The sequence below is a fragment of the Acetobacter sp. DsW_063 genome (assembly GCF_002153745.1).
Taxonomy (GTDB): domain Bacteria; phylum Pseudomonadota; class Alphaproteobacteria; order Acetobacterales; family Acetobacteraceae; genus Acetobacter.
Map to the genome: position 1 here is coordinate 173,015 of NZ_JOPL01000005.1, position 57,671 is coordinate 230,685.

At 60.5% G+C, this 57,671-nt stretch carries 50 protein-coding genes and 1 other RNA gene (2 of these 51 running past the window's edge); 20 read left to right on the forward strand and 31 right to left on the reverse strand.

The window, feature by feature from the left end; genetic code table 11:
- Together HK28_RS00900 and rnpB are read right to left on the reverse strand one after the other, a co-directional pair.
- A protein-coding gene (locus HK28_RS00900) for a hypothetical protein (RefSeq protein ID WP_086642723.1) crosses the window boundary here: on the reverse strand, positions 1–248 show its 5' portion. 121 nt of this gene lie to the left of the window's left edge; the window shows 248 of its 369 coding nt (coding positions 1–248); the start codon lies at positions 246–248; its stop codon lies beyond the left edge, outside the window.
- A 280-nt stretch (positions 249–528) separates the two neighbouring features.
- An RNA gene (rnpB, locus tag HK28_RS00905) (RNase P RNA component class A) lies at positions 529–928 on the reverse strand.
- Between the two features lie 97 nt (positions 929–1,025).
- Between rnpB and HK28_RS00910 the strand changes: the two genes are divergently transcribed.
- On the forward strand, positions 1,026–2,117 hold the full coding sequence (locus HK28_RS00910) for an alpha/beta hydrolase (protein WP_086642724.1): 1,092 nt from the start codon (positions 1,026–1,028) through the stop codon (positions 2,115–2,117).
- A 17-nt stretch (positions 2,118–2,134) separates the two neighbouring features.
- Here the strand turns inward: HK28_RS00910 and hmpA are convergent, their stop codons facing one another.
- Positions 2,135–3,334 carry an NO-inducible flavohemoprotein gene (hmpA, locus tag HK28_RS00915; protein WP_086642725.1) on the reverse strand — a complete coding sequence of 400 codons (1,200 nt, stop codon included), beginning with the start codon at positions 3,332–3,334 and terminating at the stop codon, positions 2,135–2,137.
- An 83-nt stretch (positions 3,335–3,417) separates the two neighbouring features.
- On the opposite strand from hmpA, the gene HK28_RS00920 reads away from it, so the two are divergent.
- The 11 genes from HK28_RS00920 (at position 3,418) to HK28_RS00970 (ending at position 13,576) form a co-directional block, all read left to right on the forward strand.
- Positions 3,418–3,864, forward strand: a complete 447-nt coding sequence (locus HK28_RS00920; RefSeq protein ID WP_086642812.1) for an Rrf2 family transcriptional regulator — start codon at positions 3,418–3,420, stop codon at positions 3,862–3,864.
- A 264-nt stretch (positions 3,865–4,128) separates the two neighbouring features.
- On the forward strand, positions 4,129–4,926 hold the full coding sequence (locus HK28_RS00925) for a class I SAM-dependent methyltransferase (protein WP_198945744.1): 798 nt from the start codon (positions 4,129–4,131) through the stop codon (positions 4,924–4,926).
- Between the two features lie 173 nt (positions 4,927–5,099).
- Positions 5,100–6,272, forward strand: a complete 1,173-nt coding sequence (locus tag HK28_RS00930) for a cysteine desulfurase family protein (protein WP_369823564.1) — start codon at positions 5,100–5,102, stop codon at positions 6,270–6,272.
- A 13-nt stretch (positions 6,273–6,285) separates the two neighbouring features.
- Positions 6,286–6,600, forward strand: coding sequence for a ferredoxin family 2Fe-2S iron-sulfur cluster binding protein (locus HK28_RS00935; protein ID WP_198945745.1), 315 nt, complete (start codon positions 6,286–6,288; stop codon positions 6,598–6,600).
- A 104-nt stretch (positions 6,601–6,704) separates the two neighbouring features.
- A complete protein-coding gene (gene mnmA / locus HK28_RS00940; RefSeq protein WP_086642814.1) occupies positions 6,705–7,799 on the forward strand; it encodes a tRNA 2-thiouridine(34) synthase MnmA in 1,095 nt (364 codons plus the stop codon).
- Positions 7,800–7,846: 47 nt separating this feature from the next.
- A complete protein-coding gene (locus HK28_RS00945; RefSeq protein ID WP_086642727.1) occupies positions 7,847–8,176 on the forward strand; it encodes a multidrug efflux SMR transporter in 330 nt (109 codons plus the stop codon).
- Positions 8,177–8,463: 287 nt separating this feature from the next.
- Complete coding sequence (locus tag HK28_RS00950) at positions 8,464–9,246, forward strand: response regulator (protein ID WP_086642728.1); 783 nt, start codon at positions 8,464–8,466, stop codon at positions 9,244–9,246.
- A 31-nt stretch (positions 9,247–9,277) separates the two neighbouring features.
- On the forward strand, positions 9,278–10,612 hold the full coding sequence (locus tag HK28_RS00955) for an ATP-binding protein (RefSeq protein WP_086642815.1): 1,335 nt from the start codon (positions 9,278–9,280) through the stop codon (positions 10,610–10,612).
- Positions 10,613–10,777: 165 nt separating this feature from the next.
- The gene (locus HK28_RS00960) at positions 10,778–11,815 is read left to right on the forward strand and encodes a CorA family divalent cation transporter (protein WP_086642729.1); all 1,038 of its coding nucleotides are present in this window, start codon (positions 10,778–10,780) and stop codon (positions 11,813–11,815) included.
- A 55-nt stretch (positions 11,816–11,870) separates the two neighbouring features.
- On the forward strand, positions 11,871–12,728 hold the full coding sequence (locus HK28_RS00965) for a class I SAM-dependent methyltransferase (RefSeq protein ID WP_233140277.1): 858 nt from the start codon (positions 11,871–11,873) through the stop codon (positions 12,726–12,728).
- 239 nt (positions 12,729–12,967) lie between these two features.
- A complete protein-coding gene (locus tag HK28_RS00970; protein ID WP_198945746.1) occupies positions 12,968–13,576 on the forward strand; it encodes a nucleotidyltransferase family protein in 609 nt (202 codons plus the stop codon).
- A gap of 207 nt (positions 13,577–13,783) precedes the next feature.
- On the opposite strand, the gene HK28_RS00975 is transcribed toward HK28_RS00970, so the two are convergent.
- The 13 genes from HK28_RS00975 to HK28_RS01035 form a co-directional block, all read right to left on the reverse strand.
- Positions 13,784–14,350 carry a GNAT family N-acetyltransferase gene (locus tag HK28_RS00975; RefSeq protein WP_143217270.1) on the reverse strand — a complete coding sequence of 189 codons (567 nt, stop codon included), beginning with the start codon at positions 14,348–14,350 and terminating at the stop codon, positions 13,784–13,786.
- Between the two features lie 250 nt (positions 14,351–14,600).
- Positions 14,601–15,212, reverse strand: coding sequence for a hypothetical protein (locus HK28_RS00980; protein WP_086642732.1), 612 nt, complete (start codon positions 15,210–15,212; stop codon positions 14,601–14,603).
- Positions 15,209–17,188 (reverse strand): cation-translocating P-type ATPase, encoded by a 1,980-nt coding sequence (locus HK28_RS00985; protein ID WP_086642733.1) that lies wholly within the window; start codon positions 17,186–17,188, stop codon positions 15,209–15,211. Before HK28_RS00985 ends, HK28_RS00980 begins: the two co-directional genes overlap by 4 nt.
- Entirely contained in the window at positions 17,185–18,336 is a 1,152-nt protein-coding gene (locus HK28_RS00990; RefSeq protein ID WP_086642734.1) for an SPFH domain-containing protein, read from the reverse strand. Before HK28_RS00990 ends, HK28_RS00985 begins: the two co-directional genes overlap by 4 nt.
- Positions 18,336–19,361, reverse strand: a complete 1,026-nt coding sequence (locus HK28_RS00995) for an SPFH domain-containing protein (RefSeq protein WP_086642735.1) — start codon at positions 19,359–19,361, stop codon at positions 18,336–18,338. Before HK28_RS00995 ends, HK28_RS00990 begins: the two co-directional genes overlap by 1 nt.
- Positions 19,358–21,226, reverse strand: a complete 1,869-nt coding sequence (locus tag HK28_RS01000) for an SPFH domain-containing protein (RefSeq protein WP_086642736.1) — start codon at positions 21,224–21,226, stop codon at positions 19,358–19,360. Before HK28_RS01000 ends, HK28_RS00995 begins: the two co-directional genes overlap by 4 nt.
- Positions 21,227–21,322: 96 nt before the next feature.
- Complete coding sequence (locus tag HK28_RS01005) at positions 21,323–22,009, reverse strand: Fe2+-dependent dioxygenase (RefSeq protein WP_086642737.1); 687 nt, start codon at positions 22,007–22,009, stop codon at positions 21,323–21,325.
- Positions 22,010–22,185: 176 nt separating this feature from the next.
- On the reverse strand, positions 22,186–24,279 hold the full coding sequence (locus tag HK28_RS01010) for an alkaline phosphatase family protein (RefSeq protein ID WP_086642738.1): 2,094 nt from the start codon (positions 24,277–24,279) through the stop codon (positions 22,186–22,188).
- 260 nt (positions 24,280–24,539) lie between these two features.
- A complete protein-coding gene (locus tag HK28_RS01015) occupies positions 24,540–25,157 on the reverse strand; it encodes a prepilin-type N-terminal cleavage/methylation domain-containing protein (RefSeq protein ID WP_086642739.1) in 618 nt (205 codons plus the stop codon).
- On the reverse strand, positions 25,154–25,573 hold the full coding sequence (locus tag HK28_RS01020) for a prepilin-type N-terminal cleavage/methylation domain-containing protein (RefSeq protein WP_086642740.1): 420 nt from the start codon (positions 25,571–25,573) through the stop codon (positions 25,154–25,156). The genes HK28_RS01015 and HK28_RS01020 overlap by 4 nt, the downstream gene beginning before the upstream one ends.
- Complete coding sequence (locus HK28_RS01025; RefSeq protein WP_086642741.1) at positions 25,563–26,042, reverse strand: prepilin-type N-terminal cleavage/methylation domain-containing protein; 480 nt, start codon at positions 26,040–26,042, stop codon at positions 25,563–25,565. The genes HK28_RS01020 and HK28_RS01025 overlap by 11 nt, the downstream gene beginning before the upstream one ends.
- On the reverse strand, positions 26,026–27,285 hold the full coding sequence (locus HK28_RS01030; RefSeq protein WP_158093343.1) for a type II secretion system F family protein: 1,260 nt from the start codon (positions 27,283–27,285) through the stop codon (positions 26,026–26,028). Before HK28_RS01030 ends, HK28_RS01025 begins: the two co-directional genes overlap by 17 nt.
- Positions 27,282–28,979: a GspE/PulE family protein gene (locus tag HK28_RS01035; RefSeq protein ID WP_086642742.1), complete on the reverse strand. Its 1,698-nt coding sequence runs from the start codon at positions 28,977–28,979 to the stop codon at positions 27,282–27,284. The genes HK28_RS01030 and HK28_RS01035 overlap by 4 nt, the downstream gene beginning before the upstream one ends.
- Before the next feature lie 53 nt (positions 28,980–29,032).
- On the opposite strand from HK28_RS01035, the gene HK28_RS01040 reads away from it, so the two are divergent.
- The 5 genes from HK28_RS01040 (at position 29,033) to HK28_RS01060 (ending at position 34,951) form a co-directional block, all read left to right on the forward strand.
- A complete protein-coding gene (locus HK28_RS01040) occupies positions 29,033–29,812 on the forward strand; it encodes an A24 family peptidase (protein WP_086642743.1) in 780 nt (259 codons plus the stop codon).
- A gap of 306 nt (positions 29,813–30,118) precedes the next feature.
- On the forward strand, positions 30,119–31,126 hold the full coding sequence (locus HK28_RS01045; protein WP_086642744.1) for a PilN domain-containing protein: 1,008 nt from the start codon (positions 30,119–30,121) through the stop codon (positions 31,124–31,126).
- A gap of 7 nt (positions 31,127–31,133) precedes the next feature.
- On the forward strand, positions 31,134–31,769 hold the full coding sequence (gene gspM, locus HK28_RS01050) for a type II secretion system protein GspM (protein WP_158093344.1): 636 nt from the start codon (positions 31,134–31,136) through the stop codon (positions 31,767–31,769).
- Positions 31,770–31,818: 49 nt separating this feature from the next.
- Positions 31,819–34,140 carry a type II secretion system secretin GspD gene (gene gspD, locus HK28_RS01055; protein WP_086642746.1) on the forward strand — a complete coding sequence of 774 codons (2,322 nt, stop codon included), beginning with the start codon at positions 31,819–31,821 and terminating at the stop codon, positions 34,138–34,140.
- On the forward strand, positions 34,133–34,951 hold the full coding sequence (locus HK28_RS01060; protein WP_086642747.1) for a type II secretion system protein GspK: 819 nt from the start codon (positions 34,133–34,135) through the stop codon (positions 34,949–34,951). Before gspD ends, HK28_RS01060 begins: the two co-directional genes overlap by 8 nt.
- A 7-nt stretch (positions 34,952–34,958) precedes the next feature.
- Here HK28_RS01060 and gspG read toward each other — a convergent pair whose 3' ends face one another.
- Positions 34,959–35,399, reverse strand: a complete 441-nt coding sequence (gene gspG, locus HK28_RS01065) for a type II secretion system major pseudopilin GspG (RefSeq protein WP_086642748.1) — start codon at positions 35,397–35,399, stop codon at positions 34,959–34,961.
- Positions 35,400–35,545: 146 nt separating this feature from the next.
- Here gspG and HK28_RS01070 point away from each other — a divergent pair, with 146 nt between their 5' ends.
- Positions 35,546–35,959 (forward strand): lytic transglycosylase domain-containing protein, encoded by a 414-nt coding sequence (locus tag HK28_RS01070; protein WP_086642749.1) that lies wholly within the window; start codon positions 35,546–35,548, stop codon positions 35,957–35,959.
- Between the two features lie 15 nt (positions 35,960–35,974).
- On the opposite strand, the gene HK28_RS14460 is transcribed toward HK28_RS01070, so the two are convergent.
- A complete protein-coding gene (locus HK28_RS14460; protein ID WP_086642750.1) occupies positions 35,975–36,619 on the reverse strand; it encodes a Rieske (2Fe-2S) protein in 645 nt (214 codons plus the stop codon).
- 297 nt (positions 36,620–36,916) lie between these two features.
- Between HK28_RS14460 and HK28_RS01080 the strand changes: the two genes are divergently transcribed.
- Both HK28_RS01080 and HK28_RS01085 read left to right on the forward strand, forming a co-directional pair.
- Positions 36,917–38,671, forward strand: coding sequence for a phospholipase C (locus tag HK28_RS01080; protein ID WP_086642751.1), 1,755 nt, complete (start codon positions 36,917–36,919; stop codon positions 38,669–38,671).
- Positions 38,672–38,685: 14 nt separating this feature from the next.
- The gene (locus HK28_RS01085; RefSeq protein ID WP_369823566.1) at positions 38,686–40,047 is read left to right on the forward strand and encodes a cytochrome-c peroxidase; all 1,362 of its coding nucleotides are present in this window, start codon (positions 38,686–38,688) and stop codon (positions 40,045–40,047) included.
- A gap of 105 nt (positions 40,048–40,152) precedes the next feature.
- Here HK28_RS01085 and HK28_RS01090 read toward each other — a convergent pair whose 3' ends face one another.
- The 13 genes from HK28_RS01090 to HK28_RS01150 form a co-directional block, all read right to left on the reverse strand.
- Positions 40,153–41,799 carry a urocanate hydratase gene (locus tag HK28_RS01090; protein WP_198945747.1) on the reverse strand — a complete coding sequence of 549 codons (1,647 nt, stop codon included), beginning with the start codon at positions 41,797–41,799 and terminating at the stop codon, positions 40,153–40,155.
- A gap of 3 nt (positions 41,800–41,802) precedes the next feature.
- A complete protein-coding gene (locus tag HK28_RS01095; protein WP_086642752.1) occupies positions 41,803–42,909 on the reverse strand; it encodes a DUF917 family protein in 1,107 nt (368 codons plus the stop codon).
- A 26-nt stretch (positions 42,910–42,935) separates the two neighbouring features.
- Positions 42,936–44,189, reverse strand: a complete 1,254-nt coding sequence (locus HK28_RS01100) for a Zn-dependent hydrolase (RefSeq protein WP_086642753.1) — start codon at positions 44,187–44,189, stop codon at positions 42,936–42,938.
- Complete coding sequence (locus HK28_RS01105) at positions 44,186–45,550, reverse strand: dihydroorotase family protein (protein WP_086642754.1); 1,365 nt, start codon at positions 45,548–45,550, stop codon at positions 44,186–44,188. Before HK28_RS01105 ends, HK28_RS01100 begins: the two co-directional genes overlap by 4 nt.
- Positions 45,543–47,081 (reverse strand): aromatic amino acid lyase, encoded by a 1,539-nt coding sequence (locus tag HK28_RS01110; RefSeq protein ID WP_086642755.1) that lies wholly within the window; start codon positions 47,079–47,081, stop codon positions 45,543–45,545. The genes HK28_RS01105 and HK28_RS01110 overlap by 8 nt, the downstream gene beginning before the upstream one ends.
- 79 nt (positions 47,082–47,160) lie before the next feature.
- Positions 47,161–48,441, reverse strand: coding sequence for an MFS transporter (locus HK28_RS01115; RefSeq protein ID WP_086642756.1), 1,281 nt, complete (start codon positions 48,439–48,441; stop codon positions 47,161–47,163).
- A gap of 15 nt (positions 48,442–48,456) precedes the next feature.
- Positions 48,457–50,835: a TonB-dependent receptor gene (locus HK28_RS01120; protein ID WP_086642757.1), complete on the reverse strand. Its 2,379-nt coding sequence runs from the start codon at positions 50,833–50,835 to the stop codon at positions 48,457–48,459.
- 31 nt (positions 50,836–50,866) lie between these two features.
- Positions 50,867–52,168 (reverse strand): MFS transporter, encoded by a 1,302-nt coding sequence (locus HK28_RS01125; RefSeq protein ID WP_158093346.1) that lies wholly within the window; start codon positions 52,166–52,168, stop codon positions 50,867–50,869.
- On the reverse strand, positions 52,165–53,415 hold the full coding sequence (locus tag HK28_RS01130; protein WP_086642759.1) for a LysR family transcriptional regulator: 1,251 nt from the start codon (positions 53,413–53,415) through the stop codon (positions 52,165–52,167). Before HK28_RS01130 ends, HK28_RS01125 begins: the two co-directional genes overlap by 4 nt.
- 692 nt (positions 53,416–54,107) lie before the next feature.
- Positions 54,108–55,553 (reverse strand): class II fumarate hydratase, encoded by a 1,446-nt coding sequence (gene fumC, locus HK28_RS01135; protein ID WP_086642760.1) that lies wholly within the window; start codon positions 55,551–55,553, stop codon positions 54,108–54,110.
- A gap of 196 nt (positions 55,554–55,749) precedes the next feature.
- Entirely contained in the window at positions 55,750–56,307 is a 558-nt protein-coding gene (locus HK28_RS01140; RefSeq protein ID WP_086642761.1) for an HdeD family acid-resistance protein, read from the reverse strand.
- Between the two features lie 200 nt (positions 56,308–56,507).
- Complete coding sequence (locus HK28_RS01145) at positions 56,508–57,320, reverse strand: YdcF family protein (protein ID WP_086642762.1); 813 nt, start codon at positions 57,318–57,320, stop codon at positions 56,508–56,510.
- Positions 57,321–57,351: 31 nt separating this feature from the next.
- A protein-coding gene (locus tag HK28_RS01150; protein ID WP_086642763.1) for a glutathione S-transferase family protein crosses the window boundary here: on the reverse strand, positions 57,352–57,671 show its 3' end. Its footprint extends 334 nt past the window's final position; the window shows 320 of its 654 coding nt (coding positions 335–654); its start codon lies beyond the right edge, outside the window; its stop codon occupies positions 57,352–57,354.

Sequence of the window (57,671 nt, forward strand, 5' to 3'; positions counted from 1 at the left end):
GACGTAACGTTCGACACTATAAATTCCGGGTCGAAATGCATCTGTTCGACCTGGGCGGGAAAAGTTCCACGAGTGGTGACGATTTTGCCTATTTTTTTTCGTTGCGTCGTTCGGGTTTGCGATGCCGCGGTAGCTTCATGCTGATTGTAATTTTCCGAACCTTCGCTTTCCCTGATCAAGCGCAGTCGTTCGTGGCGTAATCGACCGGTTGGCTTTTCGTTGTATTTTTTGCGCTTGCTCCAAGTCATTTCTGAAAGTCGTTGCATTTCCTCGAAACGACGAGCGGGAGGCCATCAGGGGCCGTTTTGCCGGTTGCCTGCGCTTTTTACGGCTGCGGCGCGTCAGTAGAATTCGGCTGGGTACTTGGTTCGCGTCATTCGCATATGACGCTTCGGGGAGGGCGTAATGTGTCCACGGTGCGGTTCATCGGTGGGCGGATCAAGGAGGCCGCAGCAGAGTCGAAATGACTCTGCCTAGTAATAAAGAGGACTCATTTTCCGATTGCGTCAGCGAATTTGAACGTTTCGAGGAGCCAGACGGCCTGTAAGCCGGGTTCTGTCCGACCCTCGAAAGGATCGGGACGATCATTCCTCTGGGACGCGTCTTGCGACGCGCCTCACGCGACCAACCCGGGCGACGAGGCGGGAGAACCTCCGGCGGCGACGGCTCGCGCCGCCCCGCCTGTCGCCCCTATTCGGTCTTGCTCCCGGTGGGGTTTGCCCTGCCGCCGCCGTTACCGGAAGCGCGGTGCGCTCTTACCGCACCGTTTCACCCTTACCTCCAGCCTGTCTCCAGGCCCGGAAGGCGGTTTGTTTTCTGTGGCACTTTCCCTGAGGTCGCCCTCGCCGGCCGTTAGCCGGCACCGTTCTCCCGTGGAGCCCGGACTTTCCTCCACCGCAAATGCGACAGCGATCGCCCGGCCGTCTGGCTGCGCGGAACCTGCGCGTATGGGCGAACGCCGTCAAGTCTTCTCGCGTGGTGGAGCGCGTCGCCGGTAATGGACAAGCGCGAGGAGCACAGGCACGATGCGGGTTATGTCCCATCTGGCGCACACCATACCGCCTGTCGATGCAGCGGCGAGCGGCGATGAATCACTCGTCGCGTGGCTGTCGCAGCCGGACGATGCGAGGCCTGATGTCTCGTCCCGGCTGTTCCTGCGTTGGATCGCCCGCACGACGTCCTCGCGATCTTCAGTTCCGGGAACCTTGCACAGCGCTGAAGCTGCGTTGGCCGAGTTGCGTCGTTCCGCGAATCGACCGTCCTTCCCCAAGGCGCTCTCTTCGTTACAGGTGCGCAGGGTTCTCGACGTTCGGGTTCCGGGCGCGACCGAGCTTCGCCCGGCGAGACTTTACGTCCCGTACGGACGGGTGCAGGGCGTCGTGCTGTATCTGCACGGTGGCGGTTTCGTGCATTGCGGCCTCGATTCCCATCATGGGGTATGTTGTCGCCTCGCGCGCGCTTCGGGCGCGGCTATTCTTTCATTCGATTACCGCCTTGCGCCGGAGCACAAATTTCCAGCTGCGCCCGACGATTGCTGGGCGGCGTTCCGTTGGCTGACCAGCGAGGCGTGGCGCTGGGGAGGGCGTGTCGCGGTTGCCGGCGATAGCGCAGGCGGCGGTTTGGCGGCGTTCGTGGCGCAGCGTGCGCGCGATGAACGTCGGCAGATAGAACGCATTGGCGGAAAGTCGCGACGAGAGAGCGATATCGCCATGCAGGTGCTGTTCTATCCGATTACACATGGCGAGCAGGATTTCGCGTCCCGGCGCGCGTTCTCCGACGGATATTTCCTCACGCGTCGAATGATGGAGTGGTACGGCGAGCAATACGCGCGTAGCGTGGACGACCTCTCGGATCCAAAATTCTCGCCGGGCCTCGCGGAAGATCTGAGCGATCTGCCGCCAGCGTTGATTGTTACGGCGCAGTTCGACCCGCTACGTGACGAGGGCGAACGCTATGCCGAGGAGATGCGTGCGGCGGGCGTCGCTGTGATCTGCCGCCGTGTTCCGGGCACAATTCATGGATTTCTGAATTTCTACCCGGTCATGCGGAAGGCGCGTCGTGTCATTCATGTCAGCGGTCGCGCGTTGCGGAAGGCCTTCGCGACCTTTCCGCCTTAGTGGTGAGCGTCTCTTTATTAAAGGACCAGTTCCACGTCCGTGGCTGAACCGAAGAACTCGTAACAGATTTGTGCGGGCGGGAGCCCGATCTCACGCAATGTCCGGGTCATGTCTCGCATGAAGCCCTCTGGGCCGCACACGTAATATGTGGCGTCGCGTTCAACAGTGGCGCGCAGCCAGTCTGCCGTGATGCGGCCTTCGCGCGCTGTGACGCCTTTGGAGGGCGGCGCAGCGGCGTGCGTGTAAAACAGGTCGGCGGTCAACGCGCCTTCCGCTGCCCCGCGGCGAATATCTTCAACAAAAAGATCGTCCGCAGCCGAATGCGCCGCGTGGACGTAATGAATCTTCGCTGTCGGGCGCGTAGCCAATTCTTGCAGCATCGAAATTACAGGCGTGGAGCCGACGCCTGCTGTCAGGAATACGGACGAACCGGATGGGCTGTCCGGCAACGTAAAATCCCCGGCCGGGTTGGAGACCAGCAGCGTCGCGCCTTCCTGAATCGAGTCATGGAGCCACTGCGACACTACGCCGCCGGGCGCGCGCCGGACGGTGATGCGATAATGATCCGCTCCGGGCGCGGAGGAGATGCTGTAGTTCCTGCGTTGCGGGCCGTGCTCAGGCAAATTCAGATTGAAGCTGAGATATTGTCCGGCTTTGTGGCGCGCGATTGGCCCGCCGTCCTGCGGCGTCAGTTCGAACGACGTGATTACAGGCGTTTCGGCTGTGCGTTTCCTGACGACGAAGGGGCGCCATCCGCGCCACCCGCCCGGAGCCGTTTCATGAGCGCGATAGATCTGCGCTTCGCGGCCTGTCAGGATATCGGCAAGGAACCAGTAAGCTTTGCCCCAGGCTTCGAGAATCGCGGGCGTCGCCGCCTCTCCCAGAACATGGCCGATCGCGCCGAGCAGGGCGTCGGCAACGAACGGGTAGTGCTCGGGAAGAATGTTCAGGCCGACGTGTTTCTCAGCGATGCGTTCGACCATTCCGCCCAACGCGTCGAGCCTGTCTATGTTTCGCGCGTATGCGAGTACGGCTAGCGCAAGCGCCCTCGGTTGTTCGCCGTCTTTCTGATGCGACTGATTGAACAGGTCCCGTATTTCCGGGGTCGTCAGCAGGCGTCGATACATTTCGGTCATGATGGCGAGGCCGTGCGCGTCGAGCGCGGGCACGGTGGCGCGAATTATGGCGCGTGTGGCGTCGTCCAGTGCGGTTGGCATGCGGCGATCCTTATAAGGTGTATATATGGCACACCTTTATTGGCTGCCTTGGAAAAGATGTCAACGATGGATACCTTATGGCCATGAAGCTGACCCTCCACACGGACTATGCGCTGCGCGTGCTGATTTTTCTGGGGTGCAACACGACGCGCCTCGCCTCGATACGCGAGATCGCCGACGCGTACGGGATATCGGAAAATCATCTGGTGAAGGTCGTGCACAGGCTTGGTCAGGGCGGTTTTATCGAGACCGTTCGTGGGCGGGGGGGCGGTCTGCGTCTCGGGCGTTTGGCGTCTGATATCGTGATCGGCGACGTGGTGCGGTACACGGAAGACGATCTCGCGCTGCTCGGCTGCATGAACGCTGAGGACCCTGCGGCTTGTGCGCTGATGCCTGCGTGTCGGTTGCGCGGCGTTCTGGGAGAGGCGCTGACGGCGTTCACGACAGTTCTGGAGCGTTACACTCTCGCCGACATCATCTCGCCTTTCGAGAGGGCGCGTCTGGGTGATCGTTCTGCGGGAGGGGGGTGATCGCTGACGACAGATCGTGAAGCGCGGTGGTTTTGCCTTCGCAGTTTTGGAAGGTCCGGCAGGGCGCGTGCGCCACGTTGAGTCCGCTCCGTCCTTGGATATTGCGGAGCGTTGCGGCGATTTGTCGGACCGCGTGTGGCGGGGTATTGTAACGCCGCTTCGATGGGCGATCTTTCCGGACGCACCCGTCCAGGCATGAACGTAGGCTGACACGAAAGCCTGATCCGTCCGGACACCATCGTCGTCGATGTATGGAGTTTCACCATGAAGCCAAGTCTATCGGGCGGTCGATCGATCGCGTTCGCCGTTTCCCTTCTTATGACCGCAGCAATTCACGACGCTTGCGCCCGCGTGCCTGCAGGTTCGACCGGCAGGACGCGCGTGACTGCTATCGCCGCCGCCGTGGCGGACGCCGACCGACCTGCAGAGGACAAGGCGCGTGACGGCGTCCGCAAGCCGGCCGCGCTCCTCGCTTTCGCGGGCGTATCTTCGGGGATGAAGGTCGCCGATCTGTTGCCGGGCGGCGGGTATTTCACCCGACTGTTCAGCAATGTTGTAGGCAAGACCGGCCATGTTTACGCGGTGGTTCCTGCGGAGCTTCTGGCGAAGAAGCCGCAGGCGGGCGACGCCGTGCGTGCGATCGCCGCGCAGCCTTCGTTTTCGAACGTGAGCGTGATTGTCTCTCCGATCGCGTCATTCACGACGCCGGAGCCGCTGGATGTGGTCTGGACGTCTGACAACTACCACGACGTGTATGGTCAAGGCGCGGAGGTCGGTCTTGCGTTCGACAAGGCCGCGTTCGACGCGCTGCGTCCGGGCGGGGTGTTTCTGGTCATCGACCATGTCGCGGAGAAGGGGAGCGGCGCTGACGTGACGCACACCCTGCATCGGATCGACCCGGACCTGATCCGCAAGCAGGTGACGCAGGCTGGCTTCGTGTTCGAGGCGCAGAGTTCAGTGCTGGCCAATCCGGCTGATACGCATCAGGTCGCGGTGTTCGATCCGTCGATACGCGGTCGTACGGATCAGGTCGTGCTGAAATTTCGCAAACCGGCGCGCTGACCGTCGGGATGGTCCTTTCATCCGCCCTTGATCGAGGGTGGTGAAGGGACCACTTCCTATCCCTAAGACTTGAGGCATGGCGTACCCGTGTCAGCGCGGACGATGATCTCTGCAGCATCGTTGTGATGAGCGGCGTGGGCGCTGATCTGCTTGCATGTGAAGCGGGAGGGAATGTGAGGGATATCTACCTCGATAATGCGGCGACGACGCCCTGCGATCCGCGTGTGATGGCGGTCATGGCTCCGCTGTTCGTTGAGGAGTTCGGTAACCCGCACAGCACCAGTCATATTTTTGGACTCCGCGCGGCGGACGCCGTGGAGACGGCGCGTGCGCAGGTGGCGGCCCTGATAGGGGCTGATCCGCGCGAGATCGTCTTCGTCTCCGGCGCGACCGAGGCTAACAACCTTGCGATAAAAGGCGCTGCACGACATCGGCTGCGCCACGGCGACGGGCGTCGTCGCGTGATTACGGTCGCGACCGAACATAAATGCGTGCTGGAGAGCGTGCGGGGCCTTGCCGCAGAGGGATTCGATCCGGTGATCCTGCCGGTCGGCCAGGACGGCGTGCTGGATCCGGATCTGCTGCGCGAGGCCTTGGCGACTCCCTCCGCGCTCGTCAGCGTGATGGCCGCGAATAACGAGACTGGCGTTTTACAGGATATCGGTGCGCTGGCGCGAATAGCGCGCGAGTCCGGAGCGCTGTTCCACAGCGACATGGCGCAGGCGGCGGGCAAGATTCCGGTCGACGTCAGGGCTCTCGACATCGATATGGCCTCGCTCTCGGCTCACAAGCTCTATGGCCCCAAGGGCGTAGGCGCGCTCTATGTAAGAAGGAAGCCGCGTGTGCGTCTGGAGCCCTTGTTCTCCGGCGGTGGGCAGGAGCGGGGCATGCGCTCCGGCACGCTTCCGGCGGCGCTGGTCGCAGGTTTCGGCAAGGCGGCGGAGATCGCCGAAGCCAGCCTCGCCGACGAGGCGGTGCGGCTGACCGCCTTGCGCGATGCTTTGATCGACGCTTTGCATGAGAGGCAGGTGCCTGTCGCCGTCAACGGAGCGAAGGCGAGGCTTCCCGGCATCGTCAGTTTGCGTTTCCTGGGAACGTCGGCGTTGGCGATCATGGCCAGCGCGCCGGAGGTGGCGATGTCGGTCGGCTCGGCCTGCTCATCGGCCGCCATCGAGCCGTCCTATGTCCTCACTGCGATGGGTCTTTCCGTGGATGAGGCCGCGGAAAGCTTGCGTCTGTCGCCCGGACGCTTTACGTCACCCGCCGATATCGCGCGCGCGGCCGAGGTGCTTGCGTGCGCGGCGCAGCGCGTGCGCGGCCAGCAGGCCGCCCGGATGACAGCCTGAGCGGGACAAGCGAATGCCTACTATGATTTTTCTCGAACCGGACGGCGTTGAGCGTAAGGTGGACGCGCCTCTGGGTCTTTCGGTGCTCGAGATCGCGCACAAGCACGGCATTGACCTTGAGGGCGCCTGCGAAGGCTCGCTGGCCTGCGCCACCTGCCATGTAATCGTCGACCCGTCATGGGCTCCGAAGCTGGCCGAACCGACCGAGGACGAGGAAGACATGCTCGACCTGGCGTTCGGGCTTGAGAAGACATCCCGTCTGGGGTGCCAGATCGTGATGACCGAGGCTCTGGACGGTCTTGTCGTCCGCCTGCCCGGCAAGAAGTGAGACCCTGAAGTCGTGATGTTCCGCTGCTCCTGCCCTTGGGTCGCGTTCGCCGTGGTTTCCGCCGCGGCGGTTGCGCGCGCCCACATTTCGGCGGGCTGACGGCGGTGCGCGTGCTTGTGGCCATGTCGGGCGGTGTCGACAGTTCGGTGGTAGCCGCGCGCCTCGTCGAGCAGGGGCACGACGTGATCGGCGCGACGCTTCAGCTTTACGACGTGCGCGGCGCGGCCAAGAAGGGCGCGTGTTGCGCGGGCCGGGACATTCAGGACGCGCGTGAAGTCGCGGAGCGGCTGGGTTTCCCGCATTACGTGATCGACGCGGAGCAACGGTTTCACGACAGCGTCATTTCCTCCTTCGCGAATTCCTACGCTGCGGGCGAGACGCCCGTGCCCTGCGTCTCTTGCAATCAGGGCGTGAAGTTCACGGATTTGTTGGGGCTGGCCAAGGATGTCGGCGCCGACGCCATGGCCACGGGGCATTATGTGCGTCGCGTCGAGGGCGCGAACGGACCGGAACTGCATCGTCCAATGGATGCGGAGCGTGACCAGAGCTGGTTTCTCTTCGCGACGACCCGCGACCAGCTCGATTATCTGCGCTTCCCTCTCGGGGAGATGCCGGACAAGCGGGCGGTGCGCGAGGAGGCCGAGCGCTTCGGTCTGGCCGTGGCGGAGAAACCCGACAGTCAGGATCTTTGCTTCGTCCCGAACGGCTCCTATGCCGATCTCGTCGAGACATTGCGTCCCGACATGCGCGGCGAGGGGGAGATCGTCGATCGCGCAGGCAACGTTCTGGGACGCCATGAAGGCGTGACGCGCTACACCTACGGTCAGACCAAAAGGCTGGGCCCCGCGGCGCAGCTTGAGGGCGAGCGGCAGATGGTCGTTGGCATCGAGCCCGCACGTCGTCGGATCGTGGTGGCGCCGCGCCGTGGGGCCGCCGTGACGACGTGCCTGTTGCGAGACGTGAACTGGCTGATCCCTGAGCCGGAAGATGGCGGTTCGTCTGTGCGTTGCATGGTGCAGCTTCGCGCGCGCGAGGCCCCACGCGCGGCGTCCGTGCAGCGTGACGGGACGGGCGCGCGCGTGTTCCTCAACGAACCGGCTCTGCCGACGCCGGGGCAGGCGTGCGTGTTTTACGATGGCACACGCGTGCTTGGCGGCGGCGTGATTTGCAGGGACATGGCGGCGGAGTCTGCGGCTTAAAATTGTCGCCGTTGCCGCGCTCGGTGCGGGCGCATAGCATTGCGCCCATGAGCTATTTTTTTCTCCTCATCGCGATACTGGCCGAAGTTACGGCGACGTCGTTTCTTAAGCTCTCCAATGGTTTTACGCGCCCCGGACCGACAGCGATTATGGCTGCCGGGTATGTGGTGGCCTTTTACTTTCTTTCCGTTTCCCTGCGTGAAATTCCGACCGGCGTCGCCTACGCCATATGGTCCGGTGTGGGGGTGGTGCTGATCGCCGCAATAGCCTGGGTCACGCAGGGGCAAAAACTCGACGCGCCGGCGCTCGCGGGGATCGCGCTGATTGTGGCGGGCGTTCTGGTCATGAATGTGTTTTCGAAAACTGTGGGGCATTGAGAAGGGCGTTTAGGTTTTCGTGAGTGCGAGAATGCGTGGTCTGGCTAGAGTGCGCGTTCCTGCCATATTCGAACCCTTGCGTCGCCGTGTCTTCTCCAAGGCGACGTCGCTTCCGTTCGGAAGGCTCTGCCCGTAATGCGCCTGGCCGATCCGGGTTAGAGATGAACCGGATGCGTGATGAAGTCTGATCACTGATTCGTCTGGATTGCTTCGCGTTCTCGACGGGCGCCAGCAAAGACGATACCCTGCGTCAACAGGGACATAACAAACGGAACGAACCCCCTCAGATGACCGACGTGACTGTGCGCGAGGCCGAACTGCAAGACCTTCCGGTAAGAATTCTGGTCGTTGAGGACGACCCCGGCATGCGGACCTTACTTACGCGCGCGCTTCAAGCGGACGGCTATCGCGTCCGCGCTGTTCCGGACGCACGGGCCATGTGGCAGGCGCTGGAGACGGAGACTGCGGATCTGTTGATCCTCGATGTGATGATGCCCGGCATGAATGGTCTCGACCTGTGCCGGAACCTGCGTCAGGGCGGCGTGAAGGGTGGTCTTGAAGACGAAGCCTTCACCGCGATGCCGATCATCATCGTCTCCGCGCGTGGGGAGGAGCTTGACCGTGTGCTTGGGCTGGAACTGGGTGCGGATGACTACGTCGCCAAGCCGTTTGGTCAGAAGGAGCTGCTCGCTCGCGTGCGGGCCGTGTTGCGACGTGGCCAGCAGGCTCCGGCGGTCGCCGCCGGACGGCCCCGGCGTGAGGTCATCAACTTCGCTGGCTGGTCGCTCGACCTGCGCCGCCGGGAGTTGTTCGACCCCAACGGCGCCACGGTTGAGATTTCAGGCGCCGAGCACGATCTTCTGGTGAGCTTTCTCGACAATCCGCAGCGGGTGATCGGACGCGATCGTCTGCTTGAATTGTCGCGCACGCGGCTGGGCGATGTATCGGACCGTTCCATCGACGTGCTGGTGAGCCGACTGCGCCGCAAGCTTGGCAGTGAATCGGAGAGCCTGATTCGCACCGTGCGCGGCCAAGGGTATATTTTCACCGCGCCGATAGAGCGCGTGTGACAGGTCGCGCGTGACTGCGCGTCCGGGGATCATGCCGGAAGCGCCGCCCAGAGAGCGGCGTATTCTGCTTTGGCCGAGAGGGCTGGTCGGCCGTGTCATGTTCGTGCTGCTGGCGTCGATCGGGCTGGTGTTCGTCGTCAGCTGGACCCTGTATGAACATGCTGAAATCTATATCGAGGACGACGACCGGCTGGGGCTGATTGGCGAGCGTCTGGCCACGGATTTACGTGTGCTGGAGGGAACGGGTCCGAGCATGCGCCCGGTGCTTGCGACCATGCTTTCGAACGGCGACCTTCATATAGACTGGCGACCGTCCAAGGCGTCTGATGACGACGTTCCTGAGCAGTCCCGGTTCAGTGCGCTTCATGAGCAGTTAGTCACGGCCAATCCCATGCTTGGGCGGCATGGGCTGCGGCTTCAGCCGGGACGGGGCTCCGATCCGGACGTCAATGGCATGCTCATGCTGTCGGACGGCAGCCTTGTGCATTTCACGGCTCCAGACATCCTGCGTACGCATCTGGTGACGCGGGGGCTCGTCACGGCGGCTATCGTTTCGCTGGCCGTGTTGCTGGCGGCTGCCATGCTCGTGCACACGCTCAGCCTGCCGCTGCGGGCATTGGCGACCGTAGCTGACACGGTCGGTTCAGGCGAGTGGGAGCCCCTTGCGGAGAGGGGGCCGCGTGAAGTGCGGCGACTGGCGCACGCCATCAATGCGATGCAGGAACGAATCACGCATCTTATCGATGACCGTACGGAGGCGTTGGCTGCCGTGTCGCATGACCTTCGCACGCCACTTGCGCGCCTGAAGCTGCGAGCAGGGTTTTTGTCGGATGAAGAGGCGCAGGAGGCGATTGAGGCCGACATCGTCGAGATGGAGGCGATGGTGGGCGGAGTGCTTGCCTATCTTGCCGGAGAGAAAAAGCGTGAAGAGCCACGTTCGATGGATCTTGCGGCGATGCTGAGCACCATCGCGGACGATGCGGCGGATCGTGGGGAGAATGTCGTCTATAATGGACCGGACCGGTTGCCGGTTCGACTGCCGCAATTGTCGATGAAGAGGGCGTTCACGAATCTGGTCGAAAATGCGTTGAATTACGCGGGATCAGCTACGATATCTGTGCATGAGGCCTCAGGCTGGGTCACCGTGGATGTTGAGGATGACGGGCCGGGAATTCCCGACACGGAGATAGCGCGGGTTACGACGCCATTTTATCGTGTTGAATCATCGCGTTCACGTAAAACCGGCGGTTTGGGGCTCGGTCTCGCCATCGTCAAGCGGGAAGTCGAGCGCGCAGCGGGGACGTTCTTGCTCGAAAACCGTCCGGCAGGTGGATTGCGCGCGCGCGTGTCACTGCGCGCCGGTTGATCTAAAGCTTCGCGTCCAAGGCGCATTGTCAGTGCGGAAAGGCTGTGCGAAAGGTCGGACTGCAGCCGTGCGGACGCCGCAGCGCGCCTATCCGACTGAACGTCGATGCGCCCGTGCCGGGTGATTTGTCATGTGGACGCCAACCGGAAAGAGGAGGTGGGATCGATGAGTGAAACCCGTTCGCTTTCCCTCGTCCCGACGGACGCTGGCGCCATGATGAACGAAGGCCTCGTCTGGGCAATCCTCTGCAATCCCGGTGAAAGACCTGAAAAGTTGGCGCAGGAGGAGGTTTCCCGGCGTCTTGAGGGTGCTCCACTGGAGCGGCCGGGTTGGGTCTGGCTGCATTTCGACATCGTGCACAGCATGTCGCGGGCGCAGGTGGATAATATTCCCTGCCTGCCTGAGGACGCGCGGCAGGCGCTTACCAGCACGGATCGGGGCGCCCGTCTGGAGTCTGAGGACGATCTGGTGTTCGGTGCGCTGCCCGCGTTTGATGACGCCATGTCGGACGATGAGCGCGATGTGTGCATCTGGCGGTTCGCGGCGTTGCCGGATCTGCTGATCACGACGCGTCGGCATCCCATTCCGGCGCTGGGCGTCGTGTATCGGGAGTTGCAGCGTCGGCAGGTGCCGCCGAATCCAGCGCGGCTTGTCGATCGCGCGTTGCTTGAGTTCGCGGACACGGCGCGGCGGGATCTGGCGCGCCTGGACGATCAGCTTGATCGCGCCGAGGACGTGCTGTTGCTGCTCGACCGGGACACCGATCTTGGTCGTATGAGCGGTATGCTCGGACAGGTGCGCCGTCGTTCGACCGAGCTGCGCCGCGTCATCGCGCCGGTCAACCGTATCTTTCACGATGAAGAGCTAGAACTTCCAGAGTGGGCTGAGGATGATTTGCGTGATCGGTCGCAGCGTCAAATCCACGGCGCCCTGGACGATCTTCTCGCCTTGCAGGACCGGGCGCGATCGCTTCAGGACGAGTTGACGTCCAATCAGGCGGAAGAAACCAACCGTCGCCTTTATATCGTCTCGGTCGGGACGACCTTGATGCTCCCTGCGACGTTCGTGACCGGCTTCTTCGGTATGAACACGGGGGGAATGTTCCTGAGCGGCGGGGCTTGGGACACCGTGATCGCGGGCGGTATCTGCTTCATGATCATGCTCGGCACCTGGTTGGTTCTAAAAGTAACGCGTCTGCTCTGATTTTTTCGTGCCACGATGGAACGATGACGACGAGACGCACAGAGGAGGCACCGTTATGAAAGTCCGTTCGTTCAGTGCGCTTTTCGTCAACACAATTGCGGCCTTTGCCGTGTCGACCCCGCTGGCTTACAGCGCGACCGTTACGATGAAAGGACTTTCCTCAGGCCCTGCGGCGGCGATCGAAGCTGCTGTGCATGCGCCGACGCGGAGTCCGAAATTTCTGGCACGAGACGCTGCGAGGCATCCGGCTGATGAGTTGAGCTTTTTCGGGATAAAGCCAGACTCGTCCGTTGTTGAAATATGGCCCGGTGGTGGGTACTGGACGCAGATTCTGGCCCCGCTACTGCATGATAAAGGCGCGTATTATCTGGCGATGGGCAACCCGGCGGGGGATGAGGTCGAGGCGGAGTTCGCCCTGACATCGCGCTTCAAAGCGATGCTTGGTGCCGAGCCTGGTGTTTACGATCGGGTGAAAATTACGAAACTGGGAGCGCGCGACGCGGATATGGCGCCGCCGGGCAGCGTCGATTTCGTGCTGACGTTCCGTAATCTGCATAACTGGATGGATGCGGGGGACGCTCAGGTTATTCTGGCGGCCATTCGCCGTGCGCTAAAGAACGGCGGTTCTCTTTGCGTTGAAGATCATCGAGGCTCGACCGCGACAGAACAGGATCCTCAGGCGAAAAGCGGTTACGTCCGGCAGGACTATGCGATCAGGCTGATCGAGGCGGCAGGATTCAAGCTGGTGGCCTCGTCGGAAATCGACGCCAATCCGCGTGACACCGCCAACTGGCCCAAGGGCGTGTGGACGCTACCACCGACGCTCGCTCTGGGCGACAAGGATCGCGCAAAATATGAGGCGGTAGGGGAAGCGGATAACTTTGTCCTGAAGTTTCAGAAGGTCGGCGGGTAAAGGGTCTGTACCGTTATTGTTGCGATTTGATCTGGCGTGACTGTGGCCGTAAGAATTGCGATCTGAGTAAACATCAGATCGCCTTATGCTGTGAAGGCGTAAAGAATTTACTTGAGGGGTATGTTGTTCTTTCCGCGATTTTTTGTTCATAAGGCTTATGATTTTCAATTTTTGTGCGTGGAAAAATAGCTCTCATATCGGGTTCATGCAGATCAAGCTAATTTATAGGATTTGGACTCGTGTTATATGATCGGGGTGGAGTTCATAAGGAGAGGATCTGTAGTGTTCATCTTGAGCGCCTGATTTTTATGAGTCCACCGCTACGCAAGGTGTTGGACGCGTGGTCGGTTATTGATCTAAAGAATTGCTGGTTGGTGGCAGGATGTCTTGCTCAAACGGTGTGGAACGAGAAATTTGGATTTCCTCTTGAACACGGTGTTTTAGATCTGGACCTTGTGTATTTCGATTCGACCGACATTTCCGCAGATAGTGAACAACAAAATTCTGAGCGCGTTCGCAGCGTTCTTTCTGACATTCCTCTCTGGGTCGATGTAAAGAATGAAGCGAGGGTTCACGTCTGGTATAAGGAAAAATTCGGCTATTCAATTGCGCCATATCGTTCCGTCACAGACGCGATTGACACGTTTCCGACAACGGCGACAGCAGCGGGGATTCGCCCGGGAGAGGATGACATTGAGGTTTATGCGCCATTTGGTTTGACGGATATGTTCGACGGCATTGTCCGAGCGAACAAACGGCAGATCACGGCACAGATTTATGAAGCCAAGGTGTCGCGATGGCTTTCTCATTGGCCGAATTTACAAATTGTTCCGTGGGACGAGTCCTGAACGATCCGTGTTTCGGAACGAACGGCGTAAGTTCAGCATCCAAGATATGAGCGGCGGCATATTCAGGTGCACGGCTATTTTTCTTCGTCGTGGAGAATAGTGGACGTCGCGTGCTAGTTGGTTATAGTCTACGAATTATAATTTTTTATTTTCTTCATTTATTGCTGAAAACGTTAGATGGTGACGCATGGTTGCTGTATTTTTACACTACTTAACGGCAGCATAGATGAAGCAGTCACGTGGAGAAGAACTGACATTGGGATGAACGATATAACGACGGAGGACGCCTTCACGCGTCAATCCAGCTTTTTCCATGACGCGAGCAGATCCTATGTTCTCCATGTCACAGATGCCGCTAACTCTGAAACACTCTCTCTGAGACAGCATTAATGTTACGGTCGTTTTCAAGACATCAGTCATGACGCCGCGTCCCCACCACGGTCGCGCCAATACATATCCGACTTCTACGTGGAACGGCTTGATCTGGCGTAGAGAAAGCAAGCCACGAAAGCTGGTTTCTTTGGTGTCGTATACTGAATATGTTCTTCTTAATTCAGGCGGTGTAGAAATGCAGGTGGCAACGAACTCCTTCGTCTCTGACAGACGTTTGTGTGGGGCCCAGATCGTATATCGCGACACTTCAGGATCCTGCGCGTAGCCATTAAATATGTTCTCCGCATCCTCCATGGATAAAGGGCGAAGAACATGGTCAGGAGAGTGAAAGCGGTCGGGTAGCATGGCAGCGACTATGGGCGTCGCAAAACTGTAATGCAAGAATATGCGGTCGTCGGACCCGTTTGACGCCCGGCGGCCGATATAAGGTGCGTTCGTTCCCAGATTCGGGACGATTTTCGCTACATCGGAGATCCATCTGGTTGGCCGAGCGTTATTCGGTCATCAAATTTTCTGTAATATATATCTATAATAGAGCGCAATGTTCGGTTTCAGGGTGACCGTTCGGAAGTCTTCACATCAAACGACGTATCGCTATATGCCCCTGATAAGGAGCAGACCGTAGCGCCAATCACCACGCGAGGTGGGGATCGGTCTTCTTGGTCTTGAGAATTTTGATGGCGCGGATATTGGGTTTTTTCTCCTCAGTCGGAATGGCTCCTGAGGACAGGAATGTAGGCGCGAGCGAGGTCGTTTCTGAATCGCGACGCAGTGTCACCTCTTTTCCGGTAATTGCCGTGACGGTCCAGTCGTTGATCGTTTGCCCAACGACCCGTGGCTTGCTGCGCGAGTCTGCCGGACCGTCATGAAAGATGGCGGTCCAGCGTCCGTCTCGTCCGACAATGCCGGATAATCTCAAGGCGTCACGCGACTGTGCGGCGTCACCTTTGGGCCGTCGGTCGGGTTCGAACAGAGGACGATCCAGTAAAGCAGCGGCGACGGGGCTGAGAGGTTCTTCCGGTGCGGCGGAATCCGTGGCCTCCGTTGAAGCATCATCCGCATCGGGTCCTGACGGAGGTGTCTCCGGCGAGGTTGGTCCATCCGCCGGATGGGGCGGGGCGCTGCTTGCCACTTGGCCGGGGCCGTGCGCGAGTGGAGGGCTATGATCGGGAGCTTCGGCGCGTGCGTATGCGAAGGAAAGCTGGGCCGCGAAGAGAAAGACGACAAGCCGAAGAACGTTCATCTGGTTTTCGTTTCCTTGCTCGGACCGTTTTCGTCGAAACGCAGCAGCCGGCCCGCGTTCGCCAGTCCAGCCAGCGTCGAGGCATTGTGCAGTAATGCCGCCATCACCGCTCCCTGCGCACCCAGCAAGTTGAAGGCGGCCATGCCGATCAGGATCGCGGTCCAGCCGACGCCCATGCCGACATTGGTCTGAATGGTGCGGCGGCACCGGCGGCTCAGACGGATAGCCGTTCCGAGGCGACGTAAGTTGGGCTGCATGAGCACGAGGTCGGACGAACTGAGAGCTACGTCGGTGCTTTCCGCCCCCATCGCGACGCCGACGGCGCCCGCACGTAGGGCTAAGGCGTCGTTGATGCCGTCTCCGACCACGAGCGGGCGGCGGCCCTCTTCGATTTCCTCCAGAACACATCCCATTTTTTCTGCGGGAAGCACTTCCGCTCGGATTTCGGAGACGCCGACGTCGCGCCCGACACGCTCGGCGACCGCGCGGCGATCCCCTGTCAGCAGGATTTGTCGGGTCAGCCCCATAGTGCGTAGTTCTTCCATCGCATCGGCGGCCTCATCGCGCGGCTGGTCAGACAACAGGATCCAGCCGAGGAACTGGTTGTCCATTCCCAGACACACCATCGGGCCACTGTGCTCGGGCGCGGGGCCGGGATCGACGCCCGCCGCGATAAGCAGGGCTGGACGTCCCATGCGCAGAATGGCGCCGCCGGCCAGAGTGACGCGCATGCCAAGGCCGTGCAGTTCTTCCGTGTCGTGGGGTTGTATCTGCGGCGCCTCCGGGCGACTGCGATGAAGTGCGCGGCTGACGGGATGGGCGCTCAGCGCGCCGATCGAAGCCGCTTGGTCGAGAAGTAAGACTTCGCTAACGCCGGGGGCGGGAAGCGCGCGCTCCAGTGAGAGATGACCTGTGGTCAGGGTGCCGGTCTTGTCGATGATAAGCGAGTCCACCTCCGCCAGATGTTCGAGGAAGGCGGTTCCCTTGATCAGAATTCCGTGCCGGGCGGCGACCGCGATTGAGGCGATGGATGCGGCGGGAGCAGCCAGCACCACGGCGCAGGGGCATGACGCGACAAGCACTGCGAGCATGGCTGCCGTCGATCCGGAAGCGAACCAGACGGCGGCCGCCACGGTCATAATCAACGCCATATAGGAACCGGCGTAGCGCTCCAGCAGACGCGTGAGCGGCGGCTTGGCGTCTTCTGCGACCTCCATCAGGGCGATGATCTGCCCGAGCGCAGTGTCGTCCCCGATCCGTGTGACTTCGACGGTCAATATGCCGGACAGGTTGATGGACCCGGCGAGAACATGGGCGCCTGCAGCGACCTCGACGGGCGCGGACTCGCCTGTCAGAGACGCCATGTCCAGCGATGACTGGCCGTCGAGAATGAGGCCGTCCGCCAGCAGTCTGTCGCCCGCACGCAGTTCGAGTCTGTCGCCGACGCGCAGGTCGGCGGCGGAAACGGCTTCGACGGCGCCGTCGGGGCGGATACGTAGCGTCGTTGTGTCGACCAGTCGTTCAAGCGCTCTGATCGCCTCCTGCGAGCCGAGCAGCGAGCGTTCTTCAAGGATGTGGCCTGCGATCATGATGATCGGAAGGAGGGCTGCGGTCAGCAGGTCGCCAGCCGCCCAGGAGGCCAGCATGGCGACCGCGACCAGTTGGTCGGTCAATCCATGAAGCGACGGGTGGCGCAGGCTGGCGATTGCTGCGGCGAGGATTGGTGGGGCGACCAGCACGGCGGCGGCGGCGGACGCCAGATCCGGCAGGGCGCTGTCGCCACCGACAAGAAAGCGCCATGCTACTGCGATGGCGAGAAGCCAGCATGCGACCATCGCCAGCGTTAACCGCATGCCAAGCGCCCACCGCTCTGCGCGCGTCGTCAGGGGGACGGCTGCTGCGTCTCGCGCCGCCTCCGCACGCTGTTCCAGCCCGCGAAGAGCGTTGGGCGCGGCGGAAAAGGCGCTGGCGCTCATTGGGTGTTTCCTTCGGCTTGGGGCGACGTCGGGGAAACCGAAAGGATGGTCTGGCCGGTTCCGGGGGCGACGCTGGTGATTTCTCCGACGCGGGACATGAAAACGGCGACGCGATCGCGCCACGCCTTTAGCGCAGCGGCGTCCCGCACGGGCTGCGGGGCGTCGGCTGCTGCGGTTTCGTCAGCGGAAATGGTTGCCGTCGAGGCCGAGGCTTGCCGGACCATTTCCTCGGCCGCGGCGGATGCGTCTGTCTGAAGGCGATCTCGTTCGCGATTGGCGTTCTGAATGACTCGTTCCGCGTCGGTGCGAGCCGCAGCGACGCCCTGCGCGGCGACCTGCTCCGCCGTGAGGACCTGATCAAACGCTTCTTTCGCGCGCGGCGGCAGGATCGGCACAAGGTCTATCCGCGTGACCTCGATTCCGAGATCAGCATTGGGTCCGTTCAGTGCGCGAAGGCGCGCGTTCACTTCGTCCATCAAGGCCTGCCGGAGGGCTGCGCGGCGCCGGGTGGTCGCTTCGTCGGCGCCGGTTTCGTCGCCACCCGAACGCACGACCAGAAAGTCTCCGATCGGGTGGGATGCGGCGATGTGAGTGGCGGCGGCGTAGAACGTTCGGCGTAACGCGGGCGGCACGTGTCGTTGGGCCTGCATATAGGCGACGGGCCGAACCACCTTATAGAACAATGTCGCGTCCAGCCTGACGACGTTTCCGTCGCCGGTCAGCAGATAGCTGGAGTTCGCCGCGTCACGGTTTTTTTCCATGTGCAGCCAGTCGTCGGATTCCTGAAGTTCGAGGTCGGTTTCGTCGCTGGCGTATGCTGTGTTGTCGCGGGTGACGCGCAATGAAATCTGATGATCGCTGGACGGCAGAAACGTTACTTCCTCGAATGGGCGCGGCAGAGCGATGACGAGGCCGGAGCGTCGGACGTCGACGACTTTCCCGTAAAGGACCACGACGGCGGTGCTGTCGGTCGGGACGGAGCGCACGTTTCCGGTTAGCCAGAAAAGTCCAAGAAGCGCTGTTACGGCGGCAAGCAGCAAGAAGGTGAAGCGGACGGTCTGCTCCAGCGGGCCAGAGACCGGCACGGGCGCGATGGACGTGTCTCCGTGGGCTTGATCGACGGGGAGGGGGCGGGCGGAGGCGGACATTACCGTTTTTCCGTCGCGGCCCGGATGGCGTCCTGCGGGACGACGGGGGAGGGAAGTGCGTCCAGAACGGTGCGTCCGGCGCCGGGCAGGCCGGTGAGGACGTTGAAGGGTGCGGCGTCCGTGCGCATCACGAGCCGCGTATTACGCCCAGCGATTTCGTTGATTGTGCCGAGCGTACGCAGCGCCGCGTAAAGATCGGGCGCCTTGCCGTAGCTTTCGGCGTAAATCGCGGCGGCCTGTGCGTGCGCCTTTGCTTCGGTGATAGCGGCTTCCGCTTTCGCGCGGGCGACGATAATGCGTGCGTCGCGCTCTGCGTCAGCCTTGATCGCAGCCGCCTTGCGCAGGCCTTCCGCCGTACGCGCGGCTGCTACTGTCTCCCGCTCTGCGCGCATTCTCGCAACTGTGGCGCTTAGGGTTTCGGCAGGCAGGCTCAGGCGCTCGACGCCGACCTGCTCTATACGCACGCCATAAATCGCCTCCGCCTGGGGTCGAATTACTGCGAGAAGTTTCTTTTCGAATTCGCCAGTTTTCACAGCGGAGGGGACGGTGTTGATAAGATCGCTCAACGCGAAATCGCTGGCGACGATCTGCAAGGTCGAACCCAGCAGGGAGCGGAGTTGACGAGCGGCCTCGTCCGGGTCGTTTCCCGTCGCCCTGAGAAAGTGTTTTATTTGATCAGGATCGTTCGGGATGGACCATGCGATGAACGCCTGCACGAGAACGCGTAGCCCGTCACGAGTGCCAACGTCCTGCAAGCCGCCGGATGTGGTGCGCGTCTGCATGTCCACCGTTTGCGCCATTTCCAGCGGGGCGGGCATTTTCCATGTCAGACCGGGCGATGTCTGCACGCGGACGGGGGCTCCGAAGCGGGTGACGACCACAGCTTGCCCGGATGAGACCGTAAGCGACGTTGCGGCGAGCAGCGCGCCGCCGAAAACTGCGCCTGCGAGCGCAAATCTGCCAAGCGTCGCGCCAGAGGGGGCGCTGCGGGAAGCGTCGGCGGCGTGGGATGCGTGTCCGCTCATTTCGTGTCCAAATTGTCCTGAGGGGCGGAAGGTGACGTCGCGCCAGCGCGCATGTCGAGCAGGGCGTTCTGAACTTTGGCGTCAAGGACGGTGATGTTGGCCCCGACCAGACCGCGTTTCAGGTTTGCGAGATAGCGCTCCAGAAGGAAGGCGCGTCCGCCGACACGCCACGCGGTGGCGTCTCCGTCCATGCGGGCTGCGTCCGCTTCGGCGGAGCTGCGGATCGACTGCGCCTGCGCCGTGGCCTGCGCTTCGTCGGTATAGGAATCCCGCGCGGCGAGAGCGTGCGTTTCTTCCGCGCGTGCGTTTTCCTCGGATATCGACGTTCGCGCCTTGATCTCGGCCGCTTGCACGAGACGCCACGCTTTCGCGGCGGCGGCGGGCGGCTGCACGGAGTCAACAAGAACCGCGACGACTTCCAGCCCTGAGCGATGGGAGTCCAGATCTTGCTGCAGGTTACGCGACAGGGTTTCCGCGATGTGTTCCCGTCGGGTGGCCATTACGCCATCAAGTGTCTCCGACGCGAAAAAATCGACAAGCCGACGTCGTGCCAGAGATCGTAATAAAGTTTCCGGCGAAGCTACCGTGTAGAGCGAGTCCATGGCGCCGTGATCGGAGAGACGCACGCGATACAGAACCCGCAGATTGGCGGTCATCGTCTCAAACCCGGCGCGTCCGTCGCTCTGCGTCCGGGCGACGAGGTATGACGCATCTTCGGGCGATCCATCCCAGAGGCGATTGGCGCTGTCGGGTGGCTCGCCCTCCGCAGTGGAAACGTCCGAGGCTCTGGCTGCGGCAGTCGCGTCCGACACCGCCAGAGAGTGGATGGCGCCAAATTCGACAAGACGCACCCGCCCTAGCGGCGCGGGCAGGGTGACGTGCAGGCCGGGGCGAAGCACGGCTGTGGGAACCCCGAAGCGTTCGTAGACCCCCCTCTGGTTCTGGGGGATCTGTACGACGCCGCTTCCGGCCCAGGTCAACAGCAGCATCGCCAGCGCGACCGGCGGCGCGGCACGGCGCACGAAGGCGAGAGCCCAGCTTCGTTCAAAGTCCAGCCCGAACTTCCGTCGAAGTATGTCTCCAATATGCGCCGGGGTCAGAGCGCGTGGCGCCGAGAAGGCAACGACGTCGACGCAGGAGCGGGCGGTCCGCGCTTCTGCGGGCGGAGCGAAAAGACCGGCGACGAGGCGCAGGACTATCTCGCACGATCCGAATACTACGAGACCGGCGGGAACTTTCCATAGCCACGCTGGCGGCGTTCCCCCTCCGGCAAGGTCGCCGAGCAGCAACCCTGCGAGCAGCAGCACACAGAGGCACAGACGTAGCACGCCTGGCGCGCCGGACACGGGCCGCAGCATGGCTGTCGGGCGCGTCGTCAGAAAACGCTCAGCTAGGAGAAGCACGAAGGCGAAGGCCAGTACGCCGGTGGCGAGCGGCCCTGCTGCGGGAATTGCGCCAGATGCAACAAACGCCGTGTGTGTAAACGCGCGTGAAGCGGATGCAAATGACAGCGCTAGGCAGGGTGTAAGCAGAACTGCCTGTGGCCAGAGAGGGATTTTCCGGTCGGGCGACCGGATCGCGCGGAGCAGGGGTAGCGCGGAGAAAGTTGCGCCGCAGGTCAGGACGAACGATGCAACGACTGCGCCGGACAGCGGACTGCGGAGTACAAGGTCCGCGAACGCGGTATGCGCGGCCGCAGGACGCAAGGCGGCTCCGCGCACTACGAAAGCCGCGAGAGCGCCGATAAGGGACGTCGCGCCCGTGAGAGCCAGAATGCGCGTCAGGGACCGCGTCGCCGCAGAGGAAGGCGCGGTGGGCGGAGCCGCAGTCGTGTCGGCGGTGTGGGGCGTCGAAAAATCCGCCAATGGTCGCTCGCGTGGTCCAGTGATCGAAGAAAAGACAGGCGAATTTATAGAAGTGTTACAGGGGGTGTTTGTGACAATCCCATGAAATGATAACCTTCACGCATCGCACCATTGCCGGACGAGGTTGTGATACACATTGGTCAGCGAAAGGACCGCCGGATCGTCAGGTTGCGTTCGGCTCCGCAGGTCGATGATCGATCTGTCCAGAGCGAAGAGCAGCGATCGTGACGCGGCGTCTCGCACGAGCGACTGTATCCAGAAAAACGAGGCGACTCTGTTGCCGCGCGTTACGGGTGTTACGCGGTGCAGCATGGTGGTTGGATAGACGATCATGTCTCCGGCGGGCAGGCGGATCAGTTCCGATCCGCAGTCCGTCACCAGATCAAGCTCACCGTCTTCATACTCTTCGAGATCGCTGAGGAATAGCGTCGCCGAGAGATCGGCTCGCATCATCTGTCCGTTCGCGCCGGGGATGGTCTGCACCGAATTGTCGACGTGCAGGCCGTAGGTCATACCTTCGTCATAACGATTGAACATGGGCGGGTAGATGAGGCGCGGCAGGGCGAGGCCGCGAAACAGCAGACTATCGGATAAGGCCTGAAGGAGAACGGCGCGCGCAGCCGCAGCTTTCGTGCATTCTGGCGCGAGTTGCATGTTTTTCTTGCTATGGGCGGCCTGTGGCCCGGCGGTCGAGCGTCCGTCCACCCACGAGCCGGTGGCCACAAGACGCCGACATTCGGCGACCTGATCCGGCGTCAGAATTTCCGGAATATGTACGGGCATTGTTTCTGTCCTGCCTGGACGCGCGGGTGAAGTGACGAAAACGCAGCTTCTGCCCGGGCCGACTTATTATGGTCGGTCCGGGCAGAAGCTGATGACAGCGTCGACGCTCTTTCGGAGCGGCGACGCTTTGGATCGGGACGCGCTTCGCCTTGAAGCGGAGCGCGTCGTCTGCGGGATCAGCCGAAGAGCAGGGAACTGAGAGACGTCCAGAAATTTCCAAGAGCGGATTCGATCTCGCTCAGAAGTTTCTGGATCAGACCTGTATCGGAGGACGAACCGCCCGTTGAGGAGGACCCTCCGGTTGAGCTGGAGCCGCCGGAGCCACCTTTGGACGGCGAACCACCCGTAGTGGAGCCGTCAGATCCGGATCCGTTCGACGACTTGCCGAAGTCGAACATGTCCATCAGATCGCCGATGGCCGGGCTGTTTGTCGGCGCGTAGAGGTTGCTGCTCGACGTCACGGGGTTCGGAAGATTGTCACGCCCTGTGGACGAAACCGGCTTCAGACCCCAGTTCTTTTCAATGAACTTCAGGAAGGACACATGGTCGCCGTAAGTGTGGTTGATATGACCGCCCGTCGAATAGGGCGAGACCATGATCGCCGGGATACGTGTGCCGTCGCCGAAGAAATCGAGAGGCTGGATATAGCCCGAATCCCACGACCCGCCGCCTTCGTCGAAGGTCACGAGAATAGCGGTGTGCTTCCAGACTTCAGGATTCGACTTGATCTTTTCGATCACATGCTTCGTGAAGGCTTCGAAAAGCGAAGGCTTGGAGGAAGCTGGGTGACCGTCGAGAACACCGTCCGGCTTGATGATAGAAACGGCCGGGAGATTGCCCATCGCGAGATCGGCGTCGAGATCGTTGATGTCCTTGATGTGCCCTTCGCGCTGCTGGGCGTTCGCCATAATCTTCGTTTCATACTGAAACGGATTACAGATGTCGCAATAAACGCCGCCAAGTTGACTGCTGGGGTCCTTGACGTAGTTGTCCCAGCCCGCGCCGTAGTAACGCCATGAAACCTTCTTCTCGTTCAGGCGATCAGCGATGGTGGGCACGTTCGAAGGCGGAATGACATAGGTGCCGGTGTTGACCGTGCCATCGCCGAGATAGCCGGGGCTGTAGTTGTTGACGAGATAGTAGGCGCCGTCCTTACACCGTTTCGGGTGCTTGCCAGGAAGGGACTTCAGATACTGGGCGACCGGCTTCACACCGGGCTGGCTGTCGTCCGAACAGTTGACGTAGGAGCCGCCGGAGTAGCCGTCCTGCGTGTACCAGTTAGTCGTACCGGCTTGCGGATTTGGATTTTCGATCTGCGTGCTTGGCGGGGTTGCGACCGCGCCGTTGCCGTCCGTGTAATAAATCGCAAGACCCGTGCCGAGAGCGATGTGGTTTGCCCCGGTGCCGCCCATGATGGACTGGTGGAAATTATCGCTGGTCGTGTATTTGTCAGACAGCGACTTGAGGTATGGAACGTCGCCTGTCGCCATGTTGTAGAACCCCATGCCGACCGATCCTTCTCCGGTCGTAAGGGTTCCAAAGTTCGATGCTTGGGCCTTGCCGTTTCCACCCGTTCCGGTCTGCACTTCGACCCCAGGAAAGAGGTCGTTCAGGCAGCCTGAGGGATTTTTTGCGGTCGCGTGATCGAGCGAGCAATCCGTTTCCTGCCACATCTGGAAAAAGCGATGGACAGGGCTTCCTGTGTAGGAATCGTAAGGCAGCGTCGCGCCGGTGAACTGGAACGGTCCGTCGGGCAGGTTGTTCGCGTTGGTGATGCGTGTGTCGACGCCAGACGATCCAAGGCCGCTGGCGCCGGTCGTCATCTTCAACCAGTCGGAGCGGTCGATGCCGTCATTCCCGACTGCCTTTTCAAAGGCTTCGACGCCGGCGAGGGTCGCAAAGGGAGCGGGATCCGTGTCGGAAGCTTTGGCTGGCGTTCCGGACAGGCCCGGAGGCGGGAGAATCGTGTAAGGGGTCTTGCTCTTCGGCGCGATGGCGTACTCGGTGCTGGCGGTCGCCTGCATCTGCGCAGCGGTCGCGAAGTTCGCGCCGGGCGTTCCGTCGACCTTGACGATCTTCTTCGATAAAATGTTGTCTACGGTTTCACCTTTTTTCGGGATATATGTTCCGTAGAGGTTATCGAAAGTGTGGTTTTCGCCGTGTCGGTCTTCGCGACCGCAGGCGCCGTCGTCACGATAGGAGAAACCACCATTGAGGCCGCGGTCAGATGCGCGACCGAGCGGCCAAGCGGCTTGCGCAGGCGTCTCCAAACAGGTTGAGACATTTTGGAACCTTCCATTCTGCCATGCAGTTGAATTAAGGGTGTCCTATGCGGACGGCGAACAAAAGCGCGCGCTCCGCCAGTGAAGGCATCATGTTTCAAGCCGCGTCCGGCTTTGAATCGGCGTCGCGCCTTTCTGTTCGTGAAACATTTAGTTAAATTTTTGTCAGGAAGATAATGAAGAAACTATGACGGTTCTATGACGTATGGTTCTAAATTATTTTGCAAATATCATTTATTTTAAATGTTTTATGATGATTCTGCGCCCGATAGACTCGGATGAATCAACATATCCGGCCATTGGACGCCGGGCGTCATCGTTACGATATGAATCCGAACAAGCAATGGAAGCTCCGGGCGAGACCAATTGCTCTGCCACCCATGAAAGGACTCTTTTCGTCCGTAATAGGAAAAACTGATCGCCTGAATATCTCGCGCCAGAACTTCCTCGTGAAAGGCTTGCTCCGCTCCTGCACAACGCGCGCGGCGGTAGGGGCGCCAGCGCAACACAAGGCGATGCTTGGCGTCCACGCCGATGCCGGCTTCGATTTCGTGGGCGTAGCCTTCCTGTTGCGGTAGCCATGAGATCAGGCTGAGTCGGTCGTTCACGCCTGTGAAAGCTGGGGGAAGACCCGGATCTGACAGTTCCGAGCGTGTCACGATACGGCGTAAGGCGTCTTCCATGCTCTGAAGGTCGCTCATGTGTTCGAACGTTTTTTGCTCAAGGGCCCAACCGCGCACCCCGATGGCGCTTCCTTGCCATAACGCGGTTGAAAGAAGTGCGAAGACGAGTGTGACGACGATGATTTCCAGCAAAGTGAATCCGGCGTCGCCCGAACGTCGGGCGTGCGTGCGGTCTTTTGTCATTCTGTCGCCGTCGCGGGGCGGACCGATCGTCCGGAAAGCTTGACGGAGTGGTGGAGCGCGCCCCAGTCGACCGTAACATCCACTGTGTAGAGGCCAAGTTTTTCTTCGACGGAGCGACCGCCGCCGGTTGATATCTGACGAATTTCGACAAATGTCCTGTATCCGCCGTTGACGACGTAATCATTCGTGCCCGGATGCAGTCGTGGGGAAGTCAGCATGGCGTCGAGCTGCGAGCGGGCGACGGACACCGCACGCAGGCTCATGTCGGCCTGCTTGTTCCCGGAAAGCCCCGTCTCCATGGCGCCGAACATCACGGCCAGCGCCATACTGGCGATCACGAGCGCGACGATGACTTCCAGAAGCGTGAAGCCCGCGTCGGGCCGCGATCGCCTGGAGGATGAAGGATTACGGCGCATCGACAAGAATCCGCCCGGTCGCCGGGCTTACTGTGAACAGGACAGCTCTTTGCCCGAGGGTGAGCAAAAGCGGGGCGCCTGATGTCGCACCGTTTGCGTCGAACAGGATCTCGCCCTGCGCTGCGGCGCCCCCTTGTGAAGCCGGAATGGTCATGACGACGGAGCCGGTCAGCCGATCTATCCGTTCGCGCTTACCTGTGCGTGTCACGAATTCGCGACGGCTCGCGTCGAACACGACGACGGTCGGCTGGTCGCTGGTCATGGCGGCGCTCCTTGCGTTCTGGAGAATGGACAGGACCTGCGTTTTTGCAGCGCCGAATGTGACGGTATCGCTATGGAACGGACCGCGTTCGACTACCACTCCAAGCAGCAATCCGGCGATGACGAGAACGACCATGACCTCGAGCAGGGTGAAGCCGCTGTCCGAAGAAGGTGATCGCGACCTGGGGAAGTCACTGCGCGAGGTCATTGAGACTCAGCATGGCGAGCAGCAGCGCCGAGACGATCCCTGCGACAAGGACGCCCATGATGATGGTGATCGCGGGCACCAGAATTGCAAGAAGACGCTGGATGGTGACGCGGCTCGCCTCTTCATGAATGTCTGCGGCCTTGAGGCAGATCACCGCGAGTTGGGCGGTCTCTTCGCCGACATGAAGGAAATGCGTCATGGCGACTGGATAAACCCTGCCGCGCTCCAAGGCGGCAGCCAGACTGCCACCTTCGCGCACCGCGCGTGTGGCGTCGGCGATCACCGCCGCACCAACGCGGTTGCCGATTATGCCTTCGGTGATGCGCAAGGCGCCGACCAGCGGCACCCCGTTTCGCATCAGGGCTCCCAGCGTGCGGGTCAGGCGCGCGGCCATGATTTCGCGTGTCAGAGTTCCAAGTATCGGAATCTGCAGCAACGCACGATCGACGGTGAGGCGGATATCAGGACGTTGCAGGGCGGCGCGCATGGCGAAGATTGCGCCGATCAGTCCGGCGAGCATGTAAACGCCCCACGCGCTGAGAAAATCACCCGACGCGATGACGATTTTTGTCGGCGTCGGGAGCGCCGCGCCGTTTTCGGCGAACAGGGGCGTGAACTGGGGCAGGACGTGGGTGAGAAGAAGGACCACGGAGAACACAGACGCGATCATCAAAACCGTCGGGTAGATCATGGCTGATTGGATCGTCGCGGCCATCTTGCGTTCGCGTTCGAGAAGGTCGGCGAGGCGCAGGAGAGAATCTTTCAAAGCGCCGCCTGCTTCTCCCGCTTTCACCAACCCCACATACAGGCGTGAAAAGCTGCGTGGCGACGCCTCAAGGGCTTCGGCGAAGGAGCCGCCGTCGCGGACCTTGTCGCGGATCAGGCCGATGGCGCGGGCGGCCTGCGGGTGCGGCGACGTTTCGGCAAGGAAACGCAGCCCCCGGTCAAGATCAAGGCCGGCGGAGAGCATGGTCGCAAGTTGCCGTGTGAACTCGGTCAACGCTTTTGGGCGCAGCACCGGGTCGCGTCGTCGGGCCAGCCATCCGCCAAGCCCCGATCGCAATGCGCCGCCGCGCGAAGCTGGCGCGACCAGCAGCGGCGTCAGCTTTCGCCGCTTCAGCAGCATCAGAGCCTGCTGTTCGGTGCTTGCGACGATTTCTCCAGTCGTGACGCCACCATCCGAACCAAGCGCGCGGTAGGTCCAGCGCGACGCCCCGTCGACGGTGGTTGCGATTTCGCTCACTCGCCGCCGCCGACGATGCGGCTGACTTCCTCGATCGTGGTCTCTCCTGCCAGGGCCGCACGCAGACCGGCCTGAAACATCGTGACCATCCCTTCCGAAACGGCGGCCTTCTCGATCTGTTCATGATCGGCGCCGGAAAGGATCAGGCGTGTGACCGCGGGGGAGGGGCGCAGGAACTCGGCGATGGCGCTTCGTCCACGATATCCCGTGTGACGGCATTCAGCGCAGCCGGCGGCGCGCCAAAGCGTGTGCTGGCGTGTGGCGTCCAGTGCGAAACGATGGAGCAGCTCGGGAGGGGCGGTCTCCGGATGGCGGCACGTCTGACACAGTCGCCGCACCAGCCGTTGCGCCAGGATGCCGCGCAGGACGGCGGTCAGCAGATAGTCCTCCAACCCCATGTCGCGCAGCCGGGTGATGGCGGCGGCTGCAGAGTTCGTGTGCAGCGTCGAGAGCACCAGATGCCCCGTCAGCGCCGCCTGCACGGCGATTTGCGCAGTTTCAATGTCGCGGATTTCACCGACCATGATCACGTCGGGATCCTGACGAAGGATCGCGCGCAGAAGACTGGCGAAGTTCAGGCCGATGACTGGTCTCACCTGAATCTGGTTGATTCCGGCGAGTTGGTATTCGATCGGATCTTCGATCGTCACCACGTTGCGGTCGACCGCGTTGATTCCGGAAAGACCGGTGTAAAGCGTCGTGGTCTTGCCGCTGCCGGTCGGTCCCGTCACCAGCACGATGCCGTTGGGCAATTCCAGGGCGTCGCGAAACGAGGCGACGATTTCGGGGGCGAGGCCGAGACGGCTGTAATCGAAGCTGACGGTGGTGCGGTCGAGCACGCGTAGCACCGCGATTTCTCCGTGCAGGCACGGCACGGTGGAGACACGGAAATCGACCTCGTGCCCGCGGACGGCGAGTTTGATTCGTCCATCCTGAGGTAGTCGCCGCTCGGCGATGTCCAGCTTCGCCATGATCTTGATACGTGAAATCAGCGCTGCAGTGGTGCGCGGCGGCTGATTGTCTACTTCATGCAGCACACCGTCATAGCGATAGCGCACGACGAGACGATCCTCGAACGGCTCGATATGAATGTCAGAGGCCCGCGTCTCGACAGCGCGGAAAATGATCTGGTTCACAAGCCTGATGATAGGCGCTTCGCTGGCGAGGTCTTTCAGACGATCGGCGTCTTCCTCGGCTGGGTCGTGAGTCCTCTGTGATCCGTCTGCTTCTTCGCTCTCCTCGTCATCCGGGTAAAGGCGGTTGAGCGCTGCCTCCAGATCCGCCCCTGTCGCAACGTCGCGTATGACCTCGCATCCAGTGGCAAGACGGATCGCGGCCGCACTGTAGTCGTCTAGAGGATTGGCCATGACGAGGCGCAGCGTGTGTTCGTTTTGATTAATCGGTAACGCACGGGCCTGTTTCAGGAAACGGCTGCTGAGTCGGTTGGAAAAGAGCGGTTCGTCGATCCGTTCCAGTTCCGATGGGCCAACTATGGCCCGTTCGAGGATGGAGGCATATACGGAGGCTAGTCCGCCTTCGCTGACGAGGCCGAGTTGCAACAGCACGGCGTGAAGCAGTTGCCCGCTATCCGCCGCGACGCCTCTGGCGCGGTCCAGAGCGCGGATATCGCTGGCGCCTGTGGAGAGCAGCGCGTCGGCAAGGCGCTGGTCACCCGATGATACGGTCATGCTCATCGAACAATTGTCTCTTGTCGTATGAAAACGGTGGGCGCAGTGTCCGACGCGCCATGCCTGATCCAGCTCTTTGTATTCCGTTTCTCATCGCGCCGTTCATAGGAAGTTTTCTTGGCGTGCTGATTCGGCGCATTCCACGTGGCGAACCGTTCGCGGCCAGTCGTTCCCATTGTGAAACGTGCCAGACGAAGCTTGGCGCGCGTGATTTGGCGCCGATCCTGTCGTGGCTTGTCCAGAAGGGGCGTTGTCGCCATTGTGGCGCCAACGTCGATCCGCAACATCTTCATATAGAACTTGCCGCTTTTCTTCCTCCCATGTCGGCGCTGGTTGGATATGCGGTGTTGCATAGGGCAGACCCGCTCGGGCAGTGGTCTACAGATCCGGTCACGTTTTGGTTCGAATGCGTTTTGGGGTGGATGCTGTTGGCGCTGGCCTGGATCGACGTAATTTGCCTCAGGTTGCCAGACGTTCTGACATTGCCCTTGCTGATCGTCGGTTTGTTCGAGGGGATACTTTCCGGCGACGTCGATGTGATGGGTGATCGTGCGTTGGCGGCGGGGCTTGGCTGGACAGGGCTGCTGTTGCTGGGTGTGACTTATCGACGGTTGCGTGGCCGTATCGGTCTGGGAGGCGGTGACGCGAAGTTGTTGGGGGCGGCTGGGGCATGGGTAGGGTGCAGTCACCTGTCGCTCGTTCTTCTGCTCGCATCGTGCTTTGGACTTCTCGCCGCACTGGGAGCAATTTTTCGTGGCAGGCGCGTAAGCGCGACGATGATGCTTCCCTTCGGCCCGTCGCTTGCCGCAGCCATCTGGATTGTAAGACTGGCGCTCTGAGGGGCGCGACGGTACGCGGAATCGTTCGCCGATGTGCCATGCGACGACGACAGGCGATCCGCCTGCTTTAGTGATGGTGAGGCGGTGATTCATGGGGCGCATGCGTGGAATGATTTAGAAGAGCGCCTGACGCGGGGCCAGACTCTTCGTTAATGTGTCATAAATATATCATATATCATGCCTGTTCGATGATTGTGAGGCGGTGGTATCCAGCGGCGACATTGTCTCCAAAAGCGGTTGGGGAGAATGTTTCCGGCACACCCTGCGCGTGCGTTCGCTCAAGAAAGGTTGAGGTCAGTCCTTTCAATGATGAGTAGCGCGTCCTCCATCGGAAAAAGTGGCCTGAAAGGGTTCGTCGAATGGTGGGGCGGCCAGTTGCGCGAGTGCCTTCCGCCGCCGTGGCGTGGGGGTGGCCAGAAAGGCGTAATCGTCTCAATAGGACGAAATGGGCGTCTGGAAGAAAGCGTTCTGGACGAGATCGTCGCTTCCGCGGCGCCGAAAGCCGGAAAATTCGTTGGGCGTTGGCGGAGGGGCGAGGTAAGGCTTGCATTGCCGGAGGGCGGCGCTCTGTCGAGGCTGGTGCTGGTCCCTGCAGCCGCAGTATCGGATGCTGTTGGTTTGCTGACCTATGAATTCGATCGATTGACTCCGTTTAACGCTGCGGAGACGGCGTGGGTCGCTCGCCCGAAGGAGGTGGTCGCCTCGGGCGTTGGAACCATGTTCTCGATAGTCTACGCTCCAAACTTTGTCTTTGAGAATGCTCTGTCGCAGCTAAGGGAACGCGGTTTGATTCCGGTCGGTCTCGTGGGGCGTGATGAGCGTGACGAACCTGTCGAAATTCCGCTGGAGCGCCCCGCTGCGCGACCCCGTCTGGCGTTGCGGATCGGTGTGCCTGTCTTGTGCGGCGCGCTTCTGGCCGCGCCGTTCGCCATGCAGGCGGTGGCCATGGCGCGCGTTGATGGGGCGATCGCGGCTCTTGCGCCGGAGCGGGCGCGGGCCGAAGCCTTGCGACGCGAAATCAGCGGCTATACTGCGGGTCAGTCTGCAGTGACGCACGAGCGGAAAAGTGTCGGCGACATTATGGGCGTCCTGAAGGCTCTGACAGAGACATTGCCGGACGATACGTTTCTGACCGCCTTGACCGTGCGTGACCGTCATGTGACGGCCCAAGGGCAGACGCGCGAAGCGCCGCAGCTTATCGGTTTGCTTGAGCACCGGGCCGGGTTCGCGGACGCAGCGTTTTCAGGGCCGGTGACGCATTCGGGCGATACGAATACGGATGCTTTTACGATCACCGCGACCGCGCCGAACTGATCGGAACATGGCGTCTCCTCTTTCCTCGTCATCCTCGCTCCCTGTCGCACGTCTGCCGGTCGGCCGCGCCGGGAAGCTGACCGCCATAGGTCTGGCGGCAATCACGTTGACGTTGCTTTGGCTGTTGGCCTCAGTCGTGACGGGTTTGTACGACGATCTGAAAGATCACGCCGAAGGCAAGCGGGATATTCTATTCAGGACGAGGGCGCTGGTCGCGTCCATCCCGCGCCTGCACGAAGAAGCGATCCGAGCGGCGGAGGAAGGAAGCAGGGGCGGTGTTTTGCTTGGAGAGGATTCTGACGCGACCGCGCAAGCGCGCTTGCAGGAGTTGGTGGAAGCTGCGGGGCAAGCGGCGCAGATACAATTGAGCAGTCAGGAGCCGTTGCCTTTGGTTCGGCGGGGCCTTTTTGAGCGTCTGGCGGTCAGGGTGTCGCTGACCGGTTCGTGGCCTGCATTGGTGCGGTTTCTCGATACTGTGAGTAGCACCGGTTCCCCGGCGCTGCTTGTGGAGGACCTGCAGATTCAATCGGCGGGCAGTTCTCGGCTGGCTGACGAGGCCAGTCATGGACGCATGATCGACGCGTCCGTGACTGTGGTCGCGTTACGTAGCCCTGCAGCCGCTCGCACCGAGGCGCGCCCGTGATGGCAAGTTTCTGTTTTTTGTTTGTATATCATAGATTCGGTGAAATCTCTTGAACGACTCGGTTTCTCTTCACGTTGCCCTCGAAATGCCGGTTGGGCGTCGTCGTCGTTCCGGGGCGCGATGGTCATATCTGCTTTCCGTCGCATTGCTGGCCGGATGCGCCGATCAGACGCCTCATCCGGGTGCGCTGCCGGCTCCACGCGCCAACAACGGGGCTACGCCGCGGATCGACGGGGCCGTTGGTGCGCAACCGCCTGTGCGCACAGGCATGGTCAGCTACGGCCGCGGACAAGGACGGACGAGCGGTGGTCTCGGAGGGGATGGAGCAGGAGATATTACGCTCAATTTCGCCGACACAGATATCCGCGCCGTCGTCGATCAGGTGCTTGGGCAACTTCTGCATGTCAACTATCTGGTCGATTCCAGCGTGCATGGGTCGATCACGCTCAAGACCACTACGCCTGTAAGGCAGGATCAGCTTCTGCCGGTACTTCGCGCGGCGCTTTCCGGGGCGGGAGCGGCTCTGGTGTTTGAGAACGGCGTTTATCGCGTCACTGCCGCGGGAACGCCTGGGGGAGAGCAGAACGACGGCGAAACGGTTGTCTCGCTGCGGTACACCTCAGCGGATGCGTTGGCCAAAGCGGTGCAGCCGATATTGCATAACGGCGGGCATATCGTCGCCGCGCCGTCAGGAAACGCCGTGGTGGTGACGGGAGATCCTGCGTCGCGCGCGACGTTGGTTGAACTGGTTCATGCGTTTGATACGGACGTGTTGTCGGGGCAGTCCTATGCGCTTTTTCCAGCAACCAGCGGCGACGCGCAGGAACTGGCGACCGCTCTGGAAACAGCTTTGTCCAGCAAGAAAGGCCAGGCGATGGCGGAGAGGTTGCGGGTCGTGCCGATGCCGCGCATTGAGGCCGTGATGGTGATCGCCGCCCAGTCGTCGCTGATCGAAAACGCGCGACGCGTATTTTCCGTTATCGAAGCGGAGCGCCGTCGCACGGTGCGGAAATGGAACGTCTATTACCTTCAGAATGGGCGAGCGAACGATATCGCCTATATCCTTCAGCAGGCGTTCACTCCGAATCACGTGACGGCGACGCCTTCGTCCAAGCTGAACGCCAACAACAGTAACCAGTTCATGTCATCGGGCCAGTCTGGGGGGACAGGCCTCGGTCTGGGCTCGTCGAGCACTTCCAGCGGCACTCAGTCAAGTTCACTGTTGGGTGGATCGTCGGGCTCTACGAGCACGGGGCAGACGCAGGGGGGCAGTGGATCTGACGCCAGCGGCCAGAATGGGCAAGGATCAGACGGTATTTCGAATAATCCTCTTTTGGGTGGTCTTGGGAATTCTTCGGATACCCGTTCGGCCGATAGCGAGATCCGTATCATCCCGGATCTGCAGAATAACGCCGTCCTTGTCTATGGCACCACGAACGAGACAGAGACGGTTTCGTCCATGTTGCGCAAAGTGGACATAATGCCGTTGCAGGTCAGGGTGGACGCGACGGTGGCCGAAGTGACTCTCAACGACACCTTGCAATATGGAACACAGTTCTTTTTTAAATCTGGCGGCATCAACGGCATCCTGAGTACGGCCACACAGACGCTGACTTCGGGTAACCTTGCGACATCAGAATTGTCGAGCAGTTTCCCGGGCTTCGTGATTGGTGGCCACGGAGCGGCGGGAGCGCCGTTCGTCATCAACGCGTTGCAGGAAGTGACGTCCGTGAGGGTTCTGTCATCGCCGGAGCTGATGGTCGTAGACAACCAGCAGGCGTCGTTGATGGTTGGCGATGAAGTTCCCTATCTGACAGGGAGCACGACCGGAGTCCTGACGTCCAATTCGACGATCACAAACTCCATCAGCTACCAGCCGACCGGTGTTATTCTGCAGGTGACCCCGCATGTCAGCAATGGCGGAGTGGTCACGCTCGATATTTCACAGCAGGTCAGTTCTGTGGCGTCTACGACCACCTCCTCGGGTAGCGGCACGATCAACAGTCCTACGTTCTCCCAGCGTATGGTCACGTCTCGGGTGGTCATTTCGGATGGACAGACCGTTGGGTTGGCCGGATTGATCTCGGACAAATCGAACAAGGCGAATCAGGGAATTCCGTGGCTGAAAGACGTGCCGATTCTTGGACTACTGGGTGGCACGCAGAATAATACTCGCGAACGAACTGAACTTCTCGTCCTGATCACGCCGCACGTCATTCATAATCAGACGGACGCATACGCCCTGACCGCTGATCTGCGGGAACAGCTTCCCCGGGCGGCTGTGTTGCCGCACGACCTGAACGTCATGCCGATGACAGGGTCTGATAACCCGCAGCACCGTGTGCTGCATAGCATTGGCCTCAATGACTGATCCCCGTGATACCCGCCGTGGGGAGGAGGGAGGGTTTGCGCTGCTGCTGGTCCTGTGGATGCTTGGCTTTCTCGCATTGCTGGTGAGCCAGACTCTTTCGACGGGCCGCGCCGCGTTACGCCTGGGCGATGCAGCGCTTGAGCGGACGAGACTGGAGACCATGGCGGACGCCGCCATCACTACGGAGCTGTTTTCAGTCGCAACAGGCGTAAGTGGCGCCGGCGGAGTCTGGAAGGTGTCCAGTGATGAGAACAATCTCGTGCAGGTTCGCAGCATCATCGAGCGAAACAAGATCAATCCGAATGCGGTCAGCGTGACGTTGATGCAGGCGTTGTTGGTGGCGAGCGGCACACCGCCCGACAAGGCGACGGTGCTCGCAAATGCGATCTTCGCCTGGAAAAATCCGGATTTGCAGGAGCAGGCGCCATCGTCGCAAGGACGGGAAGAAAGTCGCTGCGTTCCGCTCGGCGCGCCGTTTCATACTTTCGACGATCTTGCTGCGGTGCCGGGGATGACGCGCTCATTGGTGCAGGCGCTCGCCCCCCATATGTCGTTTGCGCAAATGCAGCCGACATCGTCCCTCACGCGCGATCCGGTCGTCCGGGCGGCGCTCGTCAAGGCCGGGTTGGTCATTCCGGGGCAAGCTGTCCAGAGAGAAGATGTTGAGGACGAAGAGGCGCTGGTGGTCGTCGACGCGAAGGCCTCAGGTGATGGCGGTGCGATGCTCCGTCATGCGGAGGTTGTGCTTCTGCCCGATGCGCGGCCCGTTCCCTGGCGCGTCATGCGTTGGGAAACGGATGACATTCATTGAATGCGCGTCAAGGATTGCAGATTTCTTCATGTCCAGTGCTATCACGAGCACTTCCGGATGGGCCTTGAGAGCAAAGATCGTAATCGTGATTCTCTCGATCGGAAGGCGAGCGATAGGTATAGGGATGCCGCCAGGGATCGAGTGGAGCGGTAGCGTCCTTGAGGTAAGGGCCGTTCCAGTTCTCGGCAGCCGACGGTCGATGAGTGAGCGCGTCCAGTCCGTCTTCGGTTGTCGGATAGGCGCCGTTGTCCAGCTTGTACATGTCGAGAACGGAGCCAATTCGCGCGATTGATTGCTTCGCGACGGACACGCGCGCCCCGCCCAACTGCCGGAGCGCGGCGGGCGCGACCAACCCGACGAGAAGGCCGAGGATAGCGAGCACGACGAGAATTTCCAGCAGCGTGAAGCCGGCGTCGCCTTCGTTCCGGTGATCGGGGAGGTTTGACATTTCTGTAAAAGAGCTTTCGCGATATCGATTCTGATACGTTAGTAAACCGACCGAACCGTGGCAGGACAGGGCAGAATTGTTAAAGAACTATGAAACATGATGTCCGACCTTCGACTTGAAAGGATATGCCTCTATAAGAGCTGTCCATGCCCGCGCCTCTACTCGCCTGCGTGCTCGCCGCAGCAATCCGCTATGACATCCCGCCCCGGGTTTTCCCGACGATATGGGAGGTTGAGCGCGGAGCGAATGGCGTTGTTCATCGGAATGCGGATGGATCGTCCGATCTCGGCCTGATGCAGATAAACACCCGATGGGTCGAGGTGATTTCGAAAATAACACATATGCCTGCGGTCCAGACTGCGGCGCGTCTGGTTTCCGACGGATGTTTCAACGTGGCGGCGTCGGCGGTGGTGTTGCGCACATATCTCAATGAGACGCACGGCGATCTTATGCAGGCCATCGGAGATTATCATTCGCACACACAGGGTTTGAACGAGGATTATCAAAAAAAGATATTGGAGCAAGCCCGCAAGCTTTTTCCAACGCCGCCGTCGCAGTAGCGCACCTGAATACAGTTAGTCGGCGCGGGACGCGTGTGCGCCGACAGGTCGCGATATCGCGGATGCAATTCGCAAAAATCCTTCTTCCTCTACAATATGTACATAAGGAAGAGGCGAGGGGGCGGGACCGTCCATGACTTGTCCATTGTGATCCACGTCATATGCCGAGCTATGACACGGACACACGAGAAGGCGTCGTTCTCCGTTCCACCCGGAGACGAGGCAGCCTGCATGTGGACAAATCACTGAGAAGCCGACAATCGCGGTAGGTGTTTGTAGAATCCACAAGCGATTGAAACTTGTTTCCTTGCGCGGTTCACCATTTGTGGAATTGATCGGCCAGCACATGATGGGCGCGTGCGCGCTCAGAACATCGTGCGGCGTCAGTCTTTTCTCCGCATTATCCGACACTTTGCACAGAAAATCTTTTGTGGCGAAGGTCGTGCTGGCGCTGACTCCGAATGTTTGCGCCCGGATGTGTGCGCTGCAGCAAAGGGCCCCACCTAACAGCCCGGCGGCGTGACGGCGGGATAGAAGGTTTGAGTCGTTAACATCCACCGCGCCACGCCGCCTATAAGTTATTCGGTATGGTCTCTTATAGGGACTGAACAAGGACGAGATAGGACGTCTCGAAATCATCATGAAAATGTCATATGTCATTTCGCAGTCATTCTTATTTAAGAACCATTATCAACCTCATGAATTGTTTGGAATTTTAACAGAATCATCACACAGCTTTTTTTGATCTCGTCCTATTCACGCCGCAGGCTCCGGTGCCTTCAGTTTGCGGGCGATATAGGTAGAAGCTCAATGTCGACCGCGACATGTCGGAATCAGTAGAGCCCCCACTCCCGGGTCATCTTTCGGGGCCAGTGATGATGCGTCTTGTTCGTGCGTCGATCGCTCTGGTTCCTCCATCATGAAAGGTTGCGAACTGTGTTCGTAAAACGCGCGCGGATGACATTGTCCGCCCTGTTGTCACTCTCGATCTTCACGCCGCAGATTACGCTGGCGCATGATGGCTGGTCTGGTCAGTGGGGCCGCCCCTCCCCGGAATCGTTCGCGCATACCCGCACGCCTATCAAGCACATCGTCGTGATCTATCAGGAGAACGTTTCCTTCGATCACTATTTCGCCACGTACCCGTACGCGACGAACGCTTCGGGCGAGCCGTCCTTCAAGGCGGCTCCCGGAACTCCCAGCGTAAACAACCTGCGCAACAATGACCTGCTTCTGCAAAACCCGAACACCAACTCCGCAAACGGGACAGGCGCCGCGTTGCCGTTCCGCCTGGACAGGTCTCAGGCCAGCACGGCCGATCAGAATCATGCGTATACGGCTGAACAGATGGCCTATGATGCAGGAAAGGCTGATCTGTTTCCGCTTTACACTGGCTCAGGCACATCCGGAGGCGTTGGTGCGTTCGGCACGAATGGCCAGGTCATGGGCTATTATGACGGCAACACCGTCACGGCCTTGTGGCATTATGCACAGCGCTTCGCGATGAGCGACAACGCCTACACCGATACATATGGTCCTTCGACGCCGGGCGCGCTGGAAGTTGTTTCGGGTCAAACCAACGGCATGAAAATTGTCGCCACGACGCAAAGCCCGAGCACAAAAGCCAAGTCGTCGTCCTATGTTGCGGACGGGCAGGGCGGCTGGACAATGGTCAACGACATCGACCCCGCTTACGACACCTGTTCGTCTGCAACGAATCAGGTTCAGATGACCAGCAAGAATATCGGCGATCTGCTGAACGATCGTGGCGTCACGTGGGGCGGCTTTATGGGCGGCTTCGATCTGGGTTCAACGAACAGCGACGGCACCACCGGGTGCAAACGGCAGACATATTCATCAGTTGTTTCGGAGAATGTCGCCGACTACATCCCGCATCATAACTGGTTCCAGTATTACGTCAGCACGTCGAATCCGACCCATGCCCGGCCGAAGTCAGATCGCACTATTGGATATTCCTACATCCCTGGCAGCTCGGAAAAGGAGCCCGCCAATCACGAGTACGATCTTGAAGACTTCTACAAGGCTGTAAAGAAAGGGAATTTCCCCTCCGTTTCGTTTATCAAAATGCCTGCATATCAGGACGCTCACGCTGGCTACTCCGATCCGCTCGATGAACAGGCGGGCATCGTCAAGCTCGTGAATTTCATTCAGAAGCGTCCCGAGTGGCGGGATACGGCTATCGTCGTGGGGTATGACGACTCTGACGGCTGGTATGACCATGCTTTCGTCAAACCGACTCATTCTTCCTATGCGGCTTCGGCTGACCAGTTGAATGGCGACGGCGCCTGCGGAACCGGAGACGCTCCTGAGGGCGTGCTGGGCAAGACCGTGAATGGCCGCTGCGGCCCCGGAACGCGCACTCCGCTGATGGTGATTTCTCCGTGGGCGAAGATCAACTATGTCTCTCATAATCTGGTGACGCAAAGCTCTGTCGTCCGCTTCATCGAGGACAACTGGCTGGGAGGCGCACGCCTTGGTGGCGGCTCTTTTGATGCGACGGCTGGAAAGCTGGACGACATGTTCGACTTCACGCGTCCCTCGCAGAAAGCCACCTTGCTGCTGGATATGGAAACTGGCGACATTCGTCACGACGGTCTTCGTTCCGGCCATGACGACGACGGCGACGACCACAACCACCACGGGTTCGGTCACGGTGGCGACGAATCTCCTTTCGGCCCGCAGTTTCAGTAAGCTCTCGCGCTGGAATGAGAGATTGCTCGAAACAGACGCAGTTCCTGTGGAACTGCGTCGCCGCCCTGACGATGTTTTTCGTCGCCGGGGCGCATGCGCAGGCGGGCGGGACGTGTCAGCCCCGTTCTGACGGCTCTAACCCGTGCCCGGTTGCGTTGCACACGCCGGAATCTCGGCCATTGTCTGCGATGGCGCAGATCGGCAAGGCGATGTTTTACGACACCGCCCTGTCAGGATCGGGACGTCTGTCCTGCGCCTCCTGCCATGATCCTGCGAATCATTATGGACCGTCAGGCGTGGCCGCTGTTTTTCTTGGCGGGACGGATATGAAGAGTCAGGGACGCCGCGCGGTGCCATCTCTGATGTACCTGGAGCGTCAGCCTGCGTTCAGCATCGGTCCTGACGACCCGCTCGCGGAAACCGCGCCGCAAATACAGGCGGCGTCGGCCACGGCATCTCATGGACCGAAGAGCGCAGCGAATACAGCTGCTTCGGCGGCCAATCTTGTGCCGCAGGGTGGGCTGTTTTGGGACGGACGCGCAGATACTTTTCAGCAACAGGCGGCCGGACCTCTGTACGACCCGGTTGAAATGGCGTCGACGCGTGAGAGGGTGCTCGAGCGCCTTAATCATGCCCCATATACAGATGCGCTCAAGCAATTGGCCGGCATTTCTGGAGAAAAATCGCCCGAGTTTCTGCTCGATGAGGCGATGTTCGCGTTGTCCCGATATCAGGTCGAGGAAAAGGATTTTCATCCGTACTCAAGCAAATTTGACTCTTGGCTTGAGGGGCGTGCGAAGTTTACCTCTCTGGAGCGCCGTGGGTATTTGTTATTCAATGATCCCGAGAAAGGAAATTGCGCCGCCTGTCACGTCGACACACCTCAGGCGAATGGATTGCCGCCGCTCTTCACCGATCATCAATACGAAGCTCTGGGTGCGCCGAGAAATTTAGATATTTTGATGAACCGTGATGCGTCTCACTATGATCTGGGCGTTTGCGACGCTCAGAGCGCAGGAAGAAAAGCGCTTGCATCCTATTGCGGTATGTTCGCAACTCCAACCCTTCGTAATTCGGCGACGCGAAGAGTTTTTTTTCATAACGGCGTATTCCATTCGCTCGACAAAGTTCTTGAGTTTTACGCTTTGCGCGATATCGATCCCGCGAGATTCTATGGGCGCGATTCATCGGGAAACGTGCGGGCTTACGACGATCTGCCCCAGCAATATCGAACGAATCTGGATACGACAGATGCTCCGCTCGATCGTAAGCCCGGGGACCAACCTGGAATCTCCGAAGATGAGCGCGCAGCGATTATCGCATTTCTCAAGACCCTGACGGACCGTCATGTCACGACGGGCCATGGCGCTCCGTAGTCGCGTTTTTCCTTGGCGTAAAAGGTCAGGTTCGGAAAGAATATGGCGTTGCTGGCGTTTTCGAAATTCTACAAATTCGAACGCCAGCTGCGTGTAGTGCGTGATTCAGCGAAGATTTATATAGGGTATGTTCGATTTTTGAATTTCGTTGAATGACTCGGGGTATCCCGCATCTGCGTAGCGCATCACGCCAAGGCTGGTGTCATTGGTCAGGGTTAGACGCAACCTTTCATCCGCTTCCGACGAACCATCTGCTATGGTTGTAACGCCCGCGCTGGTCATGTAGCCAGCATATCCACCTCCACCGGAGTGGATGGCGACGAGATCGGCCTGCGAAGAGCACGCCAGCATCGCATTGAGCAACGGCCAGTCAGCAATGGCGTCTGAGCCATCCTTCATGTTTTCGGTCATTATATTAGGATGCGCCATGGCTCCAGCGTCCAGATGGTCGCGCGTGAAGGCGACGGGGCCTGACAGAACGCCCTCACGTACCATGCGGTTTACGGCCAGTGCGACTTTGGTACGATCTCCATGTCCGAGCCACGCAATCCGTGCGGGCATCCCCTCCACCGGGACGTGCTGGCGGGCGAGGGTAATCCAGTTCATCACGGATGGATTGTCGGAAAATGTCTTCAATAGATAATCGTCGATTCGAATGAGATCGTTTTTGTCGTTGGAGAGCGCGATCCAGCGAAAAGGACCGATTCCGCGAGCAAAAAGAGGTCGGAGATAAGCTTCTGTGAAAATGGGGATGTCGAATGCGTTGGTCACCCCCGCAGTTTGCGCCTGCGTTCTGATAAGATTGCCGTTATCGAATACTATCGAGCCTTTCGCGCGAAAATCGAGCATCGCCTGCACATGTTGCGCGATAGAGGTCAGAGACAGTTTTGATAAACCACCGGGATCGCTCTGACGCATGGCCCGCGCTTCGTCGATAGAAAGGCCGCGAGGAATATATCCGTATATGAGGTCATGAGCAGACGTCTGGTCGGTCACGATATCGGGGGTCACGCCACGACGAAGTAATTCGGGGAAAATATCGGCGGCGTTGCCGCATAGTCCGATAGAACTGGCCTCTCCGGCCGCGCGAGCCTGGTCCGCCAAACGAAGCGCCTCGTCGAGGTCCGCCGCCTGATGCTGAAGATAGCCGTTTTCAATTCGGCGCCGTATGCGCGCTTCATCGACTTCCACACACAAAATTATCGCGCCGGCCAGTCGTCCGGCCAACGGCTGCGCGCCGCCCATGCCGCCCAGACCGGACGTCAAGATCAGGCGACCGGTCAGGTCGCCGTTGAAATGTTGTTCGGCGATACGACGGAATATTTCGTAAGTGCCCTGAATGACGCCTTGAGAGCCTATATACTGCCAGTCTCCGGCTGTCAGGCCGCCCCAGCAGATCAGCCCATCTTGCTCCAGCCGATAAAACTCATCAGCTTTCGCCCACTGACCCACGATATTGCAGTTCGCCATGATGACGATCGGCGCACGTTCATGCGTTTTTACGACGCCGATAGGCTTTCCCGATTGCACGATCAACGTTTCGTCATCATGCATCGTTGTCAACGCACTTACGATTGCATCATGCGATCGCCAGTCGCGTGCGGCTTTCCCCAATGCTGCGTAGACCACGAGGTTCGCTGGATCTTCGCCCACCGAAAGAACGTTTTCCAAAAGACGCAGCAGGCCCTCTTGCCGCCAGCCGCGACAGCGCAAATTACCGCCAGAGGTGACGCCAAACTCTTTCATGGTCATGAATCAGCTCCGGTTTTCAGGAAGACCAATAGCGTAACTGGCCAGATCGATGCCGAGCGCGCGTTCCACAGGAGGGTAGACCGCAGGGTCCAGAACGCTTGATGAGAGTGGAAATTTTGTTTTTTCCACATGAAGAACAAGGATTTCGTCGCCATCGGAAATCTCCCCAACGCTAAGAGGATATCCTGATGGAGAGAGCGTTGTGATGATATCGGGGAACGAGGAGATGCGTTGTCCAGCGGCGTCGTTCACCGCCATATATTCATTCATGACATGAAGTGTAAGGGCGTGATCCCCCGCACCGACAGTAATCGTACCGACATCAAAGGCTTCCGGCGTGTAGACAACCGATTTTTTTGATACTTTCCCCTGTGCGATAATCGCTCCGTCCAGTTGCCGCACGATAGTGTCGATAATGGCCGAACCTCCTTTGGAGGCGGCGTCGATAATGGCCTCTCCGAGGGCCAGTGCGCGGGAAATCCCGCCCCATGCGGCATGACGTTTTACATAGCTGGCGCGCAGTGGATTACGGCACGATGCGATGAAGCCGCCTGACATATCCGAAGCCGTGCGCAGAATGGGAGAGATACGCGCCGTAGCGCCTTTTGCGACGACTTCCAGATATGCGTTGTTCGCGCGGTTGCCGCCTACCACAGCCTGAATCATGGTTTCGGGCGATCCGGCCATGCCAATAGAGCCCATGTCGCCTGTGGGGTGGGCGCGCATGTCCCCAACGGCGTCGATGACCTTTGTGCCGAGAATGGCGCCGGGCAACCATGCGTTGAGCGTGCTGGACTTGCCGTTCTGTCCGATCATCAGTCCGTAGATTGGTTGGCCCAGTTCTTTCTCGACCAGACGCACGGCGTTGACATAATCGACGCCCAGCATCTGCCATTCCGTCGTGCTTGCGGGCGCTCCGATCGCGGCTGCGGTGGCAATGAACGCGTCGTCGGGAATCTCGTCGGCTTCGACCAGCTCAGGTTGCCCTGCGTTGACAGCTGCAGTTCCGAGCATACGGCCGTGTTCAACCCAGCCCCCGCCGCCACATGCGAAAACCGAGCCGCCAGCGATTGCGGCCTCAACATCTTTTTCAACCAGTATCCGGCCCATCGGGCGCTCCTTTCGTTGTCAGAGCTTCAGTTCAGGAGGTCGCGCGCAAGTAATGCGTCAGCGAGAACGCGCGCGCCCCGTACAGCGTCTTCCGGCGCGCACCACTCGTCAGGGTCATGACTGCGACCCTCTCGACACGGCGTGAAGATCATTGCGGACGGCGCCAGCCTCGCGAGAAACGCGGCGTCATGCCCCGCTCCGGAGACCATGCGTCGTTGAGAGAAGCCGTTTTCAATAGAAGACCTTTCTATAATGCCGATCAATTCCGGCGCGCATGGCGTCGGCGAGGTATCCGACTGGATGGTGAAACGCGTCAGCGTCGTTCCGCTGATTGAGGCGGCGTCGCGGCAAGTCGCCCGAATTGCTGAAACAAGCGCCTCGGCGACGTGACGTTCCGAGACGCGAATATCGACAATCATTCGCGCCGTGCGTGGAATGACGTTGGAGGCGTTGGGAGAAATGTCGATCACTCCGCAGGTTGCGGTGACGTGGCCAGCACCGGACCCGGCTTGCACTCCGGCCTCGGAGTGAACGAAGCTGACCACATGCGCAGCCGCGACGGCGGCGTCCTGTCGTCGATCCATCGGCGTCGTCCCTGCATGGTCCGCGCGTCCGGAGAATATGATTTCCAGTCGTGTTACCCCGGCGATGGCCTCGACAACTCCGATCTGGAGGCGTTCCTGCTCAAGAACGACGCCCTGTTCGATGTGCAACTCGAAAAAGGCGCGGATATCGGAACGTCTTGGCTCCGTGAGTTGAGCGGGATCGCCGCCCATGCGCGTTATGGCTTCGCTCAGGCTTTCATCCCATGGGGCGCGTAGCGCGAGGTGCTCCTGAGTAAGCGCGCCGGTCATTCCTCGGCTTCCGATGCAGGAAATCCCGAAGTCGCTCGGTTCTTCGGCAAGGAAGTCGACAATCTCAAGATGGTGACGCAACGATACGCCAGCGTCGGTAAACGCGCGCGCACACTCCAGGGCAGCGAGAACGCCCAAAACGCCATCGAAGCGACCGCCGTCCGGTACGGTGTCGGAATGCGATCCACTCATAAGAACGCCGACAGCGTTGTCGGATCCGGCCCTCCGTCCGATCAGATTGCCGCTTTCGTCGATGCGCGTTTCAAGGCCTGCGTCCTGAAAGCGTTCAACGAGCCACGTGCGCCCCTGCATGAAGCGTTCGGAGAAGGAGCGACGTGTGTAGGGACGAGCCGGATCGGTGATAGTCGCAAGTGCCTCGATGTCAGTCCACAGCCGGCTGCTTTGAACAAACCCGGCGATACTCATGAGGATGTTCTTGAGGAAGGAGGGCAGACGAACCGTCCTGCTCCCGGCTCCGCAAGCACATCGTGCCCGTCGAAAACCAGCTTTCCCCGCAACCAGGTTGCGGCGATACGCCAGTCGAGCGCGCGACCATCGTAGGCGCTCCACCCGGCGATGGAATGGCGACTATGCGTCGCGTCGTAGATCCAGTTCTCTCTTCTTGCGATTGTGATGTCAGCGTCGCGTCCCGGTGCGAGGCCGCCTTTTTGTGCGCTGAGACGAAACAGTCGTGCTGGATTTTCCGCCAGCAAACGCGCCGCATGCGATAGAGACAGTCCGCGCCGCGTGAGTTCTGTGAGGAACAGGGGGTAGAGCGCCTCCAACCCTGGCGCGCCGGAGGCGTTTTTCAGCATCTCGGGATCGGATTTTCTGCTCAGGGACCAGGATACATGGTCGGTGGAGACGACAGTGACGTTTCCGGCGGCGAGGTGCGCCCACAGACCTTCGACCTCTGCGCGCGGACGGATCGGAGGGTTGATCTTCGCTCGGCCGCCCAGACGTGCGACGTCATGTTCTTCATCGAGGATGAGATAATGTATGCAGGCTTCGACGCTCGTATCGAACCCTTGCTGGCGGTAGGCTTCACACAGGGCGTAGCCGCGCGCGACGGAGCAATGCACGACATGAGCCGAACATCCGGTCGCCGCCGCCGTCTCGTAAATCTGCGCCATGGCCAGCGTTTCCGCCAGTGGCGGACGCGACATGCCGTGGGCCCGCCAGTCCGTAACGCCGGCGCTTGTGACTGCGGCGATCCGCGCGCGGACCATTTCGTCGTCTTCGTTATGGACCCCGGCGATAAGGCCGGTTTTGGCGACGGCTTCGAAGCATGAAGCCAGCAGGTCCGGCGGAATTCTGGGGAAACGCACTGGGTCTGTGCCAAACGTCGAAAACTTGAAGCCGCAGGCTCCTGCTTCCGCAACGGCCGGAATGTGGCGGGGACCGTCATCCGGTGCGATTGTGCCCCACAGCGCGAAATCGACGCGCGCCTGTTCCCCGGCCTCGCGCGCCTTTTGCCGGAGATTTTCGGCAGTGCTGACCAGAAAGCCGTCATCATAAGGCATGTCGGCGATTGTCGTGACGCCGCCAGCCGCGGCGGCGCGGGTGCTCCAGATGAAATCCTCTTGCCCCTTCTGGGAGCGTGAGTGGACCTGCGGGTCGATCGCGCCGGGCAGGATCAGCGCGTCGCCATAATCCTGAATCTCACGTGCGTCGGGCGCTGGGCCCTGACCGATCTGGCTGATGCGGCCGTCGTCGATCACAATCCAGGCCGCTGGCGACACGGTCTGTGTGGTGACGACTGTGCCTTTGAGAAGCAGGTCATGCATCGGTTGGGGATTCCCTGACTGCAGGAGGGGGAAAGCGAAACGCGGCTGGCGGCGCGTTGGCGTAGGAGCGGGCGAAGCGATCCAGAACCGTTTCCGTTGACCGCAGGGCGTCGGAGACGGGACCGCTGTCGTCGAGCAAAGGCGTCTCTTGCTCCAGAGCGTGGAGAAGCGCTCCGGGCGCTCCACTGGCGTGAGCGTTCGACAGATGGATTGCCTGCCGCGCGGCCATGGCCTCAAGCGCGAGTAACGGGGCGAGCAAGGAAATCTGCGTTGTCAGTGCGCGTGCGACTGAGGGGAGGTAGCTGGCCTCGTCCTCGAACCCGTTGGCCACAGGAATCTGATACAGCGATGTGGGCGTGGATTCCCGCAGGATCGAGGTCGTTAGATCTGCGGCAAGTTTGGTGGCGGCTCCAAACGCGACCTGCCGTCCGGGTTCGAGGGTCAGGTTGCGCGGCAGGCCGGAAAGATCCTCGCGACAGAGGGCAAGAATGCGCCCGAGCGCGCCCCGAACGTAATGGCAAAGCGCGAGGACGAGCGATTGAGCGTCGAGGGCCAGCCCAAGCGGAAGCGATGCGCCGGAAGTCATGGCCCGGCCATCGAGAAGTATCGGATTGTCGTCAGCGTGCGACAGGTTGTGCGCGAGCGTCTCTTCGGCACGGTCCAGCGCGCAGAGCAGGCCACCGCCGATTTGTGGCATGCAGCGGAAACTTAGTGGATCTTGAAGGTTTCGGCGCGGCGTCCAGTCACTTTCACTGCACAGACTTTGCAGAAAGCACGCCACGCGCGTTTCCGTTTCTGTTCCGGTGAGCCGCGCCGTTTCCCACGGCGCTCCGAAGGCGCCAAATCCTGCGGCGCTGAGGGTAAAAACTGACAGCAGCAGGGGCAACCGCGCGCGGAGGTCAGCGACGGCGATCGCCACCCCGGCAACGCCCAGCGCGTTGCTGGAGAGAACTGTCATCACGTCCTTTGGCCCCGGATCGATCGGCGCGAGACTGAACCGGGTGAGCAGCGCGGCGGCAGATTCCGGCTGCTCATGGTCGGGGCCGTAGGCGTCTCCTTCACCAAGGAGGGTGGCGCCGATATGGCTCATCAACCCGACGTCGGCGCAACCGATAGAGCCATATTCAGGCACGACCGGTGTGATACCTGCGTTCAAAAGCGCCGCGAGCGCATGGGCGAGATGCACGCTGGCGCCAGTGTGACCGGTCAGCAAGCCATTCAACCGGGCCGTCATGGCCGTCCTGACCACACGGCGCGGCATATGCGGGCCGGTTCCGAGCAAGTGGGAACGTAGGAGCCGCAGCGCATATTTCGGGCGCTCGTCACCCGACACCCGGCTGTCCTTGAATGCGCCGACCATGCTGGTCGTGCCGTAGATGCCGTCGCCTCTGTCGAGAGCGCGTTCAAGCGAGCGTTGGCCAGCAAGAAGACGCGCTACGCCATCTCCGCCGAGCTTTACATAAGCGCCGTCAGCGACTGCGATCAGGTCGCTCAGCGGCAATGTTGTTCCGGTCAGAGTGATCGCGGTCACGGCGGCCTTTCTTTCGTTGGCGTTGACTAAAGTGTTTCATCATCAGGGGACCGCTCCCCTATGCTTTTTGGTGCGTGGGCTATACCTCCGGACCGTCCGGGCCATAAGGCGGTCGTGAGAACGCGGGCGAGAGCAGGGCGGCCAACGCCGGAAGCGCCGCGATCGACACATAAAGCGCGGCGCTGGGGACGCCGCGCCAGACATTTCCGAGAGCGGTCAAAATCGCCGGCGCGAAGCCGCCAAATAGAGAAACTGCGATATTATACGACAATGCGATGCCGCTTGCGCGCACTGATTTCGGGAACAGCCCAGCGATTCCCAAGGGCGCCGCGCCAACAAACTGGGAAACCAGAAAACACAATAAGGCGGCGACTACGATCATGGTGATGACGCCGTGGCTGACAGTCAACATGGACAAGATGGGGGCGGGAAGAATCAAAAGCAGGAAAGCGGAGGCGAGCATGATGCGCCGTGCGCCGAACCGGTCAGCCAGTTTGCCCGCTGTAAGTGAGCCTGCCACCAGCGCGATGTTGCCAAAGAGGTAGGCCACGTAGCTGGCGTGGGGCGCGACGCCAAAAAAACGCTGCACGTAGAGAGGAAGGTATATGATCAGGGCATAGGGCGCAGCGCCCCATAACAGGGATAGCCCAAGTGCGGCGAAAACAGAGCCCTTGTGGCGCTTCGCCAAAACGCCGATGGCGAGCGTTTCGCGAGCTGCCACTCTTCGGACCGGCGAGAACGCGTTGCGACGCATGATGACGCCGAGCGGGATGATTGCAAGACCGATAGCAAATGGCGCGCGCCACCCCCACCCGGCGATCTGCGCGTCGCTCAGAAACGCCGTGACGCAGGCGGCGACGAGTGCGCCGAGCATATTCGACAGCCCCATGGTCGCCTGCAGGAAGGAGGCGGCGAACCCTGCTCGTCCACCGGCGGCCCCCTCGACAAGGAATGCCGCAGCTCCTCCGATTTCGCCGCCTGCTGAAATTCCTTGTAATAGACGCCCGACGCACAGAACGATGATCGAGGCGCGCCCGGCGATCGCGTAAGGCGGGTCGAACAGAATGCAGGCTGTGCCGACGCCCATCAATGCGCATGTCAGCATCAGCGTCGGACCGCGCCCACGCGCGTCGGCATAATGTCCGAGCAGCAACGCCCCCAGCGGGCGGGCGACGGCGCCCAGTCCGAACACCAGCAGGCTCTGGGCCAGAAGGGACAGTGGATCGGACGGCGGCAGCAATGCTTTCGCGATATAGGGTGCAAAGAGCGCGTAGACCGAGAAGTCATACCATTCGAGAAGATTGCCGACGCAGGCGGCCACGATCGTCGTTTTTTTCGCCCGTGGCTGCACCGTTGTCATGACGACGCCTCGTGCTCAGAAACTTGCGCTGATCGTGCCGAAGAACTGCCGTGGCGCGCCCATCAGGAAATAATTGTAGCCGGTATTCGTGAAGTTGTTTCCCAGTTCGTTCGTCGTCGCGATGTAGGTTTTGTTCGTCAGGTTGTAGATATTGAATGCCGCAGTAATGCCCTTCAGAGGCCCTGCATTTCCAAAATTGTATCGCGCTCCGAAATTCATCAGGAAATATCCCGGCGCATGCAGGTCGTTGGTATAGGTCAACTGCCGATGCGACATGTAGATTCCGTCGACATGCGTATCGAAACCGCCGATGCGGTAGGTGATGTTCGCTTTATACATGAACTGCGGATAGTTCGGGACCAGTTTGCCGCGCGTCGGCTCGACGCCGGAGGACGTCGCGACGTTCTGGTCATACGTCGAGTGCGCGTAGGAGAAGGAGTTGTAGATTGAAAGGCCTTCCAAAGGCCGAACGGTCACGCTCGCTTCCGCGCCGTTGGTCGTCACGCCGCCGACGTTCTGCACTGCGGTGATCGGGTTGATACCCGAATTGTTGGTGATCAACTGCAACCGGTTGGAAAAATTGATGCGATAGAGGGAGGCGAGAGCGCTGACAATCGGGGAGGTGTAGCGGTAGCCGCCTTCGTATACCCAGTCCGTTTCCGGTTTCAGCGTGTTTTTCGTCGCCTGAAAACTGGCCTGCGAGGCGGTCCACGGCGTCGCCGACACGTTGGTTCCGTAGCCGTCGAGAGGGAAGGACCGCATGTTATGCGATACGTCGAAGAACAATTCGTGACGAGGCAGGAATCGCCATATCGCGGAAACCTGAGGCAGGAAGGCGTTTGACGCCTCCAGACGCCCCTGCGCGACCTGTGTGCCGTTGATGGCGGCGTCCTGCGTCAGCACGCTGTTGCCGGAATTGACGATCATCGACTTGAAGCCTGCGTTCACCGTCAGTGTGTCGGTAATCTTGTAGGTGTCCTGCAGGTGGAACACGAATGTGTTCGTGGAGAACGCTTCCTGCCATGGGGTCGCAAAAATTTTGTTGCCCGGAAAGCCGGTGGTCGGGTTGCCGAGCGTGCCCTGCCCAAGCAGCGGCGCCTCGGTGAAATAACGGCTTTCGGTGAAGTTGCCGTATTCATACCAGACGCCCGCATTCAGTTTATGCCGCCCGATTTTCCATGTCAGGGCCGTTTCGAAACCGCCTCGCGCGATGCCCGGAGTCTGGACGCGCTGCGAGATCGGCGCACCGTTAGGCGAAGGCATGTAGGGTGTCGTCCAGGTGCTGTATCCGCTATCGCCATGGGCGTACAACGTGGTTTTCCAGTTCAGCGACGATGTGAGATTTTCGTCGAGCGTAACGCCGCCCAGATAGTCGACGCGATTGGCCGTGCCCGCGTAGTAAGCGGCGTCGAGAGGATCGTTGGTCTTGAGCACGGTCGAAGAATAGTGGCCGAGGGCCGCGTTATAGGCCGCAGTGTAATCGGGGTAATAGTTGGCGAGGTTGGGGCCGACCGTATGCAGCCAGTTCATCGTCATGTCCTGATAGTCGAACTGCTGGATCGAACTCCAGTCGAAGAAGACTTTCACGGAAGAGCCACGCGCGAGCGGTTGTACGAATTTCGCATTGACCTGATCCGAATGATCGTAACCGGAACCTTTCCACAAATTTTCATTCAGGCGCGCGTAAGAAACGTAAAACCGCGTTCCGGTCGGGTTCAGGTCGCCGCTTTCCAGACGCACGAACGTCCGCATCGTGGAATTGCTGCCGAAGGTCTGGCCAATTGAGCCGCCCCGCTTGTGCGACGGATCAAGCGAGTGCGTCTCGATGGCTCCGCCCAGGTTGCTGGTGGAGGCGACGTCGATTGCGCCTGCTCCCTGCGATACGTCGACGCCACCGACATTGTCAGAAATGATGGCGCGCGTCACGGCGAGGCCATTGTAGTTGTTAAACTGTTGATCGCCGAGCGGAATGTCGTCGAGCGTGAATCCAAGTTGAGACTGGCTGAACCCGCGCATGAAAATCTGGCTGGAATACTCATAAGCGCCAAATGGATCCGCCGATTGATAGACGACGCCCGGCAATTGGCTCAGCACCTTCAGGGGCGACGTGCCGGGCACGCTTTGCTGCATCATCGTGTGAGTGACGCTGGTCATTTGCCGTGTGGAGCCGCGCCCGAAGACGGTCACGGCTTCGTTGCCCTGCGCGATCGCCTTGGCGTGTCGTGGCGTGGATTGTGGGCTGGTGGGTGAGGATGCAGAGCCTGCCGCCGCGGGGTGCGTCAGCGGCTTTCGCAACGTCTTCGGTTTGGAGGAGGTTGGGGCTGCGTAGGCGCTGGAAATAATTGCAAGGCTGCTGATGATGCTGGAAAGTGTGAGGAGTTGCCGAGACGTCATTGCGGTATTTCCCTGGCTTGTAAGGTGGGTTTCAGAGGGCCGTTGGACGATGTGCGGCGTCGCCCGGACGCAGCCCGAATTGGTAGATGAGTGCGCATCCGACGCCGATTGCGCTGGCGACAAGCATCGACGGCGTAAAACTGGAGAAATGATCGGCCAGCGCGCCGGTGATCGCTGGCGCCAGGGCTCCCCCGAGAGAGCCTCCAGTATTTTGGATGGCTTCGAGCGTAGCGACGCGATTTTCCGATGCGATAACTGTTCCGAGAGTCCACCCGCACGTCATGGCGAGCCCTCCCGCAAACAGGGCGAGCGCCATAAACGCGACCATGAGAGGGAGACCAAGGTGTAACGTCGTCAAAGCGGTGGCGCAGGCTGAGGTCAGCATAGCCAACACAAGTGGCGTTCTGCTGGCGTTGAGTGGATCCATCCCACGAGCGGCCAGCCGATCCGAGATGAATCCGCCCAGAACGCTCCCGGCGAAACCGCAGAATTGAGGCGCAGCCGATAAAAGTCCGGCTTGATCGGCAGTCAGTTTCTGAGATTTTTCGAGCCACGCAGGCATCCACGTCGCATAGAGCCATGTCACGTAGATGACGCCAGCGAAACCGGCGGTAATGACCCAACTCGAACGTCTACGCAGCAGATAGCTTAGATCGTCTTTGAGGATTCCGGTAATTCCGGAATGAACCGTGGGTGAAGGCGGAGGAAGAGCGTGACGATCATCTGGCGCGAGCGGCAACTCCTGCGGTTCGCGATAGAAAATAATCCAGGCCAGTGCAAGAAGAAGGCTGACGGCGCCGATGGTCACCGACATGCCGCGCCAGCCCCACACCGCCATGATCGCAAGCAGAACTGGCGGGGCGATGGCTGGCCCCAAAGCGGCCGAGCCGTTGAACAACCCGATCGGCCGTCCGCGTTCTTCCGGGCTGAACCACAGGACAAGCGCGCGCGTGCCCGAAAGGAAAAGCGGCGTCTCGCCTAGTCCTAATCCGATGCGGGCAAGAAACAGACCCGTAGAACCATGCACAAGCCCAAACGCCATTTGGGCGCAGGACCAGATAGCGAGCCCCGCGCCAAGAAGGCTTCGGCTGTTGACGCGATCCGCGAGCAGACCCATCGGAATTTGTCCGGCGAGATACGCCCAGGCGAAGACCGATAGCAGCAGGCCCATCCGAGTGTAGGACATGTGCATATCCGCCATAACTGCGGTGCTGCTGACCGACAGCGCTGCTCGGTCGATGTAGCTGATGCAGCCAGCGGCTATCAGAAAAGCGACCGTCCATGTCCGGCGGCGCGCGACGGCAGGGGAGAGAGACGCAGGCGACGCGCTCATGCCGCAGGCTTTCGTGACGCGGAGTTTCCCTCCATACGAATTTCGGCGAAACATGCGCGCAGACGCTCGATGATCGCGAGATTCGAATGATCCTTCCTCCATATCAGGCGCGTCGTCATGCGGTAACGATCCGGCAGAGGCCAGGCATGGACAGCCTGAGACTGAAACGATCCGGCGGGCAGAATTGCGCAGCATGTTCCGTCTTCGACGAGCCGGAGGATCAGCGACAGCGACTGCGTTTCAAAAATTGCGGTTGGCGTTACGCCTTCCTGATCGAGATAGCGATCCGTGATGCGGCGTAGGCCTGTCCCCAGAGCGGGCACGGCAAGAAGTTGCGTGCTGATGATCATTTGTGGCGTTTGTCCGCTTCTGGGGCCATGCGAGCGGTCGAACACCAGATAAATTGGCGATCTTTCGAGATCCTCGCGATCCAGACTGGATGGAATATCGATCAGGTCGGTCAATCCGGCGTCGAATCTGCCGTCGAGAAGTCCTTCCACCATCTGCGGCGCGGCGATGGTCGAAATTGTGAGGGAGGGTTGATAACGGCGGTGGCGCCAGAGACGAACGAGGTTGGCCAGCACTGCTGTCAACGAGCTTTCGCTACTGGTCGGCATCATGGACGCAAGGCGCAGCGTTCTTGATTCCCGGAAATAGCTGAAGTTCTCGTCTCGGGTGATTTGCCGGTATGTGTTGTCTACGAGCTGGCACCCCTGCCGCAGCAGCTCGGCGGCGGCAGTTGGTTCGGCTCCACTGGAACTGCGCACGAAGAGCGTGCGACCGAGAATGTCCTCAAGCCTGCGGATCTGCCGCGAAAGCGTCGGTTGCGTAAGCGACAGCCGTTGCGCCGCCGCAGCGATACGCCCCGTTTCGTAGACGGTGAGGAAGTAACCGATCATGCGCAAAGTCAGGCCTGACTGAAGCAGGGCGCGCATGTCGTGGGTCGACAAAGGGGCGGGTGCGTTCTCTTCGGGCTGCCCGATGATCTGGTTGTTGGAGATCAGGGATCCGCACCAGCCCAGTAATTGACGGGCGGAGTTATACAGGCTTTCGCCATACGCGGTTGTCAGCGCCCGGCCTCCCTTGCGGAGCGACGTGCGGGACAAGAGGTGCGCCGCCATCGCCTGTTCAAGCGCAGACACGCTGTGAGTGATCGCGGACGCGCTGACGCCCAGAGCGAGGGCGGCGCGCGCGGCGGAGCCTTCGTCTATAAGGCTCGTAAAGTAGATCAGTGCCGGAAGTTCCATTCCTGCGTGCGCCCCGGAGACTGTGATGACGAGAGTCTTGTCGTGAACGTTTGCGGGAGTGAGAAATAAATAACTAATTATTTTTGTTATTTATAAAAACCCCGCCCCGCAATCGTATCGCAGCACTTCTGTAACGATCTCGCAATTGCAATCGTGCAAGAGGCATGGGGCGTGCACAAAAAAGCATATATGTTGAAACGATCGAGTGATCATTGATTTTTTGAAATGAGTCGCGCGGAGGCGGGAGAAATCCGGGGGAAAAGCCTGGGCCAGCGCATCGTCGGATGCGCCGGATGTGCGAAACTGTTCCGGCGAAGTGCACGCTTTGCGGTCTGAACGGAGCGCCGCGGGTTGGGGCGTGTCAGGCCGTAACGAACCGGACGATTTGATAAAGACGCATCAGAACGAAAAACCAAAGCCTGTAATGTTCTTGAAAGCCACGTGCGAGCGTCTTCAGGCGGGCAGTAGGGCAGGCCATCAAGGTGAAAACGAGAGATAGTTCCGACAGACGCTCTTAGTCCGGCAAACTCAGTGAAGGGAGAACGCTCCGGGCCGACGCGCTCCCCGATCTGAATCGTCCAGAAAACTCGTCGGCCGGAAGATGGCTTCCAGTTCGCTCTAAAACGGACCCGAGCCCTGTCGTCATCTACTTCGGCAAAATGACCGAAAGCGGCGCTACCTGAACGGCCGGCTCACGCGCCAGCGTAGCCGTCGCCTACCATGTCGAGCGGCTTTACATGCCGGTCGAACGTCTCCGCGTCGACGCCGAGCGCCAGCGCCGCCTCGCGGAGCGTTTCGTCGTGTTCGATTGCGTGATGAGCGACGGCCGAGGCCTTGTCGTATCCGACCACTGGACTCAGGGCGGTGACCAGCATGACCGAACCTTCGACGTAGCGGCGGATGCGTTCTTCGTTGAGCGTTGTGCCCTCGACCGAGAAAATGCGGAAATTGTGACAGCCGTCGGCCAGAATGCGGATTGCGTGCAGGACATTCGCCACGATGACCGGGCGCATGACGTTCAGTTCCAGATTGCCTTGCGCTCCGGCGAACGCGACGGCTGCGTCGTTGCCCAGCACCTGTGTGGCGATCATGACCAGCGCCTCGCACTGCGTCGGGTTCACCTTGCCCGGCATGATCGACGAACCGGGTTCGTTTTCCGGCAGGCGCAGTTCTCCCAGCCCGCAACGAGGACCGGAGCCAAGCCAGCGCATGTCGTTTGCTATCTTCATCAGTGCGACGGCGACGCCGCGCAGGCCTGCCGACGCGCGCACCATGGCGTCAAGACCGCCAAGAGCCGCAAATTTGTTCGGCGCGGTGACAAAAGCGCGTCCGGTGAGGCTTGCGATCTGCTCAGCGATGGCTCGGCTGAAACCAGGAGGCGCGTTGAGGCCGGTGCCCACGGCGGTCCCTCCGGCGGCAAGCTGCAACAGGCCGCCCCGGGCGGCTCTCAACGCATCCAGAGCGTCTTCGAGCTGCTGCGCCCAGCCGGACCATTCCTGCCCGACAGTCAAAGGCACGGCGTCCTGCAGGTGCGTACGGCCGATCTTCACGACTTTCGCCCACAGTTCCGCTTTGCTGGAGATCGCGGCGACCAGAGCTTCCACCTGCGGGATGAGCGCGTCGTCGATCTGCAGGAGCGTGACGACGTGCATCGTGGTGGGAAACGAGTCATTGCTCGATTGCCCCATATTGACGTCGTCATTGGGATGAACGGGTTTCTTCGAACCGATCTCTCCGCCCAGAAGCTGGATTGCGCGATTTGAGATCACTTCGTTGGCGTTCATATTGGTCTGGGTGCCGGAGCCGGTTTGCCACACGAACAGCGGGAACTCGTGGTCCAGTTTGCCCGCAGTCACTTCGTCCGCCGCGCGAATGATCGCGTCCGCCTTCCATTGCGGGAGCCGCCCGTCGGCCGCGTTCACCAAGGCGGCGGCTTTTTTTACCACGCCATAGGCCCGGCACAGCTCGATCGGCATTACGTCGCGGCCGATCGAGAAATGCACCAGACTGCGTTGCGTCTGCGCGCCCCAGTAATGGTCGGCGGGCACTTCGATGGAGCCCATGGAGTCCGTCTCGACGCGCACGCCGCTTGCATCGATCCCGATGGGAAGATCGCGTATCTCGTGATTGTCGCTCATCGCATGCTCCTGACTTTTGAAATTTCAGCTTCAGCCGGTGGGGCCCCGGGCGCGCCCGGCGAGGTGTGGCGCCTGAAATGCGCCGCGGCTCAGGCGCCTTCCCGGTCACTAGCGCATCGTGATCGCGCCTAAAGTATCCTCATGGAGTCAGGCGCTTTGACCTAATCACGATCTGCTGCTGCGGCGAGGCTCCCCATCAGAAGCCTGTGCCCAACGTCGCAATTGCGCCGCGCCGCAGCGCCAGTCCGAGCTGAATCCAGCCGACGCCGACGAAGATCAACTCCGCAGCGATAATAGTGCCGATCAGCCACAGTCCGGACCACGGAAGAGTAGCATATAACGTCATGCCAACGACAAAGCTGAACAGCCCGCCAAGCAGGACGACCCACCAGCCGGACAGTTCCCGATGGCGTGCTGCGATCACTGCACGCGTCACGCCGCTGATGACCAGACTGACAGCCACGAAGATCGTGATGACGACCGAGCCTGCGACCGGTTCCTCTATCAGCAGGCCGCCACCCACAACATACAGCGCGCCTCCGAGAATGGAGAACAGAAAACCTCCCCAGTCTTTCACTGCGAAAGCGTGGATGACCTGCGCTACGCCAGCGGCGATCAGGAGGGCCCCCAGCACGATTGTGCTGGCGAGCGTGACGGAAATTGCGTCAACCCATGCGATTGCGCCGAGAACGATGCTGACGACGCCAAGGGCGACGAACAGGAACCAATGTTTTTTGCCGAGAGTTGCGGTCACGGATCCCGATCCTTTGTCTTTCGTTTTCTTGCCGAACGATCCTACGCCCTTCCTGGCGCCCGTGTCGCGGTCGGTGATGAACGAGAGCTAATCTGCGCGCGGATTAAACGCTCGTTCGGAGCATGGCGGATGTGCGGACAAGGGGGTGGTTGACCGACGGCCTGACGGTCACGGCGCCGGAGTAGTCCCGAACCTGCGCGTTATTTTGTGCTGGTCGAAGCGGAGAGGACAGCGCTTTTCGGACCGGGAAACCATGCGTCGGTCCAGCCTCTGAGCCGATAGTCGGTCAGCCCGATCCACTCGTGTGCGGCCCAGTCCAGCGTCGCCAGACGGCCGCCGAGAGACAGAGGCCATGCGCTTAATCGTTCGCGCGACACATATCCCACAGGCCAGGGCAGCACGTTCCACCCGATCTTGCGGAACACCCCTACAGAGCGCGGCATATGGCTGGCGGAGGTAATCAACACCCAGACCTCGTCAGGTTTCGGATGAACAAGGGCGTAGCTGTCAGTGGCGTTTTCGCGCGTCGTGCGCGAACGATCTTCGTAGATCACGCGGTCTGGAGGCAGTCCAAGCTCGTTGAGAGCCATCCGCGCCCATTTGGCCTCGTTCGACACGCCCTGCTTGATGTCGCCAGACCCCCCGGTGAAGATCAGTTTCGCATCCGGATACCGGCGGCTCAAGGCCACGAAAGCGGTCAGACGGTTGGCGGCGTTGGCGATGATCGGCGTCCCTCGGTCCTGACTGAGCACGTCGTCGATCGATCCGCCAAGGACGATGACCCCGTTCACGTGGGCAGGCGGGTCAACGATTTGCGGAAAGCGGTCGTCGAGCGGCCTGACCGCCCATTGTTCGACGGGAAATAAGAGGCACGCCCCGAAACCGATGGCGGCGGCCCACACCAGAGCGCGCCCGGCGCGCGTCGCGCGAAACAGCAGCCCGAGTAGCAACGCCTCGACCAGCAGGGCGGTTGGGGAGAGGGCGATCGTCAGGATTTTGCCGATGGTGAACACGGTGCGGGGTCCTCCTGATGAAAGTGCCTCGTCAACCGTATTCCGGCACGCCTGGCATTGCGATGAACCCGGGAAGCCCCTTCACGCAAGTTTGCCAGCGGCGCAGGGCTGGATAATCGTCATGGGAGAGCCCGTAGTCGCGGCACAGGGCGAAGGACGGAAACAGCGCGATATCGGCGATGGTCGGCCTGTCTCCCACAAACCAGCTTCCGCCCGAAATTCTGCGCAACGTCATATGGTCTTCCATGATGCGCAGCGCGTCGCGCGCCGTGGTTGACGTCTGCGTTTCGCAGTCATCCGAAGACGGGCCGAACAGCGCCAACCTGCGCAAACGGCGCGCCTCGGTCAATT

Coding starts and splice junctions, on each gene's coding strand:
- HK28_RS00910 (WP_086642724.1), top strand. CDS start 1,026: ATGCGGGTTATGTCCCATCTGGCGCACACCATACCGCCTGTCGATGCA.
- hmpA (WP_086642725.1), bottom strand. CDS start 3,334: ATGCCAACCGCACTGGACGACGCCACACGCGCCATAATTCGCGCCACC.
- HK28_RS00920 (WP_086642812.1), top strand. CDS start 3,418: ATGAAGCTGACCCTCCACACGGACTATGCGCTGCGCGTGCTGATTTTT.
- HK28_RS00925 (WP_198945744.1), top strand. CDS start 4,129: ATGAAGCCAAGTCTATCGGGCGGTCGATCGATCGCGTTCGCCGTTTCC.
- HK28_RS00935 (WP_198945745.1), top strand. CDS start 6,286: ATGCCTACTATGATTTTTCTCGAACCGGACGGCGTTGAGCGTAAGGTG.
- HK28_RS00945 (WP_086642727.1), top strand. CDS start 7,847: ATGAGCTATTTTTTTCTCCTCATCGCGATACTGGCCGAAGTTACGGCG.
- HK28_RS00950 (WP_086642728.1), top strand. CDS start 8,464: ATGACCGACGTGACTGTGCGCGAGGCCGAACTGCAAGACCTTCCGGTA.
- HK28_RS00955 (WP_086642815.1), top strand. CDS start 9,278: ATGCCGGAAGCGCCGCCCAGAGAGCGGCGTATTCTGCTTTGGCCGAGA.
- HK28_RS00960 (WP_086642729.1), top strand. CDS start 10,778: ATGAGTGAAACCCGTTCGCTTTCCCTCGTCCCGACGGACGCTGGCGCC.
- HK28_RS00965 (WP_233140277.1), top strand. CDS start 11,871: ATGAAAGTCCGTTCGTTCAGTGCGCTTTTCGTCAACACAATTGCGGCC.
- HK28_RS00980 (WP_086642732.1), bottom strand. CDS start 15,212: ATGAACGTTCTTCGGCTTGTCGTCTTTCTCTTCGCGGCCCAGCTTTCC.
- HK28_RS00985 (WP_086642733.1), bottom strand. CDS start 17,188: ATGAGCGCCAGCGCCTTTTCCGCCGCGCCCAACGCTCTTCGCGGGCTG.
- HK28_RS00990 (WP_086642734.1), bottom strand. CDS start 18,336: ATGTCCGCCTCCGCCCGCCCCCTCCCCGTCGATCAAGCCCACGGAGAC.
- HK28_RS00995 (WP_086642735.1), bottom strand. CDS start 19,361: ATGAGCGGACACGCATCCCACGCCGCCGACGCTTCCCGCAGCGCCCCC.
- HK28_RS01005 (WP_086642737.1), bottom strand. CDS start 22,009: ATGCCCGTACATATTCCGGAAATTCTGACGCCGGATCAGGTCGCCGAA.
- HK28_RS01015 (WP_086642739.1), bottom strand. CDS start 25,157: ATGACAAAAGACCGCACGCACGCCCGACGTTCGGGCGACGCCGGATTC.
- HK28_RS01020 (WP_086642740.1), bottom strand. CDS start 25,573: ATGCGCCGTAATCCTTCATCCTCCAGGCGATCGCGGCCCGACGCGGGC.
- HK28_RS01025 (WP_086642741.1), bottom strand. CDS start 26,042: ATGACCTCGCGCAGTGACTTCCCCAGGTCGCGATCACCTTCTTCGGAC.
- HK28_RS01035 (WP_086642742.1), bottom strand. CDS start 28,979: ATGAGCATGACCGTATCATCGGGTGACCAGCGCCTTGCCGACGCGCTG.
- HK28_RS01040 (WP_086642743.1), top strand. CDS start 29,033: ATGCCTGATCCAGCTCTTTGTATTCCGTTTCTCATCGCGCCGTTCATA.
- HK28_RS01045 (WP_086642744.1), top strand. CDS start 30,119: ATGATGAGTAGCGCGTCCTCCATCGGAAAAAGTGGCCTGAAAGGGTTC.
- gspM (WP_158093344.1), top strand. CDS start 31,134: ATGGCGTCTCCTCTTTCCTCGTCATCCTCGCTCCCTGTCGCACGTCTG.
- HK28_RS01060 (WP_086642747.1), top strand. CDS start 34,133: ATGACTGATCCCCGTGATACCCGCCGTGGGGAGGAGGGAGGGTTTGCG.
- gspG (WP_086642748.1), bottom strand. CDS start 35,399: ATGTCAAACCTCCCCGATCACCGGAACGAAGGCGACGCCGGCTTCACG.
- HK28_RS01070 (WP_086642749.1), top strand. CDS start 35,546: ATGCCCGCGCCTCTACTCGCCTGCGTGCTCGCCGCAGCAATCCGCTAT.
- HK28_RS14460 (WP_086642750.1), bottom strand. CDS start 36,619: ATGACATATGACATTTTCATGATGATTTCGAGACGTCCTATCTCGTCC.
- HK28_RS01080 (WP_086642751.1), top strand. CDS start 36,917: ATGACATTGTCCGCCCTGTTGTCACTCTCGATCTTCACGCCGCAGATT.
- HK28_RS01085 (WP_369823566.1), top strand. CDS start 38,686: ATGAGAGATTGCTCGAAACAGACGCAGTTCCTGTGGAACTGCGTCGCC.
- HK28_RS01090 (WP_198945747.1), bottom strand. CDS start 41,799: ATGACCATGAAAGAGTTTGGCGTCACCTCTGGCGGTAATTTGCGCTGT.
- HK28_RS01095 (WP_086642752.1), bottom strand. CDS start 42,909: ATGGGCCGGATACTGGTTGAAAAAGATGTTGAGGCCGCAATCGCTGGC.
- HK28_RS01100 (WP_086642753.1), bottom strand. CDS start 44,189: ATGAGTATCGCCGGGTTTGTTCAAAGCAGCCGGCTGTGGACTGACATC.
- HK28_RS01105 (WP_086642754.1), bottom strand. CDS start 45,550: ATGCATGACCTGCTTCTCAAAGGCACAGTCGTCACCACACAGACCGTG.
- HK28_RS01115 (WP_086642756.1), bottom strand. CDS start 48,441: ATGACAACGGTGCAGCCACGGGCGAAAAAAACGACGATCGTGGCCGCC.
- HK28_RS01120 (WP_086642757.1), bottom strand. CDS start 50,835: ATGACGTCTCGGCAACTCCTCACACTTTCCAGCATCATCAGCAGCCTT.
- HK28_RS01125 (WP_158093346.1), bottom strand. CDS start 52,168: ATGAGCGCGTCGCCTGCGTCTCTCTCCCCTGCCGTCGCGCGCCGCCGG.
- HK28_RS01130 (WP_086642759.1), bottom strand. CDS start 53,415: ATGGAACTTCCGGCACTGATCTACTTTACGAGCCTTATAGACGAAGGC.
- fumC (WP_086642760.1), bottom strand. CDS start 55,553: ATGAGCGACAATCACGAGATACGCGATCTTCCCATCGGGATCGATGCA.